The organism is Paenibacillus violae, from assembly GCF_032461945.1.
GTDB classification, from domain to species: Bacteria; Bacillota; Bacilli; order Paenibacillales; family NBRC-103111; genus Paenibacillus_E; species Paenibacillus_E violae.
Map to the genome: position 1 here is coordinate 1,384,117 of NZ_JAWCUD010000001.1, position 57,671 is coordinate 1,441,787.

Sequence of the window (57,671 nt, forward strand, 5' to 3'; positions counted from 1 at the left end):
CCAACCTTAACAGTCCCTTGTCCTGAACGTACCAAGCCGATAACAGTTACCTGCGCAAGCTCCCGAATATTGCAGTAATCCGATTCGCAGTAATTTACCCCCAAGAATTGTACGCTCAGGGGAGGGGGGGCTCCTACCTGCGGCAGATGATAAATAGGGCCATGCTTCCCGAATTTATTCACGATCTTCATCCTCGTTAGGCATGCCAAACCCGAGGCATCGCCATAGACTCTTTACCTAATTCCGCCCAGGCATATTTCAACAAAAGCTCCAACTTCAGGGTCTGATATTCAGGAAGATTCCATAAATTGCGGATTTCACCCGGATCATCTTGCAAATCAAATATTTCCCCATAGGTTTGGTTATAGTACACGGTAATTTTATATCTTTCTTCCACATAGGTTTTTTGATGAATTGTCGTCGGGGTATGACGAAACTCGCAAATCGCATGATCTCTAACTTGGCTTTGCTGACCGCGCCAGACTTGTGACTGATCTACACCTGTCATATGGTGAGGAATCGTAATACCGCATAGAGATAGAAAGGTAGGGGCCAAATCTACCAATGACTGAATGGCAGGCGAAGTAACGCCAGCAGGAACTTGACCGGGATACCGAACAATGAACGGAATTTTGATAAGATCTTCGTAATGGAAGCCGCCTTTGGCCTGGAGGCCGTGTTGACCATAGAAGTGCCCGTGGTCCGTTGTAAATACTACGATTGTATTGTCCGCAAGACCCAATTCATCAAGCTTGTTCAGAATATTTCCAATATATTTGTCCATTAAACTGATCATGCCATAGTACGTTGCGACCAGCTGTTTGCGGTCATGCTCCGAAAATAAGGCTGAATGGGAATGATAGCCATGTACCGCATAGTCACCTTCATGCCAAGGTTGAAAATCGGGATTTTCCAATTGGGTTAATTGAAAATGCGGTGGATTTTGGTCATGCTCACCAGGCGTGACTTCTGGAATGGTCAACTGATCGGGATCATACATCGTATCCCACGGTTCAGGAGCCAAATAATCCGGATGAGGGTCAAAGAAGCTGGACCAAAGGAAAAAGCTTTGATCTTCTTCTTTATATTGCTCCAGAAGCGCGTTGGTTCTCTCAGCAATCCAGGTATTGTAGTGATATTGCTCTGGAATAGGCCATTTGTGAAGAATGGAGCGATCCATCGTCCCGGTTGGGGGCAGGAAATAATCACGCCAGTTCATGCAGCCCTTTTCTTCCATCCAAAGGGCGTAATGTTGGCCGACATGCGCTTCATTCGTATGATTACGGGCTAGCTCTACATGATCGAAGCCGTAGAAGGGTCCATTATTTTTTTTCCAGAAATCAAGATCTTGTAAGATCGGGTAGGCTTCGAGAGAAGGATATTGTTCAGTAGAAGCTAATGGTTGAAAATGAGCTTTACCGACAAGTGCAGAATGGTAACCGGCTTCACGAAAATCTTCACTGACCGTATGAACATTCTCTAACAACTTCGTGCCAAGTGTCCATGCTCCATGTTGACTTGGATACATACCTGTAATGATGGATGCTCTAGTCGGCGTACAAGTCGGATTTGGACAGTAGGAACGAGTAAATGTCGTTCCTTCCTTCACCAAACGATCCAGATTCGGCGTCTTGATTTCCGAGTTAAAAGCACCTAACGTATTCCAATGCTGCTGATCACTAGTTATTAACAAAATATTAGGCTTCTTCATCCAATAACTCCTCCAAATTTCGTGATTATATATTAAGAATAAGAGGTGAGTGTCAATTTTAAAATATCATAGAATCGTATACGTTTAACATTTTGTTAGGTATGATGATCTTAAAGCCATCTATTAAGTCTTGAGGTGAATATACGATGCAGGAATATCCCCACGAATATGCACAACACGATTATTTAAATCCTAATGAGTTTATAAAAATGAGCGGCTTGTGGTGTATTCGTGTTGGTCATAACGTTGCCAAACCGAACTATCAAGTCGGGCCTAAGAGAATTGAATGCTACAGCCTGCATTTCGTGGTTGAAGGCCAATTACTTCTTCAAACCGAAAGCGGGGAAGCGATTCTTCAATCGAATGATCTTTGCTGCTTTTTCCCGGATGAATCCTATTCCTATCGTATCTATGAACAAAAAGAGACCTTAAAGCTTGTTTGGATAGCTTTTCAAGGTCCACAAGCTTTACCGCTTCTGCATTCGCTTGGATTAACACAAACAACTCCCGTATTACGTGCAAGATGCAGTCGGGAAGTTTGGGTAAAAATAGATACCTTCCTACAGTTCATCTCGGATCAACAACCGGACGAAACTGAAGACATCGGCTTTTCAACCGAGCTACAGGAAAAGTTATATGGAGTTTTTGCTGCTCTTATGAAAGAAGGAACGACGATAAACGATGGGAAAACGAACGTAGATGACATCCCATGGTTAAAACGGTCACTTGATTTTATGCAGCTGCATGCGTTGGAAGGAATCAGCATCAAAGAGGTTGCTGAAGAGGCGGGGGTTCATCGATCTTACTTCTCTGATATTTTCAAGAAGCGCATAGGCGTATCACCCAATCGTTATCTATACCGTCTGAAAATGGAAAAGGCTTCAGCGTTGATAGCTTTAAAGGATCGGACAATCACGGAGGTTGCTTATAGTGTCGGCTATCCGAGTCTATATTCATTCTCAAGAGCTTTTCGCAACTATTATGGCTACTCTCCTGAAAATAAGCCGTGATTTTATCTCCCTCAGGCTCAAGCAAGCGGTTCGATGTCCGTTTTCCTCACCTCATGCGCAGCTTTCTATATTAAGAGTTTATACAAAGCACGTTATACTTATCTGAGGCACTCTTCGATTACGAAAGGAAGGATCCAATGCAGAACGATTTTATCGTACAGTCTCCACATCCTGAAACGGAATGGGCTGCCTGTACCAGCTATTCAGAAAATGCGGTAAGCATTGAACGATTGATTGATGTTCCTTTGAAGGACGCAAGTATTTGTACCGGACCGGACCATTTGTATTATTTGACGGGAACGGTTGATGGCACAAATGTGCAAGTGTGGATTTCGACGGACTTGAAGACATGGACAGACCCGATTAGCGTATGGAGCTTAGAGTTGGAGGGGACATGGCAAAAGGAAGGGACAGGCACAACTGGCATTTGCGCGCCGGAAATCCGTTTTGTAAAAGGAACGTTCTGGGTTACTTACGGGTTAAGCCAAGGCGGTACCGGATTGCTTAAAAGCACGTCGAATTCCGTGTTGGGGCCATACGAAGATATGGGAAAGATGACAACGGATGGGCAGGATGCCTCGTTATTTGAGGACGAAGACGGAGCTGTCTATTGGGTCTACAGCAATGGTCAAATTGCGCGCATGAAAGAAGATATGACCGGCTTAGCCGAAATTCCGAGGATGATTGAGGTACAGCCGTGGAAAGTCGCAGGACGAGAAGATGATCCATCGTATACCGGCAATGTGCAAGTCGGAGCATATGGTGCTTTTTTATACAAACAGGATGGATACTATGCCATGTTTTGTGCCGATCGTTTTGCTCGGATGGGCAGCGAGGCTGCGGATACGTTTGTTGCTGTGAGCCAATCGATCTATGGCCCCTACAGCCGGAGATATTTGGCTCTTCCCCATGGGGGGCAAATCAGTCTATTCGATGGACCCGAACATCAGCTTTATGCCTCATTTACAGGTAGTGGTCAATATTCATTGGTTGAGCATTATCCGGCTGTCGTTCCAATGACTTTTGCCAGTCCTGGTTTCATAAGACCGACGGATGGCGTGGTGTTGGAGAAAGGTGCCGTGGGCAGTCTCAAACCGGCAGCTGACTTTCCTATTCGAGATCCTCATATCAGCACCGGACCTGATGGCACGTATTATCTGACAGGGACATCCGATAAGCCGCATCGCAACTTCTGGGACCGGAATGATCAGCTGCATGTGTGGAGGTCATCTGACTTGCAGGAATGGCATCATGTTGCGAAAGTATGGGATCTATCCGAGAACGGTACATGGGAGAACCATATTTATGAGAATCCGTGTCTCTGGGCACCTGAGATGATTTATTTGTATGAGACATTTTGGATCACTTATTCCTTACAAGGCGGGTGCACCGGGTTAATCAAAAGCGTGTCCGGACACGTCGAAGGTCCTTATATCGATATGGGGCGCATGACGAATACGGATATTGATTCAAGCTTTTTCCAGGATAGCGATGGCGAGGTGTATTTCGTCTGGCAGGACGGGAAAATAGCGCGAATGAAAAAGAATATGACGGGATTCGTGGAAGATCCCCGCAAGCTGCTGAGTTCAGACGGACAGCGTGTCGGTTATGAAGGTGCGTTCATCGTAAAATACAAAGGGAAGTATATCCTCGGAGCAGCGGAATGGAATGGCGACAAACGGGTAGACGGCACTTATGATTTAATGTATGCCGTAGCGGATCACATTTACGGCCCGTACACCCCTAGACGTGTAGGGGTGCCTCATGGAGGCCACGGTACGATGTTTATCGATGGAGACGGCAGACTTTGGTCTACTTTTTTTGGAAACGATCGCACGGCACCATTCCGGACGCGCCCGGGAATCGTTCTTCTCCAAGCGGAGGAAGATGGACAAGGGCTATGCATAACGCCTAGTTGTGAGTAATATAAAAGCATGAATCAAGCTCGGGCTTCCGGGCAGGGTTCATGTTTTTTTCTAATCTAAGCGCAGTAGAAGGGAGCACCTACCTATGAAGTTTTCCTCCTTGAAGAAGTTAATTTCACCTACGGTAAGCATTCAGGGGAAAATCTTCGTCGCCTTCAGTCTGGTTACACTGCTAGGCATCGTGGCCGTGACGAGCATCGTTTATTTGTATATGAGAGAAACGGTCAAGAACAATGCGATTACGTCTGTTACAGAAAGTATCCGTCAGGCAGACGAGTCCTTGAATCTCCGATTAGAAGAAGTAAGCCGATTAAACACGGTGGTTGCTACGAATAAAACTGTATTGGACACACTGCTTAGCAAAACGGAGGAACCGAGCTACGAATGGTTTCAGGAACAAAAACGGATCGAGGAGTTTTTATCCGCCCTGATTGCCTATAAGCCGTACATCTCGCGGGTAGCTGTTATCGGCTTGAATGAAAAGGTATTTTTTGTGGGCTCCCCGTGGCTCGACAAGAACATTTTATTCACCCCGATGATGGACGATTTGCTGCAAAATGGATCGGGCCACGCCTATTTTCATCAAACCGGCTTTAATAATTCGATTGTGACCGGACGTGAACTCCGCTATAACCGGAATTTAATCGGTATGGTCATGTTCGATTTGAATGACGAAATTGTTAGGAAAATATATGATGTTAAACCTACATCGGATAGTATGTTATACGTCGTAGACAGGAAAAACGAATTTATCTATCAACCGAGCACAAGCGCTCTGGATAGAGAAACGATCATTAAGCTTAATCAGGAACTTAACGGTACAGATGGCTCGGTTGAAAGGATCATTAACCAAACCTCTTATCTGGTCGTCATGCGCAAATCAGAGTATACAGGATGGTCCACGCTTGCACTCGTACCCATGAAGTCGCTATTAACCGAAACAGCGCGAATCCGTCATATGTTGGCTACTGTAGCTATTATCGTTTTTATCATCATTGTCATCGGCACCTTACAGGTTTCTTCCCGCATGACGAGAAATATTCGCAGATTAAGATCCATGATGATGCATGTTATGGAAGGCAATATGTCGCTGCCTACTGTCGAAATACATTCCAAGGATGAAATCGGTCAGCTGTATCAAGTTTTCAAAAGCATGGTGGAACAATTAAAGCGTTTACTTGAGGGAATCATGACAACGGAGAAGGAGAAGCGTGAAGCGGAACTTGCTGTTCTTCAGGCTCAAATTCGTCCTCATTTTCTATATAACACTCTGAATACGGTGAAATATTTAGCCAAGCTAAACGGGGTACCGAACATTGTTGAGGTATCTGAATCTTTAATTGAGCTCATGCGCGGTGTGCTTGGAAATACGAATGAATTTCTTACGCTGCAAGAAGAACTTCAGTATGTCCGTAGTTATGTCACCATTGAAAAATACAAATATGTAGAACCTGTTCATCTGATGATTGAAGTCGAAAATGATGAGCTCTTACAGCTTAGCGTGTTGAAACTGATGCTCCAACCTATTGTGGAGAACGCCATTATTCATGGGCTTTCCGCCTCTGAGTGTGAGGGAGAAGTGTTGATTCGCATCTATGAGGAGAGCAAGGAATTAAGAATAGATGTGCGAGATAACGGCAGAGGGATGTCGAAAGATCAGATTAAGGCGCTGTTCGAAGCAAACACGAATACACGCTTCAGCGGCATGGGAGTACGCAATGTCCATGAGCGTATTGTTCGCCTTTTCGGGGAGCCATACGGTGTTTTTCTAGATAGTGAACCTGATGCCTATACGACAGTGCAGATCAGATTTCCAATGATAACGCGAAGTGAACAGGAGGGGTGAAAGATGTTTGAGGTTTTATTGGTTGACGATGAAGCATTGGCCCGCAACGATGTGAAGGGAATGTTGGACTGGGAAAAGCATGGATTCACGATTTGTGGAGAAGCGCATAACGGCGCTATAGCCCTTTCTATGATAGAGCAGCATACGCCGCACATTGCCATAGTGGATGTGAGCATGCCGACGATGAATGGGGTAGAGCTCAGTCGCAGGATCAAAGAGCAATTTCCGATGGTTAAAATGATTATGCTGAGCAGCTTCGACGACTTCGATTATGTTCGTACTTGTCTGATGAATGGAGCAATGGATTATTTGCTCAAACATCGCTTGAACGCGAGCGCGCTCTTGGCACTTCTGGATCGAGCCGTCATGGAGCTGCAGAGTGAAGCGCGGGAGCATAAAGCACGCAGCGCGCAAACTCAAATCATCGAAAGCCTAAGCCCGGTAATACTTCGCGAACATGTGGCGAATATAGCTAGAGATGTTGAGGGCGCTGAAGAAACATTGGTGGCTTATGCCAAAGACAATGACCTCTACACGCATTCCGTCAATTATGGAACTGCCGCCGTTCAAATCGTACCGTTTCTGTTAGTCACGGAGTTGTTGAATGACGTTCAGAAAAATAGGTTCGTGCAGCAAGCGACGGATGTGATGCAAATGGCAATTGGCGATGTTCAGAAACGAACGGTAGGTTATGTGGGGGAAGGACGATTCATTATTCTGTTCTCATCCGAGGAGCGAAGTGAACTTGTGGTAACGAGTCAAATTAATCAAGCCACGAGCGCGCTCTCGCATTCCCTGGAGAAGTTCCTTAATTTGAAATGCGTCTGCATCATAGGCCCGCGAAGCGGGAGTTTAAAGCAGCTTGTCACCAGTTATCGCAAGGCCGACCAAGAGATGAATGATATTTTATATCAAGGTATGCACCCTACGGTGTTAAGAGATGCTCTGATTGTAGAAGAGAAGAAGCAACTGCTTCTCTACCTGGAACAGCTCGACGGGGATAGGATCCGCCATACCATCACCACCATCTTTGCTGCTGTAAAACATCAGCCTGTCTACGCAATGACGGTACAAACCATAGTCAGTGAATTGCTTCGACTCGTAGAGATGTCACTGAAACGGCAATTTGCTCATATCGCCAGGGAAGATGTACAGCTTATCCCTACACGGAATGAATTTGCGCGGATGAACAGTGTTTCCGAAATCGAGATGTGGGTATTGTCTTATTACGCACGGATCGTTGATTTCATTAAGGAACAACAAGCTGGGGGATCCTACTCACGTCATATTGGCAAAGCGGTCCAATACATTTCGGATAACTATGCCGCCAATATTTCCTTGGAAAGTACGGCCGGTGCTCTCAATTTAAATCCGTCCTACTTAAGCAGACTGTTCAAAGAGGAAACGCAAATGACATTTACCGAATACATTAATCGCGTTCGTATTAAAAAAAGCTGCATGCTCATGGAGTCCGACGCTTTTGCGCTAAAGCAAATAAGCAGTGAGGTAGGCTTTTTAAGCTATACATACTTTTTTAAAGTGTTTAAAAGCATGACGGGGATGACACCGCAAGCCTATATCGATCATTTGAAAACATCAAAAAAGTAGAATGAAATGTCATATATGTTGAATCAGCAAGGCGAAATCTTTCTTTATAATGAGATCAACCCTTAGAAAACGCTTTCCTAACAAGGGGAAAACAACATGAACGGAGGAAAGAAAGAATGAAAAGAAAATGGGGGACAGTACTACTTTCTACTTTAGTTGTTTCCAGTTTGACGTTATCGGCTTGCAGCACGGATAAGCCAAGTACAGAGAAAGAAGGCAAATCCAAAGGTGAAACTTCAAGTAATGCATCTGCAGAAGGATTTCCGATTGTCAAAGAACCGTTGAAGCTGAAAATGTTCACACGAATTGCGCCTGTCAATGGGCCGTTTAAAGACATGCCGGTGTTTCAGGATTACGAGAAAATGAGCAACATTCAAGTTGAGTTCATTGAAGCGCCAACAGATGGTTTTAATGAGAAAAAGAACCTGCTTTTCGCATCGAATGAACTCCCTGATGCTTTGTACCGCTCAGGCTTGACACCGTTAGAGGCAATTCGATACGGTTCCGGAGGTCAATTGATTCCTCTTGAGAATTTGATTGACAAGTACGCGCCAAATATTAAAAAGCTGATGGATACTTATCCGGAAATTCGCTCTGCGATAACGACTCCTGAGGGTCACATCTATGCCCTGCCTGGTATCGTAACTGTAAACGCTGCCAGAACCGATAAACGTTGGATGAATCAAGTCTGGCTGAAGAAGCTGAACCTGAAAGAACCGGAGACGACGGACGAACTGTATGAGGTGCTGAAAGCTTTCCGGGATAAAGATCCGAACGGTAACGGCAAACAGGATGAAATCCCGATGACAGCGCGCAATGGCCTCAGCATCGTTCCTATCATGGCAGGATCCTTTGGTTTGGATTTCCAGTTAGGATACAACATTAATTTAGACAACGACAAAGTGAATATTTGGATGGGCAGCGATCGGAACAAAGAATTATTGATGTACCTAAATAAGCTGTATTCCGAGAAATTGCTTGATTCAGAGCTATTTACGCAGAAGGAAGCTCAGTATTTGGCTAAGCAAGGAACAGGAAATACCGGTTTCTTCTTTGATCAGACGAATAATCCGATGCTGGATACGAAAGTGGCGAATCAATACATCGGTATAGCTCCAGTGAAAGGGCCGCATGGTGATAGATTGCAGTTGGCGCAACCGGTTCCAAGGGATTTCGGTGCTTTTGCCATCACCTCCGTAAATAAGAATCCAGAAGCTACACTGCGTTGGGTGGATTATTTCTATGGCGATGAAGGATCTACGTTGCTGCGTTTTGGTCGCAAGGGCGAGAACTATGAATTGCGAGATGGGATTCCATTTTATACAGAGGCTTTCCTGAATTCCGGTAATCAAGGCAAAATCACCCCGTACGCGGGAGGAGGAGCACCGCACTTGATCAGCGAGAAGGTGGCTTCATACATCAATCCGCCTCAGGTTCAGGAAGCTCAAAAGAAACTGGATCCGTACATGCCGAAGATTCGTTATGCATCACCGATGTTTGACGAGCAAACAGCCCAACAAATTAATATTTTGCGTAACGATATTGATAAGTATTACGAGGAGCAGAGCACGAAGTTTATCGCGGGTGCCCTTAGTTTTGATAAGTGGGGCGAGTTTCAGAGCACACTGAAGAAAATGAAAATTGATGAGCTTCAGAAGCTGTATCAAGATGCTTACGATAAACTCAAACAGCAAAAATAAGTGTTGACGGCTGGAGGAAAACACATGAACAGTACGGCAAATACAGCGGGCGCTGCGTCTCGACCCAAATCGAGGCGCTCCAGCCTCATGAAAGCTGTGAGCAGTCGGTATGATCTCTACCTTATGCTGCTCATTCCCATTGTATGGTATCTTGTGTTCCATTATGGGCCGTTATACGGTCTGCAGATCGCTTTCAAAAACTTCAGCCCTGCAAAAGGTATCAATGGAAGCACATGGGTAGGGCTTGATCACTTCAAACGCTTCGTAGAATCTTATTATTTCTGGAGACTGCTGTGGAACACGATTTCTATTAATTTATTTTCCTTATTATTTGCATTTCCGATCCCGATCCTGCTCGCTTTACTGGTGACAGAAATTCGCAATAAAGCATTCAGTAAAGTCGTGCAAAATATTACGTACATTCCGCATTTTATTTCCATTGTTGTAATGGTGGGGATGCTGATGCTCTTTTTATCTCCACGAGGCGGTCCAGTGAATACAATTATTGAGGCGATTGGCGGAGAACCCGTACGATTTCTTGATTCTGCGGGATGGTTCAAGTCGATCTTTGTCAGTTCTAATATATGGCAAAATATGGGTTGGCAATCGATTATCTATATTGCAGCCTTGAGTGGAGTCAATCCACAGCTTTATGAAGCAGCTAAAATGGATGGTGCAAGCCGGCTGCGTCGCATATGGCACGTCTCTATACCGGGTATTCTGCCGGTTATCGTCATTTTATTGATCCTCGATGTGGGGCACTTCATGAACGTTGGGTTTGAGAAAATTTTGCTCATGCAAAATAATTTGAATTTAGAGTCCAGCGATGTCATTTCCACTTTCGTCTATTCGGCGGGTATTTTAAAAGGCGAATATAGCTATACAGCTGCCATAGGATTGTTCAACTCCGTGATCAACCTTGCGCTGTTGATTCTTGTGAATCGCTTTGCCCGTAAAAAGGCGGAGACAAGTTTATGGTAGGAGGAGCCGAGTGATGCAGATGCAAACGCTCACGAAGAGGAGCTCGGATGAAAGAGTATTTGATGTTGCTGTAAACGTACTGGCAGCTTTAATTGTAGTTATCGTGCTGTATCCGCTCATCTTTATCGTAAGCGCTTCTTTCAGCGATCCCGCACTAGTGCTGAATGGCGATGTCATCTTGCTGCCTAAGCAGATCACGTTAGAAGCATACAGGAACGTTTTTCATAACGATCAGATTTGGAACGGTTATGGAAATACCATTCTGTATACGTTAATCGGGACGGCGATCAACCTCATAATGACGACACTTGCCGCTTACCCGCTGTCAAGACCGGATTTGCCTGGGCGTGGTGGCATTATGTTTTTCGTTACACTTACGATGTTTTTCAGCGGGGGCCTCATTCCTTCCTATCTCCTCGTGAAAAATTTAGGCATGGTGGATACGATGTGGGCGTTGGTCATCCCTGGTGCAATTGCCACGTATAACTTAATTGTCATGAGAACGTATTTTCAAACCAGCATTCCTTGGGAGATTCAGGAAGCAGCTAATATGGATGGGTGTTCGAACTGGAAGCTGTTGACCCATGTTATTTTACCATTATCGAAACCGATTATGGCCGTTATGATTCTTTTTTACGCTGTAGGTCATTGGAACTCCTATTTTAATGCCTTAATCTATATTCGCAGTAAAGATTTGTATCCGCTGCAACTCGTGCTGCGTGAAGTACTCATGGTCAGTCAGTCGGACGCAGCCGATAGCAATGTAGGGCTGGAATCTAAAGTGCTATTAGCTGAAAGCATCAAATATGTGGTTATTATCATTTCCAGTTTGCCGGTATTGTTGATGTACCCTTTCGTACAGCGGCATTTTGTGAAGGGCGTTATGATTGGCTCATTAAAAGGATAGAACGTGAAAGGAAGCGTTGCGTTTATGGTGCAATCTAGAGCTAGCATTCAAGTGAATACAAATCAAGTTCGTACTAATCCAATTAATCCTTACCTATTCGGTCATTTTGTAGAGGATATCCGTGATCATATGGATGCCATGCTGGCTTATCCTCTGAGAGATATGGATTTTGAAAGTACGGATGTAGCGTACAGAGGGCTTTCAGGAAGCTGGCGTCCTTTTACAAATGGGAAAAGTACGCTGTATGGGCTTGAACCTGCGGCAGCCCGTCACTCCGGTCATAGTCAACGGATTAGAATTTATAGCGACGACGAGGGATATGCCGGGATTAGACAAGCGATTGCCGTCAAACAAGATCAAGATGGCTATACGCTTGCGCTGTTTGCAAGAGCTTCTGTGGAAATCAAATTTGTCTCTGCGGAAATCGTGGATAAGTCGAGTGGTGAAGTGCTCGGACATGTACGAATCCAGATTGAAAGCCATAATTGGAAATATTATGAAACACGTCTCCAAGTACAACGGGACTGTGAGAACGCTGAGTTCAGATTATATGTGCCCTCGGATCATGAACGTTGGTTGGATCATGTGTCCACGGGGATGCTTTGGTTGGATCATATTTCGCTGCTCCCTTCTGGTAGCGTAGGCAATGTTCGCAAAGAAGTGATGGAGATGACGAGAGACTTAAATGCCGGTATGATGCGGCTGGCCGGGAATTATATTAGTGCCTATCATTGGCAGCAAGCTATCGGTCCTGTCTATGAGCGTCCTGCAGTCATTAATGAAGCTTGGGGTGGCTGGACGAATAAATATTTCGGTACAGACGAGTTTATCGCATTTTGCCAGGAATTGAAGGTAGAGCCGCTTATCTGTGTAAATGATGGGTCTGGAACTCCTGAAGAAGCAGCGGAGTGGATTGAATATTGCAATGGCAGCGTGGACACACCGATGGGTAAACTTCGGGCGGCTAATGGTCATCCCGAGCCTTATGGCGTGAAATACTGGGAGATCGGGAACGAAGTGTGGGGAGCGTGGCAGGTAGGCCATTGCACAGCGGAGCAGTTCGCAGAACGTTATACGCAATTTGCCGAATCCATGAAAGCGGCCGATCCCGAGATTAAGCTGCTGGCCTGCGGTGATGACAAAATGGATTGGAACAGAACCTTATTGGAGAAAGCTGCCGAGCACATTGATTACTTAACTTTGCACTTATATCACGGATGCAATCGTTTTGGAATGAATCACCGTACATTAAGCGAAGAGCGTTACAAAGCTATCGTTTCTTATCCTGAATGGACAAGAGAAACCGTACGTCAAACGAGGGAACTGTTCGCAGTATCTGATCGGTATGCGCATATTAAATTGGCTGTAACGGAATACAACACCATGTATTATCCGAACACTATTCGCAAGGGTCTGCCGAATGAACACACACTTGAAGCAGCTGTGGCGAATGCAGCGAATCTGAATGAATTTATCCGAAATAGCGATTTGATAGAGATCGGCAGCTTTTCGGACCTAGTGAATGGCTGGCTTGGCGGATGTATCCGTGTTGGGGATTTCTATGCGGACCAATTTCGAGGGAAATCTTCCGGAAGAAGTGAAAATTCCTTAACCGTTTACGGCACACCGACCTATTATGTCATGAAAATGTATGCGAACCGTGATCTCGGCTATGTTGTTGAATCCCATACCGATTGCGAAAGCTTTCAAGTAAACAGCCCGATCCAAATTCCTCATTTGGATGCTCTGCCGAATTTGGATGTTGTCGCTTGTACGAACACACAAGGTGATAAGTTGACTATTTTTATCGTGAATCGAAGTCTCGAAGATACGATGACGGATATTCAGCTTAACGGTTTTGCTGAAACAGGCACTGCCCGCTTACTGGAAGTCACTGCGGACCATTATGAAAGCATTAACGATGCGTTAAATCCTGAAACCGTGATCTGCAAATCTCATTATTTGGAAATTATAAAATCGCAAGTGACCTGTTCATTGAGAGCGGCGTCTATCTACGTATTAGAAATCACGCGCTAATGGGAGGAAAAGATAACCGATTGCGATGGAAAAAAGCATGGATCATAGCGCTAGCAATGTGTGCCGCAATCCTGGTCATTGTGGTGGTTGCTAAGCAATCCCAACTTCAGGGGTGGGAGAAGGAGGACAGGATGGAGGTAACCCTGGGTCAGACCTACCAGAATCCCTTTGTTTTGGATCAGGAATGGGAAGATTACGGCATTGGAGATCCTTACATTCTGCGTTTTAACGGTAAATACTACCTATATTGCAGCACGAAGGACAGAAGAGTCGGTGTTAAGGCTTGGAGTTCGGATGATCTAGTGAATTGGCGCTACGAAGGTTTGGTTACGGAAGAACCCGTCAGTGAAGGTGCGTATGCCCCGGAGGTTGTCTATTGGAACGGAGCGTTCTATATGTACACTTCGCCGGCGGGCAAAGGACATTACGTCTTACAAAGTGACAAGCCTACCGGACCCTTCGTGAAAAAGACGGATAATTTGGGCTTCACGATTGATGGTTCTGTTTTTATCGATGATGATGAGAAATGGTATTTCACTCACGCCAAATTCGGCGGTATTATGATAAGTTCAATGCCCAATCCATTTACAATTGAAGCAGGAAAACAATTGAATGCTTCCTTAGGTCACTGGACGGAAGGTTCTATGATCATCAAGCGAAATGGACGATATTTCATAACGTACACGGGTAATCACGTTTTCAGCAGGGGCTATCGCGTTAATTACGGCGTTAATCATGAATCTCCCACTGCCGCTTATACCATTCCTGAAAATAATCCGATCCTGATTTCCACAGCGAACGATTTCAATGGACTTGGTCACAGTGCAACAGTGATGGGACCTAATCTGGATTCTTATTATATCGTCTATCACAATCTGATGGGACGTTCTGCGGAAGGGCCACCCGTACGCAAATTGAATCTGGATCGGCTTGTATTTAACGGCGATAAGATATCCGTGCTTGGACCGACGCATGGAACACCGCAGGAAGCACCCGTTATGCCTGAATTCCGAGACGAGCCAAGCCAATCACCAAGCGATGACAAATGGGAGAAGATTCATTCAACTGATGGTGGCGAGGTCTTGCTGACACGAATAGGTACCGGTAGCGAATATACGGCTGAGTACAATTTCCGAGTGGGAGAGCTGGGTGATGCGCCAAACTCGCTGGAAACAATATTCGGCTACACCGATTCGAAGAATTACTGGGCAGTACGTATAATTGGAGCTTCGATGGAACTTGCGCTCATCCATCGTGTGGATGGCATTGAAACGGTTGTTTCCACGAAGAAGCTGCCACAGGGCACGGATTTTACGAAATTACATGCAATCCGCGTCGAGACAGGAAAGTCTGGGTCGATGATTTATTGGGATGGACTGCTTAAGATCGAATATTCCGGCGAGGTGGCGAAGGCCGGCCGCATTGGCTATGTATGGCCTCTGGAAACAAAGCCGGACTTGCATTACACGGCTTTTTCGAACGAGTTCAATGGCAGCAGCGATCGGAAAGCTGTGAAACCGCTGCCCGGTACGGTGGAAGCTGTTCATGGTATTCAAGAGGGACACCCAGTTATTCGTCCAGGAATTACTCCGGACGGCAGTGATGCCGTGAACTTATCCAGCAAAGGCGATGGACTCAGATACCCAGTCAATATTCGGCAGGACGGCAGCTATCTGTTAGCTGTGAATGTGTCCAGAGCGTCGGCAGGGTCGACGTTATTGGTTGATACGAATGGAGCGACGAAGAAAATTAAACTCGATTCCTTCTTTTTTGCAGCCGATTCGGAGTGGACGAAAATACCACTGAGGGTATTCGAATTGAAGCAAGGGACACAATGGCTGTCCCTGCGTCTTCTGAAAGGTGAAACCACCCTGAGGTATGTGGAAGCGAATCTAACCGTGCCGGTGCCGGAGCAGTCGGTTGTTAAGCCGAATCAAGTAGGGATTGCCAATCGTTTCGGCGGTGAATGGGGTTGGGCGGACTATACCGTCAGCTTTGAGATGACAATGAAAAAAGCTACCGCGGAAGAGGCCGGAATTCTACTGAGGACGACGAATGAATCGGAGTTTAAAGATCAGGTTAAAGATGGTTTCATGGGTTATGCGCTTACGTTTCATAACGGTAAAGTTAATCTTAGCCGAATCAGCTATGAAAATGCCGTGGAAGAGGCAACGGGCTCGCTAACCTTTGAGCCTGGCCAAACCCGGAAGGTTACCGTGAAGCTGGAAGGACCAACGATTGCCGTTTTTTTCGATGCAAGCAAAGAGCCTTTGCTCCGTTGGACGGATCCGAATGCGTTTCTTAACGGTCGTATAGGTTTGCGTGGCGTTTCGCCCGATTGGGCGATATCTCCGCTGACGGTAACTAGATAAGCTAAGAGTAGACACTGACACTTTATTATGGTCAGTGTCTATTTTATTCGGTGGAAATAAACGTCAAACTTTCGCACGGTTTGCAAGGTGCTCTCGACAGGAATATACTTAAAATTGGTATACTTACATGTACGATGAAGGAGGCACTTACATAATGAAGCTTCGCTGTGCAATATTAGACGACTATCAGCAAGTAGCTTTAACCGCTGCAGATTGGTCAACGATTACGGACCAAGTGGAGGTCAAAAGCATCAATCAGCATATCGATCAGCAAGATGAGCTTGTCGAGCTAATCGCCGACTGCGAAATTGTTGTGATTATGCGCGAACGTACTCCTTTCCGCGCATCTCTCCTTCAGCGGCTTCCTCACTTAAAGCTTCTAGTTACAACAGGCATGCGGAATGCCTCGATTGATTTGGACGCTGCTGCAGCGCAAGGCATCACCGTTTGCGGGACGGGTGGCGCAGGCAATGCAACCGCTGAGCTCACTTGGGCTTTGGTTCTAGGGCTTGCACGCAACATCGTGCAAGAGCATAACGCCATTCGCAATGGTCAGTGGCAGAGCACGATTGGAACAGATTTGTACGGCAAGACACTTGGCGTACTGGGCCTTGGCAAACTTGGCACCAAGATCGCCAAATTTGGCCAAGCTTTCGGCATGGATGTCGTGGCATGGAGCCAGAATTTAACGCAAGAGCGAGCCGACGAAGTTGGCGTGAGATTCGCTAATTCGAAGGAGGAGCTGCTAGAGAGCAGCGACTTTGTGTCGATTCATCTTGTCTTAAGCGACAGGACAAGAGGGTTGATCGGTGCGGCGGATCTCAAGCGTATGCGCCCCTCGGCTTACTTGATCAATACGTCTCGCGCTCCTATCGTAGATCAAGAAGCTCTTGCCGAGGCCTTGCAAAATCGTTGGATCGCAGGCGCCGCAGTTGATGTATTCGAGGTGGAACCTCTGCCGAAAGACGATGCGTACAGATCGTTACCGAATCTTTTGACTACACCGCATATCGGTTATGTCTCCGAAGCGAATTATCAGGCTTTTTATAGAGATGTGGTTGAGGATATTAGAGAATATCTAGCTGGTTCCCCGGTTCGAACATTAACTTGATTTAAGGAAATTAGGTCTCTTTGGAGAAAAGTTTTTACTCTTAGAAAATGAAAAAAGCAGCCATGATCTCATGGCTGCTTTTGGCTCTTAAGATGAGCCATATCATGCGCATTTTTTGAATGCGATTACAAATTATTTTTTAAAGCTTCCCAGATATTTGAGTGCAACTCCGAGTGCGCCAAGATAATAGCCGATCAACAGTAAGAAACCTGTAGGGTCAAGAGCCATCATGTTGGAAAGCATGAATAATGGGAACACATAGAACAGTAAATCTTTCAAATAAGAGAGAAATAAGTCGCTGGAGAACGAACCGGCTTTGAGAGCAGTATATAAGTTGTATAAGAAGCTTAGGCCCATCAAACCAAGAACTACAAACATTGCGTAGAGCATCCATCCTGTAAGTGCTAGTGTCATTTGGATTCACCTCCCGATTGGGAAGATTTACTACTGAGATATCATATGTAGCTCGATGACAAGTCGTACTAGGACGAAGCACTCATTTTTAAAAAAAGATAATTAAATAGTTACATAACTAATGTTATGTAAACAAATTTAAAGCTGCATATTGTTTCGGTAAATAAGAGGGGCCACGCCGACGTATTTTTTAAATAATCGCGAAAAGTAAAAGACATCTTTAAACCCTAAAGAATCGGCCACTTCTTTGACTGAATCCTCTGTATTGAGGAGAATGTTTTTCGCTTCAGCTATTTTCAAACGGTTGATATAAGCGTTGAGCGGATAGCCTGTATATTCACTCACAACTCTGCGTAGTGTAGAAATCGAGATGTGGTGCCGTTTGGCGATACTTTTCGCATCGAAAGGCTGAAAGAGGGAATCCCCGAGGTCGTCCATAATGTCAATGACCTGTTGTGTTTTTGTCGTCTGGGATGTAGTTTGGGCTTTCAGCATAAATTCAAAAAGCAACGTTTCCACAAGCAGCGCGGCGCGATCGATGTTATCAGGTAATCCGCTTTCCATCAGCATGAAAATCCGTTCGATCCGGTTGTGTTGGGTAGCATCTTCATGACCGACTTGTTTCGCTTCGTCGACATTTGTTAACCAACTGTCAAGCCATTCCTTGATACGAGTGCCCTCAAAAGTAAAATAATACTCATCCCAAAAACCGCCTTGATCGGGACCATAATTATAAATGACGCCTGGTCGTAAGAAGAGCAGAGTTCCGCTTTCCACGTGTTGTACCGGTCCGTTATTAGCTTGATAGGAGCCACTGCCTCCGGACAAATAAATAAATGCCCATTTGGAGAATGTTGCTTGATGGCGAAAAGAGATACGTCCGGGCAAGTGGCCAACGTTTGTAATAATCAAAGATTGCAGCTTTAGCTTACTGGAATCGATGGGTGAAGTAATGATTCTCAATGGGTAAGGACTGATCATATAGTCCATGATCTTTGGCATATCGCATATTACCTCCGTAATATTTCTAAGGTATTACTAGTATTGTGTAAATTTAATGACATTAATTATATTTATTATATCTGAACATTTTATCCATGGGAATAGTATTATCGTTTTTAGCGTTTTCGAGTTTTAAGGGATGCGCTATACAGAGTTTTTCTATACATAGATTAATTAATGTCACTATTCATTAATGGCATTAATTAATTTCAAGTTACCATATTGAACACTATTCGTCGCTAAAATGCTCGTTTAGTTTCTCAAGAGCCCATATCTTCACTTTTAATTGTTTGGCAAAATGTAAGAGAGGTGATTGCTCCGGTAGTTTTATTCCAAATGAGGCAGGCAGCGTATTCATGGAGATTTCAGCTTCTGCCGATTGCAAAGGCCATAGATCGTGATCGATCTCTCCCCGATAGATCGTTCCGCGGCGATCCTGGCAATATAGACAGTAACGTTCCGTAAGCCAGTACTCTAATGTTCCAGCTACTGCATGGCGAATGGGGGAGGAGGGGCGGTACTCCGCTAAAAACTCACCTTGCCGAGCGCGCGGATCTTGACGAACACTATGGTATAACGTAGTGTTATTTGATGTTCTCTTCACTTCAATTTGCGAATAAAAATAGGGGAGATGGAATAAAGTGCGCGCCGCTTCGACAGCGAATTTATTATGGGCGTCTAAGCTGAAGAAGTATACGCCAGGCTTCCCGTGAATCGTGACGTAAGTACGGACATTGATTTCCGGGAATGACGAGAAATAAGGCAGTGCAGGAATGCCCCTGGGAGTAACACCTGTCATATGAAAAGGAACGACACCTATCCAAGCCGTTCCTTCGAAGGTATCTATCGGAAGAGGAGAAGGGATTCGTTCTCTTATGATTTCAACAGGCACTGGCCAATGAGCGAATAACAAGTCATTCCATATTTGATGCATGATCCAAGGTTTTGCAGGCAGAGGCCATGATCTACTCATAGGAAAAGCTCCTTCAATTCGTGTAGGGTATATCCATCATCGTATAAGTTAACATGTGAGCTGTAAAGGGTTTTACTTATGTTCGCACTTCCGGTAGGGAATGCGTGAAATATGTGGTATAATGAAGCACAATCTGGAAAGAAAGCAGGCGACTCAAACATCATGAATGGGCAAAATCGTAAAGATGTCCTGCCGGGAATCGAAGTCAATATTGTCTTGAAACAAGATCAACGGAGCGGAAAGCTAACAAGAGGAATTGTGAAAGACTTATTAACGAATTCACCGACACATCCGCATGGGATTAAAGTAAGACTAACCGATGGACAAGTAGGAAGAGTGAAAGAAATTATATCACCGGCAAGGTGATGAGGACGCAGGGGGAACGAGAATGGCAAAAGCGAAAGTTGCAAAAAGACCAACACGCGATGAGTTTGTTTTAGAAGAGATTGGGAATCAACTGTCGGAAGCGAAGATGGAAAACTCAGAGATCGTCCTTACGGTATGGGGACGCGAAGAGCAGGTGCGTGGACTGATCAAGACGATGGATTCACGAACAGGTCGCGTACATATGGAAACCAGCAATGGGGAATTGGATAAAGTTCCTTTTATGGATATTATGAAAGTGGAATACCCTAGAGATTAGCACACTTTTCGGCCGGTTTCGGCCGCTTTTTTCCGTTAAAAAAATTGCACTAAATCTATATTTAACGCAACTTAGATTCTAACGGACGGAGTGAACGAAGATGGGACAAGGATTGGAGTATGATGACGACTATTTGGAGCTGTTTGATACCTGGATGAAGGATCAGGGGTTTACCAAAAGAACACAGCAAGCTTACCTGGGGGATGTTCGTTTATTTCTTTCGTCGATGGAAAAAGCTTTATCCACCATAGAGGCGATTGATATCATGCGTTTTTTAACTAAAATGCGTCAGGGAGGGGCGGGCGATGCGGCACGTAATCGATATTTGTCATCGATCCGTACTTTTTTCACAGCATTGATCGATCTTCAATTGGCGTCTAGCAACCCATCTCTCCACATAAAGAAATCGAAGGTAGAGAAAAATCAGATTCCAACATTTCTAAGCGAGCAGCTGCTGTCCGTTTTCCTGCAATCGATCGAGGGGAAATATCAAATTCGCAATGTGGCTATGTTTCTGTTGATGAGTTATGCAGGTTTGCGGGTTAGCGAACTGCATCGATTAAATACCGCGGATTTTAACCTGACGACCAAGTCACTGCTTGTTTATGGTAAAGGTCGGAAATGGCGCTTAATTCCGCTGCCGGATGAATTGGTCAAGGTGTTGAATAAAGCGCTGGCAGAGCGGCTAGATTCGCGGAATAAAGGTGAGCAGCCATTTTTCGTATCGCAATTCGGGCGCCGAATCAGCATACGGATGATTCAAACGATCGCGGAGAAACATTTCGAGGAGCTGAAGAAGCACTATGCTGAACTGCAAGGAAAGTCCATTTCCAGCCATAAGCTGCGCCATACTTTTGCTACGATGCAGGTACTGGCAGGAACAGATATTCGAACTTTGCAGGAATTGTTAGGTCATGCGAGCATACAAACAACTCAGATCTATACACACGTTGCCGATAAACAAAAGCAAGAGGCAATGAATCGCGTTACCGCGTTTATCCCAGCTGGAATGGGGATATAGGGACATGGAAAATAATCATCGAGGTCATATATTTCTCTTTTGGCGCATATAAGGCAACAGAGAGATTAAACCTTTGCAATACAAGGGCATTGGTAGGAGGCATGCAAATGACCATTCAGCCCCCCATGTTACGTGGTGGTGACACCATAGGAATTGTTACTTTAGGAAGTCCGCTTGACGCTAGTATCATTGATGCAAGAATAGCGACGCTTGAAAGTATGGGTTTTGAGGTGCTTGTTGGGAAATATGCGTATTCCTATGATGGCATTGTTGCTTCAACGGCTCAACAGCGTGCAGAAGATTTTATGGCCATGATTTCAAATCATCAGGTCAAAATGATACTGCCGACTAGGGGAGGCACAGGGGTAAGAGATATTTTACCGTATTTAGACTATCAGTTGATTAACAAAAATCCAAAAATTATAACAGGCTACAGCGATATTACGATCTTATTGAATATCCTCAATCAATTTTCAAACTTAATTACGTTCCAAAGTCTTCTTTTAATTGATTTTGACCCTAACACACCTAAGTATAGCTTTGATCAGTTTTTCTCGGCGACGTCGACTTTATCACAAACAAGGGTGATTCAAAATCCACCTGGGATTCCGCTAAAAAGCTTAATTCAAGGCAATGTACGAGGGCAAATTGTCGGTGGTAATCTAACCTCGTTCGTAGGATCCTTGGGAACACCGTATGAAATTAATACAACAGGCAAAATCGTGCTGATCGAAGAGACACATGAACCATCGAACACGATTTATCGCTATTTGACACAATTAATTATGGCCGGTAAGTTCCAACATTGCCAAGGGATTATCATGGGCCAATGCACCAATTGTACTGTTTCGTATTCAACGACTTACGATGATCTAATCAACGGTGTCATGTATCCGCTAGGCAAACCTCTTATGACGAATTTGAGTACAGCGCATGGGTACTACAAGGCAGCCATTCCAATCGGAGCTATGGTGGATCTCAATACATTTGATAACACACTTACAGTGCTAGAACCAACGGTTAAAATATAGCATGAATATTTGTTTACATAATATTAATTATGTAACGTATATGATAACCCTGACTCTTGAATGAGACAGGGTTATTTGAATTCGAGAGGAGGGATTTTACATTCTGTCACGTTGATTCATGAATTTCGGAACACTTTGTATAATGAAATAAATCCCGAGTGTTATATAATATAACATATACAGTTATTGTAAATAACACATCTATAACGCGATGATAAGGGCAAGTTGAGGAGGAGCATGATGAATTCAGAGCTTTCTCGGCAAAAGGTGGAAATATCATTGGATGGTGTATGCAAGGTGTTCGGAAAAAGAGGGAGGCAGGTGACGGTCCTCCAGGACATTACATTCGATGTGCACCAAAATGAATTCGTATCCTTACTTGGACCTCGAGGCTGTGGAAAATCAACACTGCTGCGTATTATGGCAGACCTATTGCAACCGTCCAGCGGTCAGATTCTTATTGAGAAAGAGCATCCGCGAGAAGTACGTTTGCGCCGAAAGTTCGGCATTGTGCTGCAGCAACCGGCTTTATTTGAATGGCGAACTGTGCAGGAAAATATTGAACTTCCACTAGAGGTATTAGGCCAAAACCGCTCGGAGTATAAGCATATGGTTGATCAGCTGCTTGAAACGGTCGGTTTAACGAAATTTAAAGAGTATTACCCTTGGCAGTTAAGCGGTGGCATGCAGCAAAGAGTTGCGATTGCCCGGGCTTTATCCTTGGATCCTCCCATTTTATTTATGGATGAACCCTTCTCAGCGTTGGATGCGTTCACGAAGGATAAGCTGCAAGTCGAGCTCCTTGCGATTAAGAAGAAAACGAAGAAAACGATCGTTTTTGTTTCCCATAGCGTGTCCGAAGCGGTCTTCCTATCTGATCGAATCATTGTTTTAACGGCTCATCCTGGACGGATACATTCGATTCACTCCGTTGACTTTGGAGAGGAACGCACCGCACAAACACGGGAATTGGACCCATTTCTTACGCTATCCGCAGACATTCGAACCAGTTTATACCAAGGTCAGTCACATAAAACGGAATGAAATATAGATTTAACAATGACTCCAAGGGATGTCTACCTCTTTCTGCACATAGAAATAAGATAAGGGTTTTTTTGCAAGAATTCTGAGGAGAGGAGGCTGACTATGGAGAGTAATGAAATGAGTGATCTACCCACTAAGGAGGAGCTGCTTGAGAAAGATCGCAAATATGTGTGGCACCATATGTCTGCACATAACGAAAACCCCATGATCCTTGCTTCCGGTGAAGGAAGCTGGGTGACGGATGTGGATGGCAATCGTTATTTGGACGGTATGTCCGGGCTATGGTGCGTGAATGTAGGCCATGGACGGAAGGAAATTGCCGAAGCGGCCGCTGCACAAATGATGAAGCTTGCCTATGCCACCATGGTGCAATCTCACATCCCATCAATCGAGCTTGCAGCCAAAATCAATGAGTGGTTGGATGGTGACTACCGCATTTTTTTCTCTAACTCAGGTTCGGATGCCAATGAAGTGGCTTTCAAAATCGCGAGGCAATACTTTCATCAAAATGGGAAACCAACGAAACACAAGTTCATTTCTAGGCATCGCGCCTATCATGGGAATTCGATGGGGGCATTAGGGGCAACGGGGCAAGCACAGCGAAAGCTGAAATATGAACCGCTTGGGGTAGGATTCCAGCATGTTCCGCCTCCTTACTGCTACCGCTGTCCTTTCGGCCAAAAGCAAGGGAGCTGCAGCTTGCAATGCGCTAAAGCTATCGAGGATGTCATCGTTTGGGAAGGCGCAGATTCCGTTGCCGGTGTCATTATGGAGCCGGTTATTACGGGTGGAGGCATGATTATTCCGCCGGACGAGTATATGCAAACGGTTCGCAGCATTTGTGATAAATACGACGTTTTGCTCATCGTTGATGAAGTGATTTGCGGTTTTGGCCGTTCCGGTGAGAAATTCGGTCATCTCAATTTCGGTGTCAGACCTGACATTGTGACGATGGCCAAAGGCATGACAAGCGCTTACTCACCGTTGTCCGCTACGGCTGTTTCCTCGGAATTATATGATTCGTTCAAAAACAGCCAGGAACCCACAAGTCATTTACGCCATATTAACACGTTCGGCGGTAATCCGGTTTCTTGTGTTGTGGCCTTGAAAAATATCGAAATTTTAGAAAAGGAAAATTTAGTGGCACGTTCTGCTCAGATCGGAAGCGTTTTTAAAAACGGCTTGAAACCATTGCTGGATCATCCGCACATAGGTGAAATTCGAATTTTTGGATCGGCAATGGGCATTGAATTAGTGGAAGATGTGCAGACCAAGCAGCCTGCAACGGCAGAGCGCGTGATGAGCATTATAGCGGCTTGCAAGCAAAAAGGGCTGTTGATCGGAAAAAATGGCGATACCGTGCCTGGCTATGCCAACATTCTTACGTTAAGTCCGCCATTCTCTTCGACGGACGAGGATATTGCTTTTATCGTAGACACTTTACTTGCTGTGTTCGATGCCAATTAGGAGAAAGGATGAAGGACATTGTCTACAAGCTCTCGGATACAAATTGACACTTCACGCCTACATCAGCATATTCATGAACTTTCACAAATTGGAAAAATCGGAGATACTGGCGTCTGCCGATTGGCGCTCTCCAAGGAAGATCGGGAAGGCGTGGAACTCGTGAAACAATGGATGGAAGAGGCAGGGATGGAAGCGCACATCGATCCATTCGCTAACCTCATCGGGAAGCTGAGAGGCCGTAATCCGGATGCTCCAGTGCTCATGCTCGGATCTCACATCGACTCACAGCCTTATGGCGGTAGATTCGATGGCGCGATTGGCGTGCTTGGTGCGATTGAGGTGGTTCAAACCCTGGTCGAATCTGGTCAAGCGCCTGAATGCGATGTTGAAGTTGTGGCATTCTGTGACGAGGAAGGCTGTCGTTTCAATAAAGGGCTGTTCGGCGTCCGTGGAATGACTGGCAAGCTGGAAGAGAACGAGCTCGAGCGGACGGATAAAAACGGCGTTACACGCCGAGAAGCATTAATCCAATTCGGCTGTGATCCTGTGAATTTCGAAAATTATGTGTTTCAAGAAGGGCGCATCGGCACTTTCCTTGAACTTCACATTGAACAAGGACCGGTCCTTGAAGCACTGAACGAGCCCATCGGTATCGTTACAGGCATATCGGGTCCGTTATGGCTTACCGTTGAGATGACCGGGTTCGCCGGGCATGCAGGATCTGTGCCGATGTCGATGCGTCATGACGCCCTGCTGGGAAGCGCTAAGATCATCGTTGCGCTCAACGAGCTTGTGCAGCAAGTGCCGAATGCTCCTACCGTTGGAACGGTAGGTTCACTTACTGTTTTTCCGGATTCTCGCAACATCATTCCTGAGAAAGTGTCCTTCACGATTGATTTGCGCGATATCGATTTATCGCGTCGCAATGCGCTCGAAACCGAATTGTTGAGTGTGATCGAGAACGTCTCTCGGGAACATGGTCTTACCTATACGATTCGGGAGGATACGAACAGTGAACCGCGTTATTGCGCCGGTTGGATCATGCAGAGCTTGCGCGAGGAGGCAGGAGAGCTGGGAATTTCTCCGCCGGAGCTTATGAGCGGTCCGTTTCATGATTCTCTAGCGATGTCGCATGTGTGCGATTACGGGATGATTTTCGTTCGATGTTTGGAGGGAATTAGCCATAATCCCAAGGAATATGCAAGTCCTGACGATATCTCATTAGGAACTGAACTGTTGTATCGAACAGCTCGCCGAATCGCTTTAGGAAATTCAGGATCGCAGACTTGATAGCATTCATTAGATAGTTAGCCTATACGTGCGGAGGTGTGGCAAATGGGGACATCATTTATTTCATTAAATGATTTGAAACGTAATTTCGCCGAAGTCAAAGCGGGCATGAAGCCGAAAGAGGCGATCGAAGAATCGAATCGATGTTTGTATTGTTATGATGCTCCTTGTGTACGCGCCTGTCCGACAGGGATTGAAATTCCTTCTTTTATTAAAAAGATCGCCTCAGGCAATCTCAAAGGCTCGTCTCGCATTATTATGGAGGCAAACCCGGTAGGGGCTACATGCTCCAGGGTATGCCCGACGGAGGAACTCTGCGAGGGGGCTTGCGTGCTTAATCATTCGTCCAAGCCTATACTAATCGGGCAATTGCAGCGCTACGCCACAGACTGGGCAATGAAAAACGAGGTCGTATTATTTAAAACCGGAGCAAGCATCGGGAAATCCGCTGCCATCATTGGCAGTGGGCCGGCTGGTCTTTCGGCAGCCCGAGAGCTCGCCAGATTCGGGTTTCAAGTGACGGTTTTCGAAGCGAAAGAACAAGCAGGAGGGTTAGATACATACGGCATCGTCTCTTTTCGCTTACCTCAGGAAATTTCACTATGGGAAGTAGAGCAGATTCGCCAGCTTGGGGTAGATTTCAAATTGAACACACAGGTTGGCGTAGATATTTCGGCTGAGTCCCTTCTAGAAAACTATGACGCTGTTGTGCTGGCGGTCGGGATGTCGAAGGTGCCGATGCTTGGTATTGAAGGCGAAGCCTTAAATGGCGTCTTTGATGCCATAGATTTCGTTGAAGCAACGAAGTCAGCAGAAGATCTGGATACGAACCTGATCGGAAAGCGTGTAGCCGTTATCGGCGCAGGAAATACGGCGATTGACGCAGCTACCTGTTCGGTGAGACTTGGCGCAGAGCAGGTTCAGATCGTGTACCGGCGAACGCAAGCGGAAATGACGGCGTATGATTTTGAATTTGATTTTGCCAAAATGGACGGCGTTGCATTCAGATGGCTTACAGCTCCGAAGCGAATTATTGGCGACGCTAACGGCAACGTAGCGGCTTTGGAATGCATCCGGATGGAACTGATCGATGTGGAGGCAGGACGAAGGCGGCCGGTCCCTATTTCAGGGTCAGAGTTCATCCTTCCGGTTGACGCGGTCATTAAAGCGATTGGACAAACGCGCCATGCATCCCTAATCAATCAATTCAAGCTAGCACATATTCGGGGGACAGTGACAGTGAATCCTGAGACAGGTCAAACGTCAAACCCCAAAGTATTTGCGGCAGGAGATGTTATTTTCGGGGAGGGGCAAGGGGAGGCGATGGTTGTTTCAGCCGCTCAGCAAGGGAAGCAAGCAGCTTATGCGATCTACAAACAAGTGATTACAGCTCAGAACGAGACTGCCTAATAGTTGGTCATTAATCGTACATCATACTGGAGGGATACGGCATGGCAGATCTACGCATCAATCTAGCAGGCATAACTTCACCAAACCCTTTCTGGTTGGCATCGGCGCCTCCGACGAATACAGGTTACCAAGTCCAGCGGGCATTCGAAGCCGGCTGGGGCGGTGCGGTATGGAAAACGCTCGGAGACCCCATTATTAATACCTCCTCACGATTCGCTGCCGTTCATTTCAACGGACAACGTGTCGCTGGCTTTAACAATATTGAATTGATCACGGATCGGCCGCTTGAGGTCAATTTGCAAGAGATCTACGAGACGAAGAAGCGTTTTCCTCATCATGCGCTTGTTGTTTCACTGATGGTTGAACCCAAACGTGAAAAGTGGCATGAAATTGTAAAGAAGGTCGAAGCCGTCGGCGTGGACGGACTTGAACTGAACTTTGGCTGTCCGCACGGGATGGCGGAGCGCGGCATGGGATCAGCCTCCGGGCAGCAGCCCGATCTTGTGGAAGCGCAAACGATGTGGGCGAAAGAAGCAGCGAAGACGCCGGTCATCGTGAAACTGACGCCGAATATTACAGACATTACAAGTACGGCGAAGGCTGCAGTTCGAGGCGGAGCGGATGCAATCTCCCTAATCAATACGATCAATTCGTTAGCTGGGGTCGACATCGATACGTGGAATACGATCCCTCATGTCGGGGGGAAGGGCTCTCATGGCGGCTATTGCGGTCCTGCTGTAAAGCCGATCGCGCTGCACATGGTCGCGGATTGTGCGCGCAATTCGGAGGTTGGCATTCCAATCTCTGGAATTGGCGGTATATCCAACTGGCGAGATGCTGTTGAATTTATGCTGATGGGTGCTACAGGGGTGCAGGTATGTACGGCGGCTATGCATCATGGCTTCCGAATCGTAGAGGATATGATCGACGGATTGAACAACTATTTAGATGAAAAAGGGCTCGCGAGCGTAATGGACTTGATCGGTAAATCCGTTCCCCGTTATTCGGATTGGGGAAATTTGGATTTAAACTATGCCATTGTTGCCAAAATTGATAACGACACTTGTATAAACTGCAATAAATGCCATATTGCTTGTGAGGATACCTCTCATCAATGTATCGATATGCTGACCAGTGATACAGGTGAGTCGTATTTGCAAGTGCGTGAAGAAGACTGTGTCGGGTGCAATTTATGCGCTATTGTTTGTCCTGTAGAAGGTGCCATTACGATGGTTGAGGTGGTTGGCACTGAACCTTCTCTAACATGGAACGAGAGACAAGAAGCGATTGCCAAGCTAGGCGAAGGGAATTCCAACAAAAAGGAGGCTGTATAACGATGGCCAAACTTATTAAGAATGGCACGGTTGTGACAGCTGCTGACCAATAACAGGCGGACGTTCTGATCGAGAACGGCATCATTTCGCAGATTGGGCTAAATCTGGAGGTAGAAAGCGCCGAAATCATTGATGCGCAGGGATTTTATGTTTTTCCAGGTGGTGTAGATCCGCACACGCACTTGGATATGCCCTTTGGCGGGACGGTTACAGCGGACAATTTCGAGACAGGAACGAAGGCGGCAGCATTTGGAGGAACGACAACGATTATTGATTTTTGTTTGACGAATAAAGGCGTGCCGTTGAGTGAATCTGTTCAAACCTGGCATAACAAAGCGGAGGGCAAGGCTGTAATTGACTACAGCTTCCATCTGATGATTGCAGAAATCAACGACGAAGTGCTGGCTGAGCTGCCCAAAATGATACATGACGAAGGGATTACTTCGCTCAAAGTATTCATGGCGTACAAAAATGTTTTTCAAGCCGACGACGGAACGCTATATCGTACATTGCTAGAAGCGAAACGGCATGGCGCACTCGTCATGGTGCATGCTGAGAACGGCGACGTGATTGATTATTTGATCAAAGAAGCGCTGGATGCAGGAAATACAGAGCCGATTTACCATGCGCTGACACGTCCATCCTTAATCGAAGGAGAAGCAACGGGGCGCGCAGCCAAATTAACCGCTTTGGCAAATTCCCAATTGTACGTAGTACACGTGACATGCGAGGAAGCTGTTCAGCAAATTGCCGAAGCGCGGAATCAAGGAGTCGATGTATGGGGCGAGACTTGTCCGCAGTATTTAATGTTGGATCAAACATACTTAGAGAAGCCGGATTTCGAAGGTGCAAAATATGTGTGGTCACCACCGCTTCGCCCCCAAGAGCATCAAGATGCACTATGGACTGCACTTAAAAACGGACAACTTCAAACGCTGGGATCTGACCACTGCTCTTTTAATTTCAAAGGTCAGAAGGAGCTTGGGTTAGGTGATTTTAGCAAAATCCCTAATGGCGGTCCTTGTATAGAAGACAGATTCTCGATTCTGTTTTCGGAAGGCGTCCTGAAAGGGCGGATCACATTGAACCAATTTGTAGATATCGTGTCAACGCGAAGCGCCAAATTGTTCGGTTTATTCCCTACGAAAGGAACAATCGCCGTGGGCTGCGATGCCGATATTGTTATTTTTGACCCGAATGCAGTTCGTGTTATTTCACGCGACACTCACCATATGAATGTGGATTATAATCCGTTTGAAGGTCTTGAAATCACTGGAGAGCCTGTTACTGTGCTATCTAGAGGGGAGTACGTGATTCAGAATAAACAGTTTGTGGGCACTCCTGGCATTGGTCAATTCGTAAAGCGGAAGACCTATCCATCTGAATCCCATCAGGTTAAGCCAAAGCAAGATACCGTGGCTCAAAGGGGTGCAACACATGTCTGAACACGCACAATTTCTACTGGAGAAGCAAAAACTCGATGGTTTTGTTGCTCAGAAATTTAAAATTGTCGGGGTGAAGGAAGATTTGAGCGGCGCATGGCTGCAATTCGAACACCCCGGCGGCGAAACAGCTACCCTCCATCTGAAGACAGCAAATGCGAGGAAATATTATGCCACGTTGCTCATTCGGCAGGGCCAGGAACAGATCTAAGCAATGATGCCATACATGTATTCGTAGCCATGGAGCGCAAGCTCTATGGCCATTCTTTTGTCGGGGCGCATATAATCCTCGCCTAACAGTAGAGCAATTTTGTCCAGGCGGTGATATAAGGTTTGCCTCACGATGAAAAGCTCTTTGGCTGTTTCCTGCTTGGAGCCGCTTAAAGCTAAATACATTTTCAGCGTTTTCAAAAGTTGACCGTTTTTCTCCCGATCATAGTGGAGGATGCGACCAAGATATTCTTCAATAAAGGAGGCTAAGGCCCCGCTTTGTTTCATCATCAGGATGATTTTGCCCACGTGAAGCTCGTCGTAGAAAGGTTGGGCCAGTACCCCGATGTCTTTCTGAATTTCAATCGTATCCAGCGCGGTTTGATAACTTAACTTGAGGAGAGAAGGATCATTGATTCTTTTGCCGATCCCCAAAAAAGGTGAGAAAAACGCTGTCTCCTGCAGGTGTTCAGTCTTTTGCAAGCGTTGGATAGCCCTCATCATACGATCTTGAAAAGGGGATGCTCCTAGCTGATCAAGCAGGATTAAAACGAACTGAGCGTTGGTAAAATGAGGGACCAGATAGAAACCTTCACCTTCAAAAATAGAGCGCGCTACCATTTGTTTTTGAAGAAGCTGCGCTTCATGATCGATCAAGTCTTCCCGTACAGCCTTGCTTTCGAACACGCACACTACAGCTTGCTCAAGCTTCACATTTGGTTTCAGGGCAAGCATGTAGTCCCGGATGACTTGGTGCGTATGCTTCCCGTTCAGCCAATCCGTGACCCACAGATCCTGCTTGTACCGCTTTTTCTCCTCCATGTAGGTTGTGCGCATCATTTCTTGAGCAATGGCCGTTGCGAACCGGTCCAACGCAAGAATTTGGAATTCGCTTAACTCCTTTTCACCGTACAAAAGAAGATCAGCAAACATGCGCTCAAGGGCTAGAATAGGGCGATGGGCGAGCTTGCTTTTGATATCAGGCAGTCGAAAGATTTCTCCAAAGATCCATTTTTCATAAAAGAGATCTGCATCGGTTCTCGGTAATTCGGGGATAAACCGTGCTTCCTCTCCATAAGGAAAAAAGGCAACTTGGGCGCGTGTCGTTTCGTGTAATAACTGTAAAAGCGGCTGTAATCCCTTCCCTGAAAGGAGCAGCTGATTCAACTGAGTGGACAAGGCTTCCAGCTCGGAAACCATGGAATAATGCTGATGGATGAAATAAGCATGCAAATCTTGAGTAATATCAATATAACGGACTTCTTCATGGAAAAAGATGAGTGGAAAATGTTCGCGCATGGCGAGCTCTTTCAGACGTTCAAGGGGTTGCTTCGTATAAGTCCCCAGTTCAATACATAGCCCGGATGCTCCGCTGTCGATGAGTTGTTGGAGGAAGGAAAGGCTTAATTCTTCGTTATCATGCCAGCCAATTCCCGTGTTGAGGATGAGTTCGTGGCCATTCAATAGATGTCCGACGTGCGGTACTTCCATAATGTGAACCCAGCGAACAATGCGGTTCAAGGCTTCTTCACTTGCGATGGTTTCGGCTTTCTGAAACAGAGGGCGCTGCAAAATATCTTTCACGGTTAATTGCAAAAGTGTCTGAACCATACTCATCCACCGCCTGTTTGTTAGTGAAGGTAACGTGAGAGCCGTAATGGTATTTTTTCTATTATACAATGCGTCCACTGAGTTTTGGGGGATTTTTCTTGCATTTGGAAAAAATCGCGAGCAATTGCGGTTTTTTTTGTTTGAAGGGGCAAAAATAGCACTACAGTTTTGGGAACAACTTAGCCTCGTTGGAAAAAATACAAGGAAAGAGCCAATAATGCACTAAAATCGCTCCTTTCATTGGACGAAATCCAATAGAACGGCCATATTCAGCGCTATAGCATCACGTTTAAATGATCTCATTGGATTTCATCCAAGAAGATTGCGTATTTAACCTTCAAATCAATATGTTGGTTGGATTTCATCCAATGCCCCAACTCGACAGCACATTCTGCCGACCCAACACCAAGGAGGGTTGTCGCAGTTGAAAACGTGCGTTGTCGGCTGCAGTTCAATTTAGTATGATTGAATATACGATTGGAAAAGGAGGAAAATACTTAACGACATGAATGATTAATGTCATTAATAATCACTGGAGGACCTTACATAATGAAGGTAAAACCGAAAAAGAGTAACTCCATGGGGCAATACGCTGAGCTTCTGAGCCGATATTTGTTCCCGCAGAAAGGTACACTCGTTTTATTGACGCTGCTTTTATTCGCATCTATAGGACTGCAGTTAGTCAATCCCCAAATCATCCGCTATTTTATCGATCAGGCGCAAGCTGGTAGTGCCATGCAGCCATTGATCACTGCAGCTATTTTCTTTATCGGTTTTTCGCTTGTGCAGCAGCTCGTCTCCGTCATCGCAACGTACTATAGCGAAAATGTCGCTTGGAAAACAACGAATAAATTGCGCGTTGATTTGGCGGCGCATTGCTTGTCCCTGGATATGTCCTTTCATAAATCTCATACATCTGGTTCGCTTATCGAACGAGTAGACGGCGATGTGAATGCGCTTGCGAATTTCTTCTCCAGCATGATTATTCATCTATTCGGCAACCTGCTACTGATGGCAGGCATTATTGTGCTATTATTCCGGGAGAATTGGATCATTGGCGCAGGGATGGCTTTTTTCGTCGTCTTTGCTGTTTTTATGATTCAGTGGATTCGTAAATTCGCAGTTCCTGTATGGGCGGGATGGCGGCAGGCGAATGCCGAGTTTTACGGTTTTATTGGCGAGCATTTGGAAGGAACGGAGGATATCCGCGCCAATGGAGCAGTAGGATTCGTGATGAATCGTTTTTATACGATGTTAAGAAAAATGCTGCCACTGCGAGTCAAAGCCTTTCTGGGTTTCTGCGCGATGTGGAATATGTCGATTTTCGTTTTCGCCTTGGGCAATGCCATGGCTTTTGGAATTAGTGCTTATCTGTGGTATAGCCAGAACATCTCTCTCGGAACGGTGTACTTAATTTTCTTTTATACAGAGCTCTTAGCTAAGCCAATTGAGAAAATCCGTACGCAAATGGAGGATTTGCAGAAGGCGGATGCCAGTATTTCCCGGATTCGTGAACTGTTTGCTACGCAATCCGAGATTAAGGATGGACCGGGAGTGCTGCTGCCAAAAGGACCGCTTAGTGTTGAATTTCGCGATGTGACGTTCAGTTACGACGGGGACCAGCCTACGCTCAAAGGCGTAGAGTTGAATTTGAAGCCAGGAGAAGTCTTAGGCTTACTTGGGCGAACCGGCAGCGGCAAGTCAACGATGGCTAGACTTCTGCTGAGGTTTTATGATCCGCAAAGCGGTATGATTGCGTTAGGCGGAACGGATATACGCAACTGCACGTTAGCGGAACTTCGGAAGCATGTCGCATTGGTGACGCAAAATATTGAAATTATGCAGGGAACCATTCGTGATAATTTAACTTTTTATGATCATGCCATTACGGATAAAGAAATTGTCGATGTGCTCACGGAACTTGGACTCGGCTCATGGTATGAGTCAATGCCTGAAGGCCTGGATACGATGCTGGCCTCCGGAGGAGGCAGTTTATCGGCGGGAGAAGCGCAATTGCTGGCCTTCGCGCGGGTTTTTTTAACGAAACCGGGACTTGTCATCATGGACGAAGCATCCTCGAGGCTAGACCCTCTGACCGAGCAACGCATTGAAAAAGCCGTATCCAAATTGTTGACCGAACGATCCTGTATCATGATCGCGCACCGATTAGCTACCGTACAGCGCGCCGATCATATCCTCATTTTGGATAATGGTCATGTGATGGAAACGGGGAGAAGAGAACAGTTAGCCGCAGACCCGAATTCCCGATTCAGCCAATTGCTTGCAACAGGGCTTGAGGAGGTGCTGGTATGACTACGTTCCAGTATTTATGGCGGCTTATTATGTACCGTCCTGGGCGTTATTTTATTAATGCATTTGCTTGGACGATTATTTACTTGGCGCCGATCGTACCAGGTTTGATTACGAAGCAATTTTTCGACTCTTTGACAGGGAAGTCCATGCTGGGTTATGGCGTCTGGGGCTTGATTGCGCTGCTCATAGCTGCCGCTTTAGGACGTATATGCCTCATTATTATCGGGTTTATAACGGATGTTCATTTCCGGTTTCGGATGGGGATGCTGCTGAGACGGAATTTGCTTGAGCATGTTTTGAAGCAGCCAGGGGCACAAGCGATTCCGGTTTCTCCAGGGGAAGCGATTAGTCATTTCCGGGATGATGTGGATCAATCGGAAGAGGCGGCAAGCTGGTCTGTTGATGTATTTGGTTTGACTTGTTTTGCTATTGTGTCCGGTTATATTTTGATACGCATTGATGCTCAAATGACCCTGCTCGTGTTTCTGCCAATTGTGCTTGTCATTACGGCTGCACAGCTGGCGACGGTTCGCCTGCAGAAATATCGCGCGGCAAGCAGAGAAGCGACTTCCAAAGTGACCGGGGAAATCAGCGAAATGTTTGGTAACGTTCAAGCCATTCAAGTGGCGGGAGCCGAGGACCGCGTCATTGAGCGCTTCCGCAGCTTTGGCGACAATCGTCGAAAAGCGATGCTCAAAGACCGACTCATGACGGAGCTGCTGGATTCCGTTTTTTCCAATTCCGTGAACCTGGGTACAGGGCTCATCCTTCTTCTAGCCGGTACAAAAATGAGAGCTGGCACTTTTACAGTCGGGGATTTTGCGCTGTTCGTTTACTATTTGACCTTCGTGACGCAATTTATTACGAATGTGGGGAAATTCATTACGTATTTTAAGCAGATGAGCGTGTCGCTGGAACGGTTAACGTTTTTATTGCAAGGAGCTTCGGCGAAGGTTCTAACGATGGTTAATTCGCTGCATTTGAAGCCAAGCAGAGCGGAGAGGATCGGGGATGGAGGAAAGCAGAGCAAGGGTGCGGCGTTCGAGGGTAAGCGCAGCGTGAGGCAAAGCGAAGCTGCAACGCTCGGGAGCGAGAGCGGAGGGAAGGAGAGCGATAATGCTGTGCTCGAGAGCGGAGCTGAGCTGCAGCGGCTTGATGTGAATGGATTGAGCTACGCCTATGCGGATACGGGCAGGGGCATCTCAGACATTCACTTCAGCTTGCGAAGAGGATCGTTCACCGTCGTAACGGGAGCGATCGGCTCTGGCAAAACCACGCTGGTGCGTTCCCTCCTTGGGCTTCTGCCCAAAGGGAAAGGAACGATCGCGTGGAACGGAGTGCCCGTCGAAGACCCGGGCACCTTCTTCACCCCGCCGCGGAGCGCCTACACCGCGCAAGTGCCGCGGTTGTACAGCGATACGCTGCGCAACAATATTTTGCTCGGGCAAGCGGAGCAAAGTGACAGCTTGCAGCAGGCGCTGCACGCGGCGGTGCTCGAGTACGACGTCGCACAGCTGCCCGGCGGGCTGGACACCGTCATCGGCCCGCGCGGGGTGAAGCTCTCCGGCGGCCAGGCGCAGCGGACGGCCGCAGCGCGCATGCTCGTGCGCGACGCCGAGCTGTACGTCTTCGACGACCTGTCGAGCGCGCTCGACGTGGAGACGGAACAGAAGCTCTGGGAGCGGATGTTCCAGCGTCGAAGCGATGCGACCTGCTTGGTCGTCTCGCACCGCAAAACGGCGTTGACGCGTGCCGATCACATCATTGTGATGAAGGAGGGACGCATCGAAGCCGAAGGTACGTCGGAGGAGCTGCTGCAGCGCAGCACGACGTTCCGAGAACTTTGGTACGGCGATGAGCGGCAATCAGAGTGATGAATAAAAAAGAGAGCCTTAGGGGCTCTCTTTTTTATTCATGTTTGTTGGAGGAGCAACTGGAAATTCTACCGTTAAAAATTACACGAACTAAGGTTTTGATGAAGTAACTGGAATTTCAGGAGTTATTTCAGTCGATTCGCCTTGTTTCTGATGAAACTTGAGAAAATAGCTTGATCATTTCCATCTATTGGTTCATGAGCAACAGAAATGAACAAATTAGCATCACATTTTCCAGTAAAACTTATGGGAAAGGTAATGAGTGATGGGATTAGTATGAGGATGAGTGAAGGATGATGCTGAATTCGCAACTTATTGATGAGATGCAACCATATTTTTTACAAGCATTTAAAGGGAAATCCTAGTAGATAAACGAATATTTGATTTTGAGGGGAGGTTCAATCATGAGAATCAGAACTGAGGAAATTCAAGATCATGAGGCGGTCTATCAGCTGAATGTGGAGGCTTTTGGACATAGAGAAGACGAAGCTCAACTGATTGAGCGTATCCGGGCTTCAGAGGGTTTTATACCGGAGTTGTCGATTGTGGCGGAGATGGATCATCAGCTTGCAGGCCATATTTTGCTAAGTAAAGCGAGCGTAGTGGATGAGGACAAAGAACACGAGGTCATCGTATTAGCCCCAATAGCAGTAAAGCCGGACTTTCAAAAACAAGGCGTTGGCGCTCAACTTATCCAGGAAGGTATCCGTAAAACAAAAGAACTAGGATACGGGGCTATATTTCTGATTGGTCACGCCAGCTATTATCCGAAATTTGGATTTGTACCTGCTAGGACTTATGGATTTGAGTTAAAGCAGTTTGAGGTGCCAGATGAAGTATTTATGGTTTGTGAAATCACAGAAGGTTTTCTAAAGGATTGGAGCGGAGAGCTTCGATATCCGGATTCATTTTTTAGCTAGAAAGGTGTGAAGGCTCCCGTGTTAAAAGCCATTATTTTTGATCTGGACGGAACGCTGCTGGATCGAGATACATCTTTGAAAGCTTTTGTGGAAAATCAGCACCAACGGATGGCTGAGCTTCAGCATATTGATAAATCCGTGTATGTGAACAGGTTTGTGGCCCTAGATCAGAGAGGTTACGTATGGAAAGATCAAGTGTATCAGCAGCTCATACATGAATTTGATCTTGCTTTGCAGTGGGAGGACTTATTAGAGGATTACATGCATCAATTCAGCTTGCACTGTGTCGGGTTTCCAAATCTTCATGAGCTTTTAATCTACTTGAAAGAAAGCGGTTTTAAGCTAGGCCTAATTTCCAATGGTTACGGTACATTTCAGATGAAAAATATGGAAGCGTTAAGGATTTCGACCTATTTTGATACGATACTCGTTTCCGAAATAGAAGGGCTGCGCAAGCCGGATCCTGAGATTTTTCATAGAGCATTACATAGATTGGGAGCACAGCCTGGTGAAGCAGCCTATGTCGGTGATCATCCGGAAAATGATGTTCAGGCAAGCCGAAGGGTGGGAATGAAGGGAATCTGGAAGGAAGACGACCATTTCGCAGGTAATTTTGAGCGAGAGTACACGATTAGGGATCTGATGGAGTTGAAGAAATACTTAGAGCAGTTGCACACTGGATCGACATAGCGAAGGGGGAGTGCTAATGAATTCAGAGAATATGGTAGGACTTACGGCGGCTGCAGGCTTTCAGATCGGTGTCAGAAGGACGATTACTTTAAGTCAAGAGAAGGCATGGGAATTATTGACTTCGCCGCAAGGCCGCAAGCTTTGGTTAGGGGAGACGCCTACTATCCTTTTCGAAAAAGGGTATGCGTTTTGCACAAAAGAAGGAATTAACGGGGTTCTTCGTGTGGTTAAACCGAATGAACAGCTACGTCTCTCTTGGCAGCCTGCAAGTTGGGCGGAAGCATCGACACTGCAAATTCGGCTGCTGCCCGCCGCTACTCCCGGCAGAACGACAATTAGTTTTCACCAAGAAAAGCTCGACAGCATGCAGCGCAGAGAAGAAATGAAGGTGCGTTGGGAAGCCGTCCTGAAACGGCTGATGGAGTTAAAGATCAAATGACGATGACGAATACACTCATTTTGGTGTTCATTTTAACGATGATCATTCATACCGCTGAAACCTTATCCTATTCCATACGTTTTGCCGGGGTGAAGGTGAACAAACTGGCAGTAGCGCTATCGCTAGTTGGTATCGTAGTGCTCGTTTCTCGAACAGCCAATTTAATTCAAGCGCCTATGACGGCTAATTTCGTCGACTATGCCAAGGCTGTCCCGACTTTTGATTTAGAAAGATACTTACGGATATCTTTGTTCGCATCGTCCATTGGCACGCTGATCGCCATTGCCTTATTTCCTTCTTTTATCAACCTCAGTGTAAGAGTTATTGCTCGCTTGGAAGTGGCAGGTTCTATCCCGAAACTCATTTCAAGCGTGAAGATAGAGCAGTTGAAGAACACCAAAAATTACTTAAAAAAGCCTAAGTTCAAGCTTAGCCAGTTCCGCTATTTAGGCGTGTCCAAAAGATTTTTAGTCATCAACATCCTAGTAACTGCCTTTTATTCTGTGGGGGTGCTGTCATCTTTGTATGCGGCGCATTTGTTACCTGCGTATGCAACAACGGCCTCCCAGGCATCAGGTCTCATCAATGGGATCGCCACGATCCTGCTCACCATTTTCATCGATCCACAGTTAGGGCTCATCACCGATAAAGCGCTGCAGGACGAGTCACAACGTAGTCAGCTTGGGAAAATTTATGCATTGCTCATGACATCCCGTTTTCTAGGTACTTTGCTGGCCCAAGTATTTCTTATTCCTTCGGCCTATTTTATCGGATGGATGGTGAAATGGATTTTCTAATTCTTTCAATTCCTTTCTTTCAGGAGAGCAGCTTGTTATAATAGCTATTATCATAGTAGCGCAGCTAGAAACGGAGCCATGGCATGAAGAAGTTTAAAAAGTTTTATATTGAGATTACAAGTGTATGCAACCTGGCTTGTACGTTTTGCCCGCAAACGAAGCGGCAGGCTAATTTTATTAAGATAGATACGTTTACGAACATTCTTGATCAAATCAAGCCGCATACGGATCACATTTATCTGCATGTCAAAGGAGAGCCTTTGCTGCATCCCAAGATCGACGAACTGCTTGATTTGAGCCATGAGAAAGGCTTTAAAGTTAATATTACGACCAACGGAACGTTGATTAATAAAAATAGGCATAAGCTGCTGGACAAACCGGCCCTTCGACAAATGAATTTCTCATTGCACAGTTTTGACGGGCATGAAGGTTCGGAGGATAAAGAAGGCTATGTGATGAGCATCTTACGTTTTGCCAAGGAAATTGTAGCTAAGTCTAATGTTATTATCTCTTTCCGTTTATGGAACTTAACGATGGATAATCAAACGAATCAGGAGCGGCAGCGGAATCGTGAAGTATTGGAAATGCTGGAGAGAGAGTTTGAGCTGGATTACAAAATTGATGAGGAATTTGTGCGTGGAAGCGGTGTAAAACTCGCAGAGCGCGTGTATCTGAACCAGGATCATGAGTTTCAATGGCCGGATTTGAAAGCGCAAGAGATTGAAGGGCCAGGTTTCTGCCATGCTCTGCGGAATCAAGCGGGCATCCTGGTTGACGGTACGGTCATTCCATGCTGTCTCGATGGGGAAGGCGTTATTAATTTGGGAAATATTAACCATACGCCGTTTTCTGAGATTGTTGAAGGGGAGCGGGCGAACCGTTTGTTCGAAGGCTTTTCGAGACGGGAAGTCGTAGAAGAGTTATGCCGCAAATGCGGATATCGAGAACGTTTCAGCATGTAAAATGAAGTTGATCACAGATGGGAAGCTTCTTCATCTCCACTGTTAAAGCGGAGTGAATGAAGCTTTTTTCTATCTTTCTTTGCTTTTGTATCTAGTTAGTGAGATAATACAAGTTTGATTAGATTTCTATTTTTGGGGGCTTGTAACGTGGGACGGTATCCATTCGATTATGATCATTCACAGCCATTCATGCAGCAGGTTTCTGACTGGATTGCTGATTTATTCTATGAGGTTTTACCAGAAGCAGGATTTGAAGTTCGCGATGAACAGATCTATATGGCGTTTCAGCTGGAGCGGGCTTTTGCGGAGAAACAAACCATTTTTGCTGAAGCGGGTGTAGGAACCGGGAAAACACTTGTCTATTTGTTATATGCGATTTGTTATTCCAGACTCACTAACAAACCAGCTATCATCGCGTGTGCGGACGAATCATTAATTGAGCAATTGGTCAAGCCTGGCGGAGATATTGACAAATTAATGCGGCACTTGGATCTTGTAATTGATGCTCGGCTTGCCAAATCACCTGATCAGTATCTGTGTCTTCAGAAGCTGGATGAAGCCCGATTTGGACATGAAGATATAAGCTTATACCGTGATCTGCATGCTGGTTTGCCTGACTTTGTCCACACACGAGAGGCTCTGCAGTCCTTTTATGCATACGGAGATCGGAAAGACTACCCGAATTTGAACGATGAGCAGTGGGAACGTGTCAGTTGGGATGCTTATCAGGATTGTTTCGTCTGCGATAAACGGCACCGCTGCGGTCAAACCTTATCCCGAGAGTCGTACCGGAAATCCGCTGATCTCATTATTTGCTCCCATGATTTTTACATGGAACATGTTTGGACGTATGAGGGACGGAAGCGGGAAGGTCAGTTGCCGCTATTGCCGGAGCATTGTGCAGTTGTTTTCGATGAAGGACATTTGATGGAGTCGGCTGCACAGAAAGCTTTGACCTACAAGCTAAAGCATACGGTTTTTGAAGAGTTAGTGGTCCGGTTGTTAAAAGGGGAAGTGCGCGAGACATTAGCCGTCTGTATTGACCAGGCTATTGAGCAAAGCGAATACATGTTCGAAGTGCTGGAAAGCTGCTGCCGACCAATCCCGGGCTCGGATCGCAAGCAGATTGTGATGAATGAGCAATTGCTGCGTGAGATTCACCGATTGTGTGATATTTTATCACAAATTGAAGAGGAGCTTGTCTTTGAGAGTGAGATGTTCACTTTGAATGACTATCAGCTCAAAATTGTCGAAGAGCATTTGGAAATGATGCAGAAAGCGCTGGCGTTATTCCGTCACGATCAAGCTTTCATCTGTTGGGCAACGGAAAGTATAACGGGTTTAAGCTTAGTGGTCATGCCAAGAACGGTGAAAGAAGTGCTTAGAGAGCAAGTGTTTTCTGCCAAAATGCCAATCGTGTTCTCCTCCGCTACGTTATCCGTAGAGGGAACGTTTGATTATGTGGCGGACAGCTTGGGATTGGACAAGTATTTATCGTTCTCCGTGGACTCGCCGTATGATTATGCAGAACGTATGGAAGTGCTCGCACCCAAATGGACTTCCGGCGGAAATTTCCAGGAGAAAATGGAGGCAGCTGTCAAGCTGCTGCAAAGAACGGAGGGCCGGGCGCTAATTCTATTCCCGACCCATGAAGAGCTGCGGCGGTTTAAGCAAGAGATTCTGAAGCGGAGTGAGTGTGAGAAGCTGCGGTTTCTATTTGAAGGCGATCAAGAAATCAGCCATCTCATTGCGTCTTTCCAAGGCGACGAACATAGCGTGCTTGCTGCGGTAAGTTTATGGGAAGGGCTTGATGTGCCTGGTCCATCACTGTCGAATGTTATTATTTGGGCGCTTCCGTTCCCACCGCAAGACCCTGTGTTTATGGCCAAACGGGAAGCAGCCGCGAATGCTTATGTGGAAGTGGACATTCCTTACATGCTGTTAAGACTGAGACAAGGGATTGGCCGCTTGATCCGTACGCGGGAAGATAGCGGGATTATCGCTATCTTTAGCGAGGAGATGCACACGAATGAAACGCTTCGTGAACATATTGAACATGTGCTGCCTTCAGGCGTAGCACTGACGTATAGTCTGTAATGGGCGTTTGTTTAGGTGAACCAAATGTCGCGAAATCGTACCCACCCGAGGGAATCGAACGAAATCCCGCGAATTGACGGGTGGTAAGCGGTTTTGAGATGTTTCCGATATAGAAAAAGCAAGCTGTAACGCTGCTTGAGCTGTGATTCTAACTGCTCGAGCAGCGTTTTTCTGCGTATCGGGTCGATTTCATTACGGAGCAGCTGCAAGCTGTCATCAAGCAAGCGCTGCACTTCAGGCGCCGCATGCTGCTGCATGCTTTTGTACATATCGTAAAGCCGCAGCTCACGGTGCTCGTCAATCATAATGGCGAAGAGAACAAGATCAGCCGACATGCGCAGTTCGCCATTGAATTGCTCAGCAGGAATGAGCATGATTTGGAGGGTGATGCCCGCTAAAGCGTACATGTTCTGTAATAGAAGCGCATCCTGCTCGTATTGCGGAATTGTAGCTAACGTAAGCGTCTCCCCTTGATAACCGGCAGTGTAGAGCAAATGCTCAAAACTTGTTGGTGCTGTTGAATAAGGGAGGGGAGCAAGGACTTCTTCTTGTTCCTCTGTAGCTGACCTCGGAAAGAAAGAGTTTGCCGATTCGATCACATCCCCGGAAAGCTGCTCTAATAAATAAGCTTGATCTAATGCCAGACTGAGCGCTTGGCGAATGAGTGGATTTCGTAAAGGGCCTTCTTTTCTCTCATTCACGGTCATGAATTTTGTGGTCATGCCCGATTGCCGCACTTGCTGCCAGCGCTGAGCGTCCATGTCCGAAATTCGTACATTGTGCATGACTTGGAAAGGCAGCTTATGAGTAGAGTCAGACAAATGTTCATTCTCTGGCAGCGTCCACACCTCGACACGATCCAGGAAACCTCGGCCTTGAAAATACGCAGGAAATGCCTCCAGAATCCAAATGCCGTGCTCATGCCCCGCTAAGCGAAAAGGACCTGTCCCGACAGGGTTCGTTCCCATCCAACCTCCGGCTGCCTCACACGCATCTTCAGGAACAATCGCAGCTCGATTCGTGCTCAAGAAGCCCAAAAACAATTCGTTGCGCTCTACTAAGCGGATAACAACGGTCGTCTCATTCGGGCATGAAATCTGCTCGATTCCTGCATAAGCCCAGCTGTACAGTCCGCGTGGCGCTAAGCGCCGAAGCCTTTCCAGCGCATATTTCACGTCGCTGGCGGACATTTCGCGCCCATGGTGAAAGCGCACGCCTTTTCGGAGATAAAACGTCCAAACGGTTCTTGTTTCATCAACTTCCCATGCATGCGCCAAATGAGGCACGATGTGCTCCCCCTTCGAATCCATCCGGACGAGACCGTCGAATAGCTGATTCACCAGATGAGATTCCCCCGCATAATGGATGGCAGCGGGATCTAACGCATGGATGGTTTGAGTCAGAGGAAAGCGCAGCACATCCGATCGGCGATCACCCTGAAGCTCGGAACGAAAGCCGAATTGACCAGACAACCAATCTTGGAACTGCTCTCGTAAGTGAGAGGAATGTTCAGTTGATTGCAGCAGTCCAAGAGCAGATTGCAAATCTTGCTTAGCCACGAACTGTTTGGCTTCTTCCAAAAGTAATTGCTCTTTGCGCATATGAAAAATGAGGGTCGAGCGATTGCCGCGGCCCTTTTTGGGTTGCCAGGTGAGCCACTGTTCTTGCTGCATTCGCTTAAGTAGTAGCACCATATTGCGATGTGTGCAATCTAACTGTGCAGCAAGCTCTTCGAGCGTTGTCTCCAGCGGAGACTCTTCTTGAAGCTGTGGAAAGGCATGTCGAAGTGTCAAATAATGCTTGCGAATTTTCATTAAGTGCCTCCGTCATAAAATATGAAATTTCCGAAAATAATCTTACACTTTTTGTTCTTGTTTTAAAGGTTACAATAAAAGGCAGGAATTATCAATTCCTTGCAATTCTATATCGTTATGATTAAAGGAGAGAAAGTTCAATGAGAGATCCAGCTCCATGGCAAAGAAAATATAGCTACATGTTAGCGTACGCTTGTTTATTCGGTCTGCTGGTACAATATTTATTTATCGGCCGACCAGCAGGTGTTTCTGTCTTTCTAAGCGTTGCCGGTTTCTATGGACTTTATTTTTATTCGATAAAAGGCCGATTAGGTGGATTTGAGCCATGGAAAGGGCAGAGTACGGCAGGGTGGTTGCTGATGGTGCCGGTTGGTTTGTTGGCCTTGACCTATGCCTTGTTCGCAAACCGTTTTTTTCACCTGCTAAATATGATCGCTCTTCCGCTTTGTATCGTGATGCAAACGGTCGTGTTGTCAAGGAATAGCAAACATGCGTGGTACCATGCCACATTTTTGCAAGACATGGTTAGGCATGTTATCAGCAGTCCGATTACGTATCTTCCTGTACCTTTCGGAATGTTGAAGGCATGGCTGCCAAGCGGAGGTAACCATAAAGATTCGTCTTGGGGAAAAGTCGTAAAAGTTTTGGCAGGTCTGCTGCTGGCAGCGCCAATCCTGTTTATCGTCACCCTGTTGTTAGCTTCAGCTGACCAGATATTCTTTTCCTGGATCGCGGAGATTCCAACATGGTTCAGTGGCGCGTCCATAGGGGAAAGTGTAGGACGAATCATTCTTGCGGTTGTGATTAGCATTTACTCTTTTTGTTATATGTGGGGACTGCTTTTCCCAAAACTCACTGAAGCATCGCACCCATTCGACAGTCAGAAAGATGAAACTGCTGCCGCTACGGAAGTCGTAGTCCGGAGCAAAGCGCAGCTTGACCCAATCACAGCAGGAACGCTGCTTATATGTGTGAATGTTGTTTATGTGCTGTTTGCGATTATCCAGTTTTCTTATTTATTCGGGGCTGCAGATGGCCTGCTGCCATCCGGTGTAGCGTATGCGGAATATGCGCGCAGAGGTTTCGCAGAGCTGGTTGTTGTTGCTCTAATCAATGTATCGCTGCTATTTCCTGGTTTACATTGGATTCGTTCAAGCAGTCCATTAGGAGAAAAAATCCGAAAAGTGCTGCTTACTTTGTTGGTAGCCTGCACGATAGTCATGCTAATCTCTGCTTATGGAAGGCTTTCGCTTTATGAAGAAGCTTATGGATTTACGCAAACGAGACTGCTTGTGCATGGGTTTATGATCTTCCTTGGCATTTTGTTTATCCTTGCTTTTTTCCGGATTTGGATAGAAACGATGTCGATGTCCAGAGCCTACATAACGACGGCCATACTTGCTTATTTGGTGATGAACTACATGAATCTCGACCACCGGATTGCTATTAACAACATGGAGCGCTATGAAAAAACGGGTGTCATCGACCTTGAATATTTGGGAAGACTTTCAACCGATGTAGTTCCCGCTTTGAAGGAACTGCAGGTGAAGCATCCCGAGTTAAGTTCTGTTCAACAAACCATAGATCGTGTGATGAGTGATCAAAAGAACAAAACTTGGCCATCCTGGAATCTATCCAGCTATCGAGCGAATAGGTAGGAGAATCGGTCTTTATTAGCGAATATAGACGGGAAATAAACACGGCAGGAGGTTGCCAGTGGGGAACCATAATGATTTGCCCGATCTTATTCGCCGCGTCAAAGAGGGAGATCCGATTGCTTTTGAGCTGCTGCTCAGCGCCTATCGTTCAGCTGCCTTATCGTGGGCGCAAGCCGTCGTTCGCGATGCTTTTCTCGCGGAAGATGTGGTCCAGGAAGCTTTTCTCAAAGTAAAAGACAACATACACGCTCTGAAAGATGAAGAGAAATTCGGTACGTGGTTTCGGGTTATGGTTCGCCGTATCGCCATGAATTCGATTCGTGGAGCTGCTAACCGGAGCGAATATGTTACGGAGGATATACCGGAAACAGGTTGGGAAGCGTTCAGCGGGGGAGAAGTGTTCAGTCCAACAGCATGGCAGGAACGGGAAGAAGGCGAAGATCTGATTCGCAGTTCCATGCGCCCGCTTTCTGAGCAGGCACGCGAGGTTTTAAGCGCGAATGCATTTGATGATGCGACGACGGAAGAACTGGCTGCCCGCTTCGGCATGAAACCAAGCAATATTTACAATTTGCTGTCTCGCGCTCGGGTGAAAGCGAATGAAGAGCGATTCCGCAAGGAAATCGAGCGTTATCTGGAGGTACGGAAGAAGAGTGGTCACAGAGCCGCCAGAACGCTGCCACTTCCGGTGTTTTCTCGGCCTTATGCATTTCTATCGGTTATGATCGGTGAAGCGCTTCGAACTGTAGGAGAGGAACACATTTCCCATACGGAGCTGATGGGGATCTCAGGGGATGCATTCCGTTTGAATGTGGCGAAAAGCTGTCATTCCCAAGGGATCTCAACGTTTGACTGGAGTTACACCGCCTATCGCATTCTAGAACGGCTCGGCGTTCACGGGACCTGCTTTGGACGTCCTCAACGAAAGACGTTAACGCCGGAACAGCAAGTTCATATCTTATCCATTCTTCATGGTTCTATCGACCAAGGTGTTCCTGCGATTATTTGGAACATGCAAAGTAATGAGTTTGGGTTTATATATGGCTACGATGACAACGAGCAGAAAATCCTATATCTAGGTCATAACCGAGAGGAACGGATTGTCCGTTATGACCAGTTGGGACGAAAGGCTGATCAGCCGCCATTGTTCGTCCTTGGTATTCGCGGGAGAGTGGCGCCTTCTCAGACAGTGGACGCCACACTGCGAGCGATTATTGATCATGCAAGAGGGAAAGAGCCTCCGCTTGCTGGCTATGCCTTCGGCCTTGACGGTTACCGCCTCTGGCTGGAGGCGGTAAAGGATGGTTCGCTTGATCTGCAAGGACATGCCTATCAAGTGGCGATTTTAGCCGAAGCTCGGCATCATGCTGCTCAGTATTTGCTCGAGTTGTCAAATAGCAGCAACAATGATTGGCGTAAGCAGCGGCTTGCCGAAGCGGCAGCATGCTATACACAAGTCAGCGAATCGTTTACTCGCTTGTATCCGAGCTTTCCATTCGGATATGGTGGCAGTCATGCAGGCCGAATGAGCAAGATTGGAGAGGAACTACGGCTCGCTTGGGAGGCCGAAAAAGAAGGCATCCAAATGATTGCATCTATTGTGGAATGAGCGTGATAGAAATTACGCAGCCGCTGTGTCTATAAGTTGAACGACTATCTAAGGAGGAAAACGAAGATGTCACATCCGATTAATGCTTTTATGCCAGCCGTATTTGTTCCCGTTCACGATCTTAAACGAGCTATTGAATGGTATGCGAATTTGTTTCAGCGCCCGATCGTGCCTCAGCCTGATCAGGACACCCATGGTATTTATATTTTTGCTTTGGAGGAAACGGAAATCATTCTGGACAGGAATACCTGGGGGTCTCCACCGACGGTGATGTTCGATGCCGATGATATCCATGCTGCCCATCAATTTTGTGAGCATAGACCTCATACGGTATTGACAGAGGCTTTTACTGACGAATATATATCCGTTTTTAATATAAACTCTCATATGGTTTGCAAAGCGAATCGTGACTTAGGTCTAAAACCGGGCAGGCCAACGAATGCACATTTGCGAAAAATTAGCCGCATCTTGGTGCATACCGATGATATTGAGGATACGACGGCTTGGTATGAAGCTTTTGTGGGGAAAAGCGCCGGTTCAGACCCGCGTTTCGGCGATTTGCCAGCGATTCTGATGGATCGCGGCCCTCATTTGCTCATTGACGATAATCGGCTAAGTCATTCCCAAAGTAAATACTTTGAGCAGCTGCAAGTAGAAACTCGCACGAATCCGATTATGATCATGGAATCGCCGGATTTGGACGCTGCCCTTGCGCATGTCCATTCTGTAGGGGGTCTTGTGAAAGAGGGGATTGAAAAGAGGTTGGGTGTAACCTGTTTCCATTTTCAAGATCCTGATGGCAACGGATATCTGGTTGTGGAAGAAGTGGACAAAACAGCACAATAAGAGATGAGACGGCGAGATGGCATATGGTGTTCAGCAATACGTATTTGGTAAAATATGACCAAATAGAGCTAGGGAAGGGTTGACAATATGCCATTTTTATCGTTGACGAGCTGGAGCTTGCACCGACTGCTGGGGCCATTACGCTGGACACGCTGGGATGAATCTACGCACTCCCAAATCACGGCTGCGCAAGAGCAACCGGAACATCTTACACTGCTTGAGCTTCCCGCTGTGCTTGCCGACAAAGGGTTTGCCTCTTTGGAGGTTTGCCATTTTCATTTTCCGGAAACGAGCGCAGCGTATCTTACTGCATTGAAACAATCGTTCCAAACAGCAAATGTTCGCTTCTACACGCTGCTACTCGAGTACGGCGATATCTCTAGCGCTGATGAGGATCGCAGAGCCTCGGACATCGCTTGGATCAAGGGATGGATCGATATTGCCGCCCGTGCAGGAGCAGAAAGAGTTCGTGTGATTGCTGGCGATGCGGAGCCTTCAGACGCGCAAGCCTTAACGCGTTCCGCTAATGCAATACGAGAATTAGGCGAGTATGCCGGTTCACGCGGCGTTAGGGTGGTTACGGAAAACTTCCACTCATTGACTTCCGTAGCAGATAACTGCCTTGCTTTGCTAGAGAGATGCGAAGATGTCCTAGGGTTCACATCCGATTATGGCAATTTCAAAGGAAGCGACAAGTTCGATGCGCTCGCCAAAACGATTCCATACAGTGAATCCATCCATGCCAAAGCGCAAACGGATAGCGAAGGATTTCCGGATGAAGAAGAGTTCATTCGGTGCATGGAGATTGCAAAGCAAGCAGGGTATGAAGGACCGTTTACACTCGTCTATGATGGACCTGGCGACATGTGGGAAGGGATTGAGCGTGTTCGGAAGCTTGTTGCTCCGTATGTTGACTAACTAATCCTGCTTGGCAAGGAAGGTCAGGATAAGACTTACCATTACCTGCAAAAAATACAGTAAATTCAGCAGCTGTCACCTGAATGATTATTATCAACTGCATTTTGTACAGGTAATTTTCGTTGAAACCAACGAAATAGTTGATTTCCTTGAAATTACCTGCACCTTTTACAGTAAAATATGGCATTTCATGAAGATACAGCTAAATAACTGTACTTTATGCAGCAATCTTAAACATGTACAGATTTAAGGCAGTTGCCTTAAAAAGAAAAAGGAACGGAGGCACAGCCTCCAGTTCCTTTTCATTTTAATCCGTAATGTTATTCATATAGTAAGCGATAATATCTTTGCGGCGGATAATACCTAAGAAAATTTGTTTGTCATCGACGACAGGAACAAAGTTTTGATCGGCTGCTTTGGCCAGCATATCCTCCATAAACGCATCAATGCAAACACATTCGTTGCGAATATGTTTTTTTATGCTGCTTACCGGGATGTCATCCATGTTCTCAAAGCTTACGCCAGGCTTATTTTTGAGCGTCCACAACAGGTCGCCTTCGGAAAGTGTACCTACGTACTTTCCGCCTTCATCGACGATGGGAAGTGCTGTATAATAGTGCTGCTCTAATTGTTCCATTGCTTCCTTCATGGAAGAGGTTGACTTAATAAAGGCTACTTTATCTTTCGGAAATAGAAATGAGGCAGTTTTCATGGTCAGTAATTACCTTTCAGGGAATTTTCAAAACATGATACATCCATTAAACCATACTTTTGGCCAGATGACCTTGAAAGATCTTGCCAAAATCGACAGAGACTTCATTATCATATACCCAAATCATGATAATTACTAACATTACGATTAAAATTTTATCAGAAAAAATTTAGTAGAGAAAAGATTGTCATCTGCGTATATACTTGTCTTATGGGAATCTATGCTAATTTGAGCCACTAGGAGGCGTATATCAACATGTTGAAAATTGCAATTGCCGGAACAGGATGGTTTGCTGAGAAGCATGCAAGTTTGTTAGCTGCCAGGGAGGATGCGCAAGTCGTTGCTTTTCTTGGTTCTTCGCTGCCAAAGGCGGAGAAGATGGCGCAGAAATTCGCTGGCGCACAAGCTTTTGACGAGATAGAGATGATGTTGGATACGGTTAAACCAGACGCCGTATACATAAGTGTACCGCCTATAGCGCATGGTAGTATTGAAGAAGCCATCGTCCAGCGAAATATCCCATTCCTGATTGAAAAGCCGATCGGGTTGGACATGGAAACTGTGAATCGCATCCAAGCGCAGGTGAATAGCAGGGATATCATCACCTCGGTTGGTTATCATATCCGATATACGGACACTGTGCAGAAGGCGAAAGAGCTGCTGGAAACCCGCAAAGTCGGAATGGCGGTTGGCAGTTGGTTAGGAGACATGCCGGGTGTTCATTGGTGGCGTAAGCAAAATGGGTCCGGCGGTCAATTTGTCGAACAAACAACACATATTGTGGATTTGGTTCGCTATTTGGTTGGCGAAGTGGAAGAAGTGTACGCGGTTTATGCGCAGCGCCACATGCATACGAAGCACGACGGCGTTGAAGTGGCTGATGTCGGGGCTGTGACATTGAAGCTCGCAGGTGGAGCCGTGGCGTCAATCACGAATACGTGTATGCTGCCTTTCGGTCATCGATCGGGATTGGAACTGTTTACAGATCAAGGTGTTTTGGAAATTCAACAAAATCGGTACTTAAAGAATCATGAAAGTACGCAAACAACGGAGTATAAGAACATCCTCAATCCTTATGAAATTGAAACGGATGCGTTCTTGCATGCGATCAAAACCGGAGACCGGTCGCGGATTTTGACAGATTACGCCGACGCGGCTATCACGCTGCGCATTACCTTAGCGGCATTGGAGTCTTCCGTAAGCGGAATGCCGATTAAATTAAGATAGTCCTGAGAAGAAACATCGCTAAATAGCGGTGTTTTTTCATTTTCGGGTAATTTCATAGCCTGTCAGGTATAAGCCTTCGGAAAGGCGTGTATATATAAAACATGTTGTTGGAAGCGGTTACAACTTGTCCCATGAAGAAGCAAATCACCGATCTTATCCTCGGCTAAACATGCAGGAATAGCGATCATGTCGAAGGAGGCGGTCATATGGAACTGTCCTTAACGGATGAACAGAATATGATTCGTGCTATGGTGCGGGATTTTGCCAAAAACGAAATTGAACCTACGGCTGCTCAAAGGGATGAAGAAGAGCGATTCGATCGGACCATATTCGATAAAATGGGCGAGCTTGGCCTGACGGGAATCCCGTGGCCTGAAGTATACGGGGGCATCGGATCTGATTTCTTGACGTATGCCATCGTCGTCGAGGAGCTCTCGAAGGCTTGCGCTTCTACAGGTGTGATGTTATCCGTGCATACGTCATTAGTTTCATGGGCGATCTCGAAATACGGGACGGAAGCGCAGAAAATGGCGTTTTTGCGGCCGCTGGCTCAAGGCAAGAAGCTTGGCGCTTACAGCTTGACAGAAAGCGGTTCAGGCTCTGATGCGGGAGCGATGAAAACAATGGCCGTCAAGGACGGGGACCATTATGTGCTAAATGGTTCCAAGTTATTTGTCACGAATGGAGGGGAAGCGGATGTCTATATCGTTTTTGCTATGACGGATCCAGTGAACAAGAAGCGCGGGTGCAGCGCATTTCTTGTGGAGAAAGGGACTGAGGGATTTATTTTCGGCCACAAGGAGAAAAAGCTGGGCATTCGCTCTTCGCCAACGCTCGAGCTGCGTTTTGAGAACTGCCGAGTGCCCGCAGTACATTTGCTCGGGGTTGAGGGAGAGGGCTTCCGAATCGCGATGCGAAGTCTGGACGGCGGGCGAATCGGCATTGCCGCGCAAGCGCTCGGGATTGCCCAGGCGGCGATGGAGGCATCGATTAGCTATGCGAAACAGCGCAAGCAGTTCGGAAAGCCAATCGGGGAGCAGCAGGCGATTGCTTTTAAACTGGCTGATATGGCTACCAAGATTGAAGCTGCCAGACTGCTGACCTATCAAGCCGCGTGGAAGGAAAGCAAGGGCTTGCCGTACGGGAAGGAGGCCGCTATAGCGAAGCTTTTTGCCAGTGATACGGCTGTTGCTGTCAGTCTTGAAGCTGTCCAAATTTTCGGAGGTTATGGGTACACGAAAGATTATCCGGTTGAACGTTATATGCGCGACGCTAAGGTTACACAAATCTATGAAGGGACGAACGAAATTCAGCGTATTGTGATTTCCCGCATGCTGCTTGCCGACTAAACGCGGCAGGAAGAGAGAAAGGGGAGCGATGAGATGAGTAACAGCTATCACCCTGGACTGGAGAACGTTATTGCTAGTGAAACGGGAATTTCATATCTGGATGTCGAGAAAGAAGAAATTGTTGTTCGCGGATATGACCTCATCGAGCTTGCGCAACAGGTTACCTATCTGGATGTTGCAGGGCTATTGCTTGAGGGAGTGCTGCCTAATGAAAATGAACGATCATCGTTCGAAGAAAGAATTAAAGATGAATATGGATTGACATCGAACATTTGTTCTATCCTTCGTTTACTGCCAGAGCAAGCTAACCTTATGGATGTGCTGAGAACGGGGATTTCAGCTTTGGCCAGCTACGATGACGAGCTTGAAGATCGTTCTAAGGAGGCAAATACGCGAAAAGCGATCAGGTTGCTGGCAAAGGTGCCGCAAATTGTAGCAAATGGCTATCAAGCCAAGACCAAACAAACGTTCGTAGAACCTCGAAAAGACTTATCCTATTCTGCTAATTTTTTGTACATGATAACGGGTCAAGTACCTTCAAAGATGGAAGAGGATATTTTCGACCAATCTCTGATCGTCTACAGTGAGCATGAAATGCCGAATTCGACATTCGCGGCAAGGGTAATTGCTTCGACACAGTCCGACCTGTACGGCGCGCTAACCGGAGCAGTTGCCTCATTGAAAGGAACGCTGCACGGCGGCGCTAATGAAGCTGTCATGGAGATGCTGCTTGAGGCAGGTTCGGAAGGCAACTTGGAAACGCTCATGTTAAGCAAATTAGCTCGGAAGGAACGCATTATGGGTTTCGGTCATCGGGTTTATATGAAAAAAGCCGATCCGCGCGCGTTGTTGATGAAAGATGCGTTAGCTGCGCTTTCGTTAGAGAAAAATCAACCTGAGCTGTACACGATGTGTGTGGTTGGTGAAGAAGTCATGAAACGCGAGAAGAATCTTCATCCGAACTTGGACTATTATGCAGCTCCTGTTTATTATTTGCTCGGCATTCCGATTGAATTGTTCACTCCGGTATTTCTCGCTGCCCGTACGATTGGCGTCAGCAGCCATGTAATGGAGCAGCACGCAAATAATCGGCTATTCCGGCCTCGTGTCCTATACACAGGACCTCGTAACTTACATCCTTGAGGGCTGGAAATTCATTTGCCAGAAAGGACGACAGTGTAAATGAGCGGATTCGAGAACTCGGCCGATAAGGAGATGACTTTTGACCCGTTAATTGAAGAAATAGCCGACTATACACTAAACGCGCATATTGAAAGCGAAGAAGCGTATCGCATTGCGCAGCATGTGCTGTTGGATTCCCTAGGAACCGGCTTGCTGGCGCTGCGTTTTCCGGAATGTGCGAAACATCTGGGCCCGATTGTGCCGGGAGCGAGTTTGCCTGGAGGCGCCCGAGTTCCGGGTACACGGTACGAATTGGACCCGGTGCATGCGGCATTCAATATCGGGTGCATGATCCGATGGCTCGACTATAATGACACGTGGTTGGCGGCTGAATGGGGGCATCCATCCGATAATCTAGGCTGTATCGTGGCGCTTGCCGACTATATTAGCCGCAGCAGGGTAGCAGAGGGCAAAATGCCGCTCTACGTGAAGGATATTCTTACGATGTCGATTAAGGCGCATGAGATTCAAGGCGTGCTGGCCTTAGAAAATAGTTTAAATCGTGTGGGATTAGACCATGTTCATCTTGTAAAAATAGCGTCAACGGCCGTAGCGACTGCCATGCTTGGCGGAACGAAGGCGGAGGTGTGCAGCGCGCTCTCGAATGCCTGGATTGATGGAGCCAGCTTAAGAACTTACAGGCATGCGCCTAATACTGGCTCGCGCAAGTCCTGGGCTGCAGGGGATGCGACTAGTCGCGCGGTGCGTCTGGCCTTAATGGCTGTCGGCGGTGAGATGGGGTATGCAACCGCGCTTTCGGCCAAAACATGGGGTTTCCAAGATGTGTTGTTCCGAGGCAAGGAGCTGACTTTAGGGCGAGAGCTGGGTTCCTATGTAATGGAAAATATTTTATTCAAAATATCATTTCCTGCCGAATTTCATGCGCAGACAGCTGTGGAATGCGCGCTAGAGCTGCATCCCTTGGTAAATGAGCGTATAGAGGAAATTAAGTCTATCACGCTTACCACCCATCAATCCGCCATCCGGATCATTGATAAAAAAGGACCTTTGTTTAACCCGGCGGATCGGGATCATTGCTTGCAGTACATGGTTGCCATCGGGCTGCTGTACGGAACACTGACGGCTGAGCATTATGAAGAAAGCATCGCAAAAGACCCGCGTATTGATGCTCTTAGGGCGAAGATGATCGTCACGGAAGAGGAGCAGTACAGTAAGGATTATCTGGACCCGGACAAACGCTCGATTGCGAATGCGGTGCAAATTCATTTTCAGGATGGCACCTCAACCGAGAAAGTCGTCTGTGAATACCCAATCGGTCATCGCAGGCGGCGAACAGAAGGTCTGCCTAAGGTGATAGAGAAATTCGAGACGAACCTTGTGACCCGCTTCCCTAGGAGAAAATCATACGACATTTTGGACCTTACGCTTGACTATGAGCGTTTCATTCAGACGCCATGTCAGGATTTCCTATCGCTTTTTGTTATTTGACCGATGGTATGCACAAAAAAACAGGAAACATGATCATGCAGGAGGTTCCTATGGCATGGCTCATTGAAGAAGAACCTGAGCAATGGGAGTTAGCCGCTCGTTTTCGTCAACTCGTCGAAGCGGGTCCCATTGTCAAAATCCCCGGCGCTCACGATGGAATGGCAGCTCTTATTGCCAAACAAGCGCGGTTCGAAGCCATTTATCTCTCCGGTGCCGCTTATACAGCCAGCAGAGGGCTGCCTGATTTGGGCCTCATCTACTCTAACGAGGTGGCGGAGCGCGCTCGTGAACTGGTTCGCGCGTCAGGTCTCCCGCTGTTGGTTGACATCGACACCGGCTTTGGAAGTGTTCTGAATGCAGCACGAACAGCGAAGGAGATGGTGGAAGCCAAAGTTGCAGCAGTGCAACTGGAAGATCAAGAAATGCCGAAGAAATGCGGCCATTTAAACGGGAAAAAGCTGGTTTCCCCTGAGGAGATGATGCAAAAAATTCAAACGATCAAGACCGTTTCCCCATCTTTATACCTTATTGCCCGAACGGACGCCAAAAGTGTAGAGGGAATGGACGCGGCGATCGCTCGAGCGAAACAGTATGTAGCTGCAGGTGCAGATGCGATTTTCCCGGAGGCGCTGGAGAAAGAAGAGGAATTTCTCAGATTCAGCCAAGAATTGACCTGTCCCTTGCTGGCAAATATGACGGAGTTCGGAAGAACGCCCTATTTTACGGCGCAGCAGTTCGAAAGCTGGGGATTTCGCATGGTGATTTATCCGGTGACTTCGCTGCGTGTAGCGGCCAAGGCGATGGAGCGGGTGTTTGAGGAAATCCAGACGACGGGAACACAAAAAGAATTTCTAGACCACATGCAAACACGCAGCGAGCTGTACGATACGATTCGTTACTTTGAATATGAAGCGCTGGATGGGAAAATTGCCAAAACCATTTTGCCCGAGAAGGGCTAGGCCTCACTGATATCCTAATGTCGGTGGGGTTTTTGTGCACATCCGCCATCCGAGGAGAGGAGGTTCAGCGGTGTCATCAGGGAATCATAAAGTGCGATTCATCACTGCTTCCGCTTTGTTCGACGGCCATGATGTGTCCATAACGATTATGCGGAGGATTCTGCAAGCTAGCGGAGCGGAAGTGATTCATCTTGGGCATAACCGGTCGGTTCAGGAGATTGTGCAGGCAGCGATTCAGGAGGATGTTCAAGGCATTGCCGTTTCCTCTTATCAAGGCGGTCATGTCGAATTTTTTTCTTATATGATCGATTTGCTGCGTGAAAAAGGCGCCTCCAGCATAAAAGTTTTTGGTGGAGGGGGCGGCGTCATCCTGCCGTCGGAGATTAAAAGGCTGCAAGCGTATGGCGTTACCCGCCTTTTTTCACCTGACGATGGCAGGGAGCTAGGGCTTCAAGGGATGATTTCCTACATGATGAAGGAGTGCGATTTCTGTACGGTTGCTACCGATAGGAATAGAGCTAACGGTACTGAATCAGTGAAAGATCATAGATCTCTGGCGCAGCGTATAACAATGGCAGAACTCTCATGTGATAACACAGCGGACAAATCGCCTGAACATAACTCGCCGACACAGGTGCCGGCATGCCCGATTGTCGGCATTACTGGCACAGGAGGAGCGGGGAAAAGCTCCTTAACGGACGAAATCGTCCAGCGTTTCCTGCGGCAATATCCAGATAAGACGATAGCGATTCTATCGGTTGATCCAACTAAACAGCGAAGCGGGGGAGCTTTGCTTGGCGATCGGATACGCATGAATGCTGTTCATTCCGATCGCGTGTATATGCGCAGTATGGCTACACGCGGATCGGGCAACGAATTATCCGCAGCGCTTAGCCCGGCAATCGCTGTTCTGCAGCAAGCGGGCTTTGATCTGATCCTTGTCGAAACAAGCGGAATTGGTCAAGGCGATCACCAGATCACAAAACTGGCGGATGTCTCCCTCTATGTCATGACTAGCGAATTCGGCGCGCCTTCGCAATTAGAGAAGATCGATATGCTCGACTACGCAGATTTGGTGGCGATTAACAAATTTGATCGACGAGGGTCCGAAGATGCTCTTCGGGATGTGAAGAAGCAGGTGCAGCGAAATCACGGCAGATTCTCTGAGCCTTATGAATCGATGCCTGTCTATGGCACGATGGCTAGTCAATTTAACGACGTTGGCGTGGATACGTTATTTAAAGCGATCATTCAGACGTTGAACCGCAAGTGCTCTTTGCAATGGCCGATTGATGGATTCGGCTCGGCAGCACATGCGAAAACACATGTCATTATTCCGGTGGATCGTACGCGATATCTCGGTGAAATCGCACAGTGCATCCGGTCCTATCATGCTTTTGCGGAAAAGGAAGCGGAGCTGGCGAGTGTCTGCTACCGGCTCGAAGGAGCTATCGCTGCCACTTGGCAAGCGCAAGTTGCAGCGCATGCTCAGGAGGAAAGTTTAGCTTCCCTTCATGCGCTTAAGCTGAATTGTGAGAATCAAATGCACAAAGATACGCTCCGCATGCTTGAACAGTGGCCTGAACGTCAGAAACAGTATAGCGGCAAGACGTTCATTACGCGTGTTCGGGAGAAGGAAATCGTGACGGAACTTACCACGACAAGCTTATCAGGAATGGATATTCCGAAGATCAGCTTGCCGAAATATAGAGATTCTGGCGACATTATTCGATGGCTGTACCGTGAAAATGTGCCG

Annotated in this window: 46 protein-coding genes and 1 pseudogene (2 of these 47 only partly in view); 39 read left to right on the forward strand and 8 right to left on the reverse strand. The window is 46.6% G+C overall.

Annotated elements, in window-relative coordinates; translation table 11 throughout:
• Both RQP52_RS06230 and RQP52_RS06235 read right to left on the reverse strand, forming a co-directional pair.
• On the reverse strand, positions 1–182 hold the beginning of the coding sequence (locus tag RQP52_RS06230) for an AraC family transcriptional regulator (RefSeq protein ID WP_315950134.1). 655 nt of this gene lie to the left of the window's left edge; the window shows 182 of its 837 coding nt (coding positions 1–182); its start codon is at positions 180–182; the stop codon falls past the left edge of the window.
• A gap of 14 nt (positions 183–196) precedes the next feature.
• Complete coding sequence (locus RQP52_RS06235; protein ID WP_315950135.1) at positions 197–1,711, reverse strand: sulfatase family protein; 1,515 nt, start codon at positions 1,709–1,711, stop codon at positions 197–199.
• Between the two features lie 146 nt (positions 1,712–1,857).
• Here RQP52_RS06235 and RQP52_RS06240 point away from each other — a divergent pair, with 146 nt between their 5' ends.
• The 10 genes from RQP52_RS06240 (at position 1,858) to RQP52_RS06285 (ending at position 17,208) form a co-directional block, all read left to right on the forward strand.
• Positions 1,858–2,721 (forward strand): AraC family transcriptional regulator, encoded by an 864-nt coding sequence (locus RQP52_RS06240; RefSeq protein WP_315950136.1) that lies wholly within the window; start codon positions 1,858–1,860, stop codon positions 2,719–2,721.
• A gap of 137 nt (positions 2,722–2,858) precedes the next feature.
• Entirely contained in the window at positions 2,859–4,646 is a 1,788-nt protein-coding gene (locus tag RQP52_RS06245; protein ID WP_315950138.1) for a family 43 glycosylhydrolase, read from the forward strand.
• An 85-nt stretch (positions 4,647–4,731) separates the two neighbouring features.
• The gene (locus tag RQP52_RS06250) at positions 4,732–6,492 is read left to right on the forward strand and encodes a cache domain-containing sensor histidine kinase (protein WP_315950140.1); all 1,761 of its coding nucleotides are present in this window, start codon (positions 4,732–4,734) and stop codon (positions 6,490–6,492) included.
• A 3-nt stretch (positions 6,493–6,495) separates the two neighbouring features.
• The gene (locus tag RQP52_RS06255; RefSeq protein WP_315950141.1) at positions 6,496–8,100 is read left to right on the forward strand and encodes a response regulator; all 1,605 of its coding nucleotides are present in this window, start codon (positions 6,496–6,498) and stop codon (positions 8,098–8,100) included.
• A 116-nt stretch (positions 8,101–8,216) separates the two neighbouring features.
• Positions 8,217–9,800, forward strand: a complete 1,584-nt coding sequence (locus RQP52_RS06260) for an extracellular solute-binding protein (RefSeq protein ID WP_315950142.1) — start codon at positions 8,217–8,219, stop codon at positions 9,798–9,800.
• A gap of 24 nt (positions 9,801–9,824) precedes the next feature.
• Positions 9,825–10,781, forward strand: a complete 957-nt coding sequence (locus RQP52_RS06265) for an ABC transporter permease (RefSeq protein ID WP_315950143.1) — start codon at positions 9,825–9,827, stop codon at positions 10,779–10,781.
• Positions 10,782–10,794: 13 nt separating this feature from the next.
• Entirely contained in the window at positions 10,795–11,688 is an 894-nt protein-coding gene (locus tag RQP52_RS06270; protein ID WP_315950410.1) for a carbohydrate ABC transporter permease, read from the forward strand.
• 51 nt (positions 11,689–11,739) lie between these two features.
• Positions 11,740–13,725: an alpha-L-arabinofuranosidase C-terminal domain-containing protein gene (locus RQP52_RS06275; RefSeq protein ID WP_315950144.1), complete on the forward strand. Its 1,986-nt coding sequence runs from the start codon at positions 11,740–11,742 to the stop codon at positions 13,723–13,725.
• Positions 13,726–13,856: 131 nt separating this feature from the next.
• Entirely contained in the window at positions 13,857–16,097 is a 2,241-nt protein-coding gene (locus tag RQP52_RS06280) for a family 43 glycosylhydrolase (RefSeq protein WP_315950145.1), read from the forward strand.
• 154 nt (positions 16,098–16,251) lie between these two features.
• Complete coding sequence (locus RQP52_RS06285) at positions 16,252–17,208, forward strand: D-2-hydroxyacid dehydrogenase family protein (protein ID WP_315950147.1); 957 nt, start codon at positions 16,252–16,254, stop codon at positions 17,206–17,208.
• Between the two features lie 132 nt (positions 17,209–17,340).
• On the opposite strand, the gene RQP52_RS06290 is transcribed toward RQP52_RS06285, so the two are convergent.
• From RQP52_RS06290 to RQP52_RS06300, 3 genes are all read right to left on the reverse strand, one after another.
• Positions 17,341–17,622 carry a hypothetical protein gene (locus RQP52_RS06290; protein WP_315950149.1) on the reverse strand — a complete coding sequence of 94 codons (282 nt, stop codon included), beginning with the start codon at positions 17,620–17,622 and terminating at the stop codon, positions 17,341–17,343.
• 138 nt (positions 17,623–17,760) lie between these two features.
• Positions 17,761–18,624 (reverse strand): AraC family transcriptional regulator, encoded by an 864-nt coding sequence (locus RQP52_RS06295; protein WP_315950151.1) that lies wholly within the window; start codon positions 18,622–18,624, stop codon positions 17,761–17,763.
• Positions 18,625–18,853: 229 nt separating this feature from the next.
• Entirely contained in the window at positions 18,854–19,597 is a 744-nt protein-coding gene (locus tag RQP52_RS06300; RefSeq protein WP_315950153.1) for a YqjF family protein, read from the reverse strand.
• A 162-nt stretch (positions 19,598–19,759) separates the two neighbouring features.
• On the opposite strand from RQP52_RS06300, the gene RQP52_RS06305 reads away from it, so the two are divergent.
• The 11 genes and pseudogenes from RQP52_RS06305 (at position 19,760) to RQP52_RS06355 (ending at position 30,490) form a co-directional block, all read left to right on the forward strand.
• Entirely contained in the window at positions 19,760–19,963 is a 204-nt protein-coding gene (locus RQP52_RS06305) for a YwbE family protein (RefSeq protein WP_315950154.1), read from the forward strand.
• A 22-nt stretch (positions 19,964–19,985) separates the two neighbouring features.
• On the forward strand, positions 19,986–20,240 hold the full coding sequence (locus RQP52_RS06310) for a YolD-like family protein (RefSeq protein ID WP_315950156.1): 255 nt from the start codon (positions 19,986–19,988) through the stop codon (positions 20,238–20,240).
• Between the two features lie 100 nt (positions 20,241–20,340).
• The gene (locus tag RQP52_RS06315) at positions 20,341–21,261 is read left to right on the forward strand and encodes a tyrosine-type recombinase/integrase (RefSeq protein ID WP_315950157.1); all 921 of its coding nucleotides are present in this window, start codon (positions 20,341–20,343) and stop codon (positions 21,259–21,261) included.
• A gap of 107 nt (positions 21,262–21,368) precedes the next feature.
• Positions 21,369–22,292, forward strand: coding sequence for a S66 peptidase family protein (locus RQP52_RS06320; protein WP_315950159.1), 924 nt, complete (start codon positions 21,369–21,371; stop codon positions 22,290–22,292).
• Positions 22,293–22,532: 240 nt separating this feature from the next.
• Positions 22,533–23,336, forward strand: coding sequence for an ABC transporter ATP-binding protein (locus RQP52_RS06325; protein ID WP_315950161.1), 804 nt, complete (start codon positions 22,533–22,535; stop codon positions 23,334–23,336).
• A 102-nt stretch (positions 23,337–23,438) separates the two neighbouring features.
• A complete protein-coding gene (locus RQP52_RS06330) occupies positions 23,439–24,803 on the forward strand; it encodes an aspartate aminotransferase family protein (protein ID WP_315950163.1) in 1,365 nt (454 codons plus the stop codon).
• Positions 24,804–24,821: 18 nt separating this feature from the next.
• On the forward strand, positions 24,822–26,093 hold the full coding sequence (locus RQP52_RS06335) for a M20 family metallo-hydrolase (protein WP_315950165.1): 1,272 nt from the start codon (positions 24,822–24,824) through the stop codon (positions 26,091–26,093).
• A gap of 45 nt (positions 26,094–26,138) precedes the next feature.
• Complete coding sequence (locus RQP52_RS06340) at positions 26,139–27,503, forward strand: NAD(P)-dependent oxidoreductase (RefSeq protein ID WP_315950166.1); 1,365 nt, start codon at positions 26,139–26,141, stop codon at positions 27,501–27,503.
• Between the two features lie 41 nt (positions 27,504–27,544).
• On the forward strand, positions 27,545–28,837 hold the full coding sequence (gene preA / locus RQP52_RS06345) for an NAD-dependent dihydropyrimidine dehydrogenase subunit PreA (RefSeq protein WP_315950167.1): 1,293 nt from the start codon (positions 27,545–27,547) through the stop codon (positions 28,835–28,837).
• 2 nt (positions 28,838–28,839) lie between these two features.
• Positions 28,840–30,282: pseudogene (hydA, locus tag RQP52_RS06350) on the forward strand (dihydropyrimidinase).
• Positions 30,275–30,490, forward strand: a complete 216-nt coding sequence (locus RQP52_RS06355) for a hypothetical protein (RefSeq protein ID WP_315950168.1) — start codon at positions 30,275–30,277, stop codon at positions 30,488–30,490. The pseudogene hydA and the gene RQP52_RS06355 overlap by 8 nt, the downstream one beginning before the upstream one ends.
• Here the strand turns inward: RQP52_RS06355 and RQP52_RS06360 are convergent.
• Positions 30,487–32,100 (reverse strand): PucR family transcriptional regulator, encoded by a 1,614-nt coding sequence (locus RQP52_RS06360; protein ID WP_315950169.1) that lies wholly within the window; start codon positions 32,098–32,100, stop codon positions 30,487–30,489. The two genes, RQP52_RS06355 and RQP52_RS06360, sit on opposite strands and share 4 nt — an antisense overlap.
• A 549-nt stretch (positions 32,101–32,649) precedes the next feature.
• Between RQP52_RS06360 and RQP52_RS06365 the strand changes: the two genes are divergently transcribed.
• The 8 genes from RQP52_RS06365 (at position 32,650) to RQP52_RS06400 (ending at position 42,192) form a co-directional block, all read left to right on the forward strand.
• The gene (locus RQP52_RS06365; protein WP_315950170.1) at positions 32,650–34,413 is read left to right on the forward strand and encodes an ABC transporter ATP-binding protein; all 1,764 of its coding nucleotides are present in this window, start codon (positions 32,650–32,652) and stop codon (positions 34,411–34,413) included.
• Entirely contained in the window at positions 34,410–36,287 is a 1,878-nt protein-coding gene (locus RQP52_RS06370; RefSeq protein ID WP_315950171.1) for an ABC transporter ATP-binding protein, read from the forward strand. Before RQP52_RS06365 ends, RQP52_RS06370 begins: the two co-directional genes overlap by 4 nt.
• A gap of 404 nt (positions 36,288–36,691) precedes the next feature.
• Positions 36,692–37,207 (forward strand): GNAT family N-acetyltransferase, encoded by a 516-nt coding sequence (locus RQP52_RS06375; protein WP_315950172.1) that lies wholly within the window; start codon positions 36,692–36,694, stop codon positions 37,205–37,207.
• 18 nt (positions 37,208–37,225) lie between these two features.
• Positions 37,226–37,897 (forward strand): HAD family hydrolase, encoded by a 672-nt coding sequence (locus RQP52_RS06380; RefSeq protein WP_315950173.1) that lies wholly within the window; start codon positions 37,226–37,228, stop codon positions 37,895–37,897.
• 16 nt (positions 37,898–37,913) lie between these two features.
• The gene (locus RQP52_RS06385; RefSeq protein WP_315950174.1) at positions 37,914–38,336 is read left to right on the forward strand and encodes an SRPBCC family protein; all 423 of its coding nucleotides are present in this window, start codon (positions 37,914–37,916) and stop codon (positions 38,334–38,336) included.
• A 2-nt stretch (positions 38,337–38,338) separates the two neighbouring features.
• Positions 38,339–39,133, forward strand: a complete 795-nt coding sequence (locus RQP52_RS06390) for a lipid II flippase Amj family protein (protein ID WP_315950412.1) — start codon at positions 38,339–38,341, stop codon at positions 39,131–39,133.
• A gap of 83 nt (positions 39,134–39,216) precedes the next feature.
• Positions 39,217–40,095: a radical SAM/SPASM domain-containing protein gene (locus tag RQP52_RS06395; protein WP_127458297.1), complete on the forward strand. Its 879-nt coding sequence runs from the start codon at positions 39,217–39,219 to the stop codon at positions 40,093–40,095.
• Positions 40,096–40,242: 147 nt separating this feature from the next.
• A complete protein-coding gene (locus RQP52_RS06400) occupies positions 40,243–42,192 on the forward strand; it encodes an ATP-dependent DNA helicase (protein ID WP_315950175.1) in 1,950 nt (649 codons plus the stop codon).
• Positions 42,193–42,203: 11 nt separating this feature from the next.
• Here RQP52_RS06400 and RQP52_RS06405 read toward each other — a convergent pair whose 3' ends face one another.
• Entirely contained in the window at positions 42,204–44,006 is a 1,803-nt protein-coding gene (locus RQP52_RS06405; RefSeq protein WP_315950176.1) for an ABC transporter substrate-binding protein, read from the reverse strand.
• A gap of 140 nt (positions 44,007–44,146) precedes the next feature.
• On the opposite strand from RQP52_RS06405, the gene RQP52_RS06410 reads away from it, so the two are divergent.
• From RQP52_RS06410 to RQP52_RS06425, 4 genes are all read left to right on the forward strand, one after another.
• Positions 44,147–45,664 carry a DUF4153 domain-containing protein gene (locus RQP52_RS06410; RefSeq protein ID WP_315950177.1) on the forward strand — a complete coding sequence of 506 codons (1,518 nt, stop codon included), beginning with the start codon at positions 44,147–44,149 and terminating at the stop codon, positions 45,662–45,664.
• Positions 45,665–45,722: 58 nt separating this feature from the next.
• Entirely contained in the window at positions 45,723–47,273 is a 1,551-nt protein-coding gene (locus RQP52_RS06415; RefSeq protein ID WP_315950178.1) for an RNA polymerase sigma factor, read from the forward strand.
• A gap of 66 nt (positions 47,274–47,339) precedes the next feature.
• On the forward strand, positions 47,340–48,119 hold the full coding sequence (locus RQP52_RS06420) for a VOC family protein (protein ID WP_315950179.1): 780 nt from the start codon (positions 47,340–47,342) through the stop codon (positions 48,117–48,119).
• Between the two features lie 87 nt (positions 48,120–48,206).
• Positions 48,207–49,037, forward strand: a complete 831-nt coding sequence (locus tag RQP52_RS06425; protein WP_315950180.1) for a sugar phosphate isomerase/epimerase family protein — start codon at positions 48,207–48,209, stop codon at positions 49,035–49,037.
• 307 nt (positions 49,038–49,344) lie between these two features.
• On the opposite strand, the gene RQP52_RS06430 is transcribed toward RQP52_RS06425, so the two are convergent.
• Positions 49,345–49,749: a CBS domain-containing protein gene (locus RQP52_RS06430; RefSeq protein ID WP_315950181.1), complete on the reverse strand. Its 405-nt coding sequence runs from the start codon at positions 49,747–49,749 to the stop codon at positions 49,345–49,347.
• A gap of 255 nt (positions 49,750–50,004) precedes the next feature.
• Between RQP52_RS06430 and RQP52_RS06435 the strand changes: the two genes are divergently transcribed.
• From RQP52_RS06435 to icmF, 6 genes are all read left to right on the forward strand, one after another.
• The gene (locus RQP52_RS06435; RefSeq protein ID WP_315950182.1) at positions 50,005–50,976 is read left to right on the forward strand and encodes a Gfo/Idh/MocA family protein; all 972 of its coding nucleotides are present in this window, start codon (positions 50,005–50,007) and stop codon (positions 50,974–50,976) included.
• Between the two features lie 206 nt (positions 50,977–51,182).
• Positions 51,183–52,325: an acyl-CoA dehydrogenase gene (locus RQP52_RS06440; RefSeq protein WP_315950183.1), complete on the forward strand. Its 1,143-nt coding sequence runs from the start codon at positions 51,183–51,185 to the stop codon at positions 52,323–52,325.
• Between the two features lie 33 nt (positions 52,326–52,358).
• Positions 52,359–53,468, forward strand: a complete 1,110-nt coding sequence (gene mmgD, locus RQP52_RS06445) for a citrate synthase (RefSeq protein WP_315950184.1) — start codon at positions 52,359–52,361, stop codon at positions 53,466–53,468.
• A 39-nt stretch (positions 53,469–53,507) separates the two neighbouring features.
• The gene (locus RQP52_RS06450) at positions 53,508–54,956 is read left to right on the forward strand and encodes a bifunctional 2-methylcitrate dehydratase/aconitate hydratase (RefSeq protein WP_315950186.1); all 1,449 of its coding nucleotides are present in this window, start codon (positions 53,508–53,510) and stop codon (positions 54,954–54,956) included.
• Between the two features lie 50 nt (positions 54,957–55,006).
• Positions 55,007–55,915 carry a methylisocitrate lyase gene (prpB, locus tag RQP52_RS06455; RefSeq protein ID WP_315950188.1) on the forward strand — a complete coding sequence of 303 codons (909 nt, stop codon included), beginning with the start codon at positions 55,007–55,009 and terminating at the stop codon, positions 55,913–55,915.
• Positions 55,916–55,985: 70 nt separating this feature from the next.
• On the forward strand, positions 55,986–57,671 hold the 5' portion of the coding sequence (icmF, locus tag RQP52_RS06460) for a fused isobutyryl-CoA mutase/GTPase IcmF (RefSeq protein WP_315950189.1). It continues 1,557 nt past the right edge of the window; the window shows 1,686 of its 3,243 coding nt (coding positions 1–1,686); it begins with the start codon at positions 55,986–55,988; its stop codon lies off the right edge, out of view.

Excerpts from the sequence above, each read along its gene's own strand:
- RQP52_RS06235 (WP_315950135.1), bottom strand. The coding sequence starts at position 1,711 with ATGAAGAAGCCTAATATTTTGTTAATAACTAGTGATCAGCAGCATTGG.
- RQP52_RS06240 (WP_315950136.1), top strand. The coding sequence starts at position 1,858 with ATGCAGGAATATCCCCACGAATATGCACAACACGATTATTTAAATCCT.
- RQP52_RS06245 (WP_315950138.1), top strand. The coding sequence starts at position 2,859 with ATGCAGAACGATTTTATCGTACAGTCTCCACATCCTGAAACGGAATGG.
- RQP52_RS06250 (WP_315950140.1), top strand. The coding sequence starts at position 4,732 with ATGAAGTTTTCCTCCTTGAAGAAGTTAATTTCACCTACGGTAAGCATT.
- RQP52_RS06255 (WP_315950141.1), top strand. The coding sequence starts at position 6,496 with ATGTTTGAGGTTTTATTGGTTGACGATGAAGCATTGGCCCGCAACGAT.
- RQP52_RS06260 (WP_315950142.1), top strand. The coding sequence starts at position 8,217 with ATGAAAAGAAAATGGGGGACAGTACTACTTTCTACTTTAGTTGTTTCC.
- RQP52_RS06265 (WP_315950143.1), top strand. The coding sequence starts at position 9,825 with ATGAACAGTACGGCAAATACAGCGGGCGCTGCGTCTCGACCCAAATCG.
- RQP52_RS06270 (WP_315950410.1), top strand. The coding sequence starts at position 10,795 with ATGCAGATGCAAACGCTCACGAAGAGGAGCTCGGATGAAAGAGTATTT.
- RQP52_RS06280 (WP_315950145.1), top strand. The coding sequence starts at position 13,857 with ATGGAGGTAACCCTGGGTCAGACCTACCAGAATCCCTTTGTTTTGGAT.
- RQP52_RS06285 (WP_315950147.1), top strand. The coding sequence starts at position 16,252 with ATGAAGCTTCGCTGTGCAATATTAGACGACTATCAGCAAGTAGCTTTA.
- RQP52_RS06290 (WP_315950149.1), bottom strand. The coding sequence starts at position 17,622 with ATGACACTAGCACTTACAGGATGGATGCTCTACGCAATGTTTGTAGTT.
- RQP52_RS06295 (WP_315950151.1), bottom strand. The coding sequence starts at position 18,624 with ATGCCAAAGATCATGGACTATATGATCAGTCCTTACCCATTGAGAATC.
- RQP52_RS06300 (WP_315950153.1), bottom strand. The coding sequence starts at position 19,597 with ATGAGTAGATCATGGCCTCTGCCTGCAAAACCTTGGATCATGCATCAA.
- RQP52_RS06305 (WP_315950154.1), top strand. The coding sequence starts at position 19,760 with ATGAATGGGCAAAATCGTAAAGATGTCCTGCCGGGAATCGAAGTCAAT.
- RQP52_RS06310 (WP_315950156.1), top strand. The coding sequence starts at position 19,986 with ATGGCAAAAGCGAAAGTTGCAAAAAGACCAACACGCGATGAGTTTGTT.
- RQP52_RS06315 (WP_315950157.1), top strand. The coding sequence starts at position 20,341 with ATGGGACAAGGATTGGAGTATGATGACGACTATTTGGAGCTGTTTGAT.
- RQP52_RS06320 (WP_315950159.1), top strand. The coding sequence starts at position 21,369 with ATGACCATTCAGCCCCCCATGTTACGTGGTGGTGACACCATAGGAATT.
- RQP52_RS06325 (WP_315950161.1), top strand. The coding sequence starts at position 22,533 with ATGAATTCAGAGCTTTCTCGGCAAAAGGTGGAAATATCATTGGATGGT.
- RQP52_RS06330 (WP_315950163.1), top strand. The coding sequence starts at position 23,439 with ATGGAGAGTAATGAAATGAGTGATCTACCCACTAAGGAGGAGCTGCTT.
- RQP52_RS06340 (WP_315950166.1), top strand. The coding sequence starts at position 26,139 with ATGGGGACATCATTTATTTCATTAAATGATTTGAAACGTAATTTCGCC.
- preA (WP_315950167.1), top strand. The coding sequence starts at position 27,545 with ATGGCAGATCTACGCATCAATCTAGCAGGCATAACTTCACCAAACCCT.
- RQP52_RS06355 (WP_315950168.1), top strand. The coding sequence starts at position 30,275 with ATGTCTGAACACGCACAATTTCTACTGGAGAAGCAAAAACTCGATGGT.
- RQP52_RS06360 (WP_315950169.1), bottom strand. The coding sequence starts at position 32,100 with ATGGTTCAGACACTTTTGCAATTAACCGTGAAAGATATTTTGCAGCGC.
- RQP52_RS06365 (WP_315950170.1), top strand. The coding sequence starts at position 32,650 with ATGAAGGTAAAACCGAAAAAGAGTAACTCCATGGGGCAATACGCTGAG.
- RQP52_RS06370 (WP_315950171.1), top strand. The coding sequence starts at position 34,410 with ATGACTACGTTCCAGTATTTATGGCGGCTTATTATGTACCGTCCTGGG.
- RQP52_RS06375 (WP_315950172.1), top strand. The coding sequence starts at position 36,692 with ATGAGAATCAGAACTGAGGAAATTCAAGATCATGAGGCGGTCTATCAG.
- RQP52_RS06385 (WP_315950174.1), top strand. The coding sequence starts at position 37,914 with ATGAATTCAGAGAATATGGTAGGACTTACGGCGGCTGCAGGCTTTCAG.
- RQP52_RS06390 (WP_315950412.1), top strand. The coding sequence starts at position 38,339 with ATGACGAATACACTCATTTTGGTGTTCATTTTAACGATGATCATTCAT.
- RQP52_RS06395 (WP_127458297.1), top strand. The coding sequence starts at position 39,217 with ATGAAGAAGTTTAAAAAGTTTTATATTGAGATTACAAGTGTATGCAAC.
- RQP52_RS06405 (WP_315950176.1), bottom strand. The coding sequence starts at position 44,006 with ATGAAAATTCGCAAGCATTATTTGACACTTCGACATGCCTTTCCACAG.
- RQP52_RS06410 (WP_315950177.1), top strand. The coding sequence starts at position 44,147 with ATGAGAGATCCAGCTCCATGGCAAAGAAAATATAGCTACATGTTAGCG.
- RQP52_RS06420 (WP_315950179.1), top strand. The coding sequence starts at position 47,340 with ATGTCACATCCGATTAATGCTTTTATGCCAGCCGTATTTGTTCCCGTT.
- RQP52_RS06425 (WP_315950180.1), top strand. The coding sequence starts at position 48,207 with ATGCCATTTTTATCGTTGACGAGCTGGAGCTTGCACCGACTGCTGGGG.
- RQP52_RS06430 (WP_315950181.1), bottom strand. The coding sequence starts at position 49,749 with ATGAAAACTGCCTCATTTCTATTTCCGAAAGATAAAGTAGCCTTTATT.
- RQP52_RS06435 (WP_315950182.1), top strand. The coding sequence starts at position 50,005 with ATGTTGAAAATTGCAATTGCCGGAACAGGATGGTTTGCTGAGAAGCAT.
- RQP52_RS06440 (WP_315950183.1), top strand. The coding sequence starts at position 51,183 with ATGGAACTGTCCTTAACGGATGAACAGAATATGATTCGTGCTATGGTG.
- mmgD (WP_315950184.1), top strand. The coding sequence starts at position 52,359 with ATGAGTAACAGCTATCACCCTGGACTGGAGAACGTTATTGCTAGTGAA.
- RQP52_RS06450 (WP_315950186.1), top strand. The coding sequence starts at position 53,508 with ATGAGCGGATTCGAGAACTCGGCCGATAAGGAGATGACTTTTGACCCG.
- prpB (WP_315950188.1), top strand. The coding sequence starts at position 55,007 with ATGGCATGGCTCATTGAAGAAGAACCTGAGCAATGGGAGTTAGCCGCT.